The 51,781-nt window shown below is 66.7% G+C and carries 71 protein-coding genes and 1 riboswitch (2 of these 72 only partly in view); of the genes, 27 read left to right on the top strand and 44 right to left on the bottom strand.

The window, feature by feature from the left end:
• From ACW18C_RS10815 to metE, 29 genes are all read right to left on the bottom strand, one after another.
• Nucleotides 1-732 carry the 5' portion of a DNA-directed RNA polymerase subunit alpha gene (locus ACW18C_RS10815; RefSeq protein ID WP_183194957.1) on the bottom strand. The gene continues 288 nt to the left of window position 1, outside the view, so 732 of the gene's 1,020 nt are visible here — the first part of the coding sequence; the start codon lies at nt 730-732; the stop codon falls past the left edge of the window.
• A gap of 91 nt (nt 733-823) precedes the next feature.
• Complete coding sequence (rpsK, locus tag ACW18C_RS10820; protein ID WP_008264180.1) at nt 824-1,213, bottom strand: 30S ribosomal protein S11; 390 nt, start codon at nt 1,211-1,213, stop codon at nt 824-826.
• A 9-nt stretch (nt 1,214-1,222) separates the two neighbouring features.
• On the bottom strand, nt 1,223-1,591 hold the full coding sequence (gene rpsM / locus ACW18C_RS10825) for a 30S ribosomal protein S13 (protein WP_026108555.1): 369 nt from the start codon (nt 1,589-1,591) through the stop codon (nt 1,223-1,225).
• A gap of 179 nt (nt 1,592-1,770) precedes the next feature.
• Entirely contained in the window at nt 1,771-2,505 is a 735-nt protein-coding gene (locus tag ACW18C_RS10830) for an energy transducer TonB (protein WP_492070875.1), read from the bottom strand.
• 30 nt (nt 2,506-2,535) lie between these two features.
• A complete protein-coding gene (locus tag ACW18C_RS10835) occupies nt 2,536-3,096 on the bottom strand; it encodes an adenylate kinase (protein WP_008260031.1) in 561 nt (186 codons plus the stop codon).
• 33 nt (nt 3,097-3,129) lie between these two features.
• Nucleotides 3,130-4,509 (bottom strand): preprotein translocase subunit SecY, encoded by a 1,380-nt coding sequence (gene secY / locus ACW18C_RS10840; protein WP_008262163.1) that lies wholly within the window; start codon nt 4,507-4,509, stop codon nt 3,130-3,132.
• Nucleotides 4,510-4,639: 130 nt separating this feature from the next.
• Nucleotides 4,640-5,233 carry a 50S ribosomal protein L15 gene (rplO, locus tag ACW18C_RS10845; RefSeq protein WP_008260404.1) on the bottom strand — a complete coding sequence of 198 codons (594 nt, stop codon included), beginning with the start codon at nt 5,231-5,233 and terminating at the stop codon, nt 4,640-4,642.
• Between the two features lie 173 nt (nt 5,234-5,406).
• Entirely contained in the window at nt 5,407-5,595 is a 189-nt protein-coding gene (gene rpmD / locus ACW18C_RS10850; RefSeq protein ID WP_008258716.1) for a 50S ribosomal protein L30, read from the bottom strand.
• Between the two features lie 3 nt (nt 5,596-5,598).
• Nucleotides 5,599-6,207: a 30S ribosomal protein S5 gene (gene rpsE, locus ACW18C_RS10855; protein ID WP_008262674.1), complete on the bottom strand. Its 609-nt coding sequence runs from the start codon at nt 6,205-6,207 to the stop codon at nt 5,599-5,601.
• A gap of 12 nt (nt 6,208-6,219) precedes the next feature.
• The gene (rplR, locus tag ACW18C_RS10860; RefSeq protein WP_008259637.1) at nt 6,220-6,576 is read right to left on the bottom strand and encodes a 50S ribosomal protein L18; all 357 of its coding nucleotides are present in this window, start codon (nt 6,574-6,576) and stop codon (nt 6,220-6,222) included.
• A 3-nt stretch (nt 6,577-6,579) separates the two neighbouring features.
• On the bottom strand, nt 6,580-7,113 hold the full coding sequence (gene rplF, locus ACW18C_RS10865) for a 50S ribosomal protein L6 (RefSeq protein WP_035307166.1): 534 nt from the start codon (nt 7,111-7,113) through the stop codon (nt 6,580-6,582).
• A gap of 1 nt (nt 7,114) precedes the next feature.
• Nucleotides 7,115-7,513 (bottom strand): 30S ribosomal protein S8, encoded by a 399-nt coding sequence (gene rpsH / locus ACW18C_RS10870; RefSeq protein ID WP_008262310.1) that lies wholly within the window; start codon nt 7,511-7,513, stop codon nt 7,115-7,117.
• A 15-nt stretch (nt 7,514-7,528) separates the two neighbouring features.
• The gene (gene rpsN / locus ACW18C_RS10875) at nt 7,529-7,834 is read right to left on the bottom strand and encodes a 30S ribosomal protein S14 (RefSeq protein ID WP_008259854.1); all 306 of its coding nucleotides are present in this window, start codon (nt 7,832-7,834) and stop codon (nt 7,529-7,531) included.
• Nucleotides 7,835-7,853: 19 nt separating this feature from the next.
• Nucleotides 7,854-8,414 (bottom strand): 50S ribosomal protein L5, encoded by a 561-nt coding sequence (rplE, locus tag ACW18C_RS10880; protein ID WP_008262588.1) that lies wholly within the window; start codon nt 8,412-8,414, stop codon nt 7,854-7,856.
• Complete coding sequence (gene rplX / locus ACW18C_RS10885; RefSeq protein ID WP_292148863.1) at nt 8,414-8,722, bottom strand: 50S ribosomal protein L24; 309 nt, start codon at nt 8,720-8,722, stop codon at nt 8,414-8,416. Before rplX ends, rplE begins: the two co-directional genes overlap by 1 nt.
• 1 nt (nt 8,723) lies before the next feature.
• On the bottom strand, nt 8,724-9,092 hold the full coding sequence (gene rplN, locus ACW18C_RS10890) for a 50S ribosomal protein L14 (protein ID WP_003164378.1): 369 nt from the start codon (nt 9,090-9,092) through the stop codon (nt 8,724-8,726).
• Between the two features lie 18 nt (nt 9,093-9,110).
• Nucleotides 9,111-9,353 (bottom strand): 30S ribosomal protein S17, encoded by a 243-nt coding sequence (gene rpsQ / locus ACW18C_RS10895; RefSeq protein ID WP_008262472.1) that lies wholly within the window; start codon nt 9,351-9,353, stop codon nt 9,111-9,113.
• Nucleotides 9,354-9,363: 10 nt separating this feature from the next.
• Nucleotides 9,364-9,561, bottom strand: a complete 198-nt coding sequence (rpmC, locus tag ACW18C_RS10900) for a 50S ribosomal protein L29 (RefSeq protein ID WP_008263673.1) — start codon at nt 9,559-9,561, stop codon at nt 9,364-9,366.
• Entirely contained in the window at nt 9,561-10,001 is a 441-nt protein-coding gene (gene rplP, locus ACW18C_RS10905) for a 50S ribosomal protein L16 (RefSeq protein WP_008259917.1), read from the bottom strand. Before rplP ends, rpmC begins: the two co-directional genes overlap by 1 nt.
• A gap of 3 nt (nt 10,002-10,004) precedes the next feature.
• Nucleotides 10,005-10,760: a 30S ribosomal protein S3 gene (gene rpsC / locus ACW18C_RS10910; RefSeq protein ID WP_008264251.1), complete on the bottom strand. Its 756-nt coding sequence runs from the start codon at nt 10,758-10,760 to the stop codon at nt 10,005-10,007.
• On the bottom strand, nt 10,760-11,140 hold the full coding sequence (rplV, locus tag ACW18C_RS10915) for a 50S ribosomal protein L22 (RefSeq protein ID WP_008262904.1): 381 nt from the start codon (nt 11,138-11,140) through the stop codon (nt 10,760-10,762). Before rplV ends, rpsC begins: the two co-directional genes overlap by 1 nt.
• A gap of 3 nt (nt 11,141-11,143) precedes the next feature.
• Complete coding sequence (gene rpsS, locus ACW18C_RS10920; protein ID WP_008262211.1) at nt 11,144-11,422, bottom strand: 30S ribosomal protein S19; 279 nt, start codon at nt 11,420-11,422, stop codon at nt 11,144-11,146.
• Between the two features lie 2 nt (nt 11,423-11,424).
• Nucleotides 11,425-12,261, bottom strand: coding sequence for a 50S ribosomal protein L2 (gene rplB / locus ACW18C_RS10925; protein ID WP_008259904.1), 837 nt, complete (start codon nt 12,259-12,261; stop codon nt 11,425-11,427).
• 4 nt (nt 12,262-12,265) lie between these two features.
• The gene (locus tag ACW18C_RS10930; RefSeq protein WP_008260292.1) at nt 12,266-12,568 is read right to left on the bottom strand and encodes a 50S ribosomal protein L23; all 303 of its coding nucleotides are present in this window, start codon (nt 12,566-12,568) and stop codon (nt 12,266-12,268) included.
• The gene (rplD, locus tag ACW18C_RS10935) at nt 12,568-13,206 is read right to left on the bottom strand and encodes a 50S ribosomal protein L4 (RefSeq protein WP_008260438.1); all 639 of its coding nucleotides are present in this window, start codon (nt 13,204-13,206) and stop codon (nt 12,568-12,570) included. Before rplD ends, ACW18C_RS10930 begins: the two co-directional genes overlap by 1 nt.
• Nucleotides 13,206-13,955, bottom strand: a complete 750-nt coding sequence (gene rplC, locus ACW18C_RS10940; protein ID WP_492070881.1) for a 50S ribosomal protein L3 — start codon at nt 13,953-13,955, stop codon at nt 13,206-13,208. Before rplC ends, rplD begins: the two co-directional genes overlap by 1 nt.
• A 21-nt stretch (nt 13,956-13,976) precedes the next feature.
• Nucleotides 13,977-14,282, bottom strand: a complete 306-nt coding sequence (rpsJ, locus tag ACW18C_RS10945; protein WP_003164367.1) for a 30S ribosomal protein S10 — start codon at nt 14,280-14,282, stop codon at nt 13,977-13,979.
• Nucleotides 14,283-14,578: 296 nt separating this feature from the next.
• Complete coding sequence (locus ACW18C_RS10950) at nt 14,579-15,346, bottom strand: acyl-CoA thioesterase (protein WP_492070883.1); 768 nt, start codon at nt 15,344-15,346, stop codon at nt 14,579-14,581.
• Nucleotides 15,343-17,700 carry a 5-methyltetrahydropteroyltriglutamate--homocysteine S-methyltransferase gene (gene metE, locus ACW18C_RS10955; protein WP_492070884.1) on the bottom strand — a complete coding sequence of 786 codons (2,358 nt, stop codon included), beginning with the start codon at nt 17,698-17,700 and terminating at the stop codon, nt 15,343-15,345. Before metE ends, ACW18C_RS10950 begins: the two co-directional genes overlap by 4 nt.
• 107 nt (nt 17,701-17,807) lie before the next feature.
• Nucleotides 17,808-18,010: riboswitch (cobalamin riboswitch) on the bottom strand.
• A 244-nt stretch (nt 18,011-18,254) separates the two neighbouring features.
• Between metE and ACW18C_RS10960 the strand changes: the two genes are divergently transcribed.
• Complete coding sequence (locus tag ACW18C_RS10960) at nt 18,255-19,010, top strand: porin (RefSeq protein ID WP_154726242.1); 756 nt, start codon at nt 18,255-18,257, stop codon at nt 19,008-19,010.
• A gap of 140 nt (nt 19,011-19,150) precedes the next feature.
• Here ACW18C_RS10960 and ACW18C_RS10965 read toward each other — a convergent pair whose 3' ends face one another.
• The 3 genes from ACW18C_RS10965 to ACW18C_RS10975 form a co-directional block, all read right to left on the bottom strand.
• Entirely contained in the window at nt 19,151-20,041 is an 891-nt protein-coding gene (locus tag ACW18C_RS10965; protein ID WP_372705658.1) for a GIN domain-containing protein, read from the bottom strand.
• Nucleotides 20,042-20,125: 84 nt separating this feature from the next.
• Nucleotides 20,126-21,040 carry a transcriptional regulator gene (locus ACW18C_RS10970; RefSeq protein ID WP_492070887.1) on the bottom strand — a complete coding sequence of 305 codons (915 nt, stop codon included), beginning with the start codon at nt 21,038-21,040 and terminating at the stop codon, nt 20,126-20,128.
• A 10-nt stretch (nt 21,041-21,050) separates the two neighbouring features.
• On the bottom strand, nt 21,051-22,211 hold the full coding sequence (locus ACW18C_RS10975; protein WP_492070889.1) for a GNAT family N-acetyltransferase: 1,161 nt from the start codon (nt 22,209-22,211) through the stop codon (nt 21,051-21,053).
• 173 nt (nt 22,212-22,384) lie between these two features.
• On the opposite strand from ACW18C_RS10975, the gene ACW18C_RS10980 reads away from it, so the two are divergent.
• Nucleotides 22,385-22,546 carry a hypothetical protein gene (locus tag ACW18C_RS10980; protein ID WP_008259259.1) on the top strand — a complete coding sequence of 54 codons (162 nt, stop codon included), beginning with the start codon at nt 22,385-22,387 and terminating at the stop codon, nt 22,544-22,546.
• A gap of 46 nt (nt 22,547-22,592) precedes the next feature.
• Nucleotides 22,593-23,648 carry a L,D-transpeptidase family protein gene (locus ACW18C_RS10985; protein WP_492070891.1) on the top strand — a complete coding sequence of 352 codons (1,056 nt, stop codon included), beginning with the start codon at nt 22,593-22,595 and terminating at the stop codon, nt 23,646-23,648.
• Here the strand turns inward: ACW18C_RS10985 and ACW18C_RS10990 are convergent, their stop codons facing one another.
• Together ACW18C_RS10990 and pdxH are read right to left on the bottom strand one after the other, a co-directional pair.
• On the bottom strand, nt 23,649-25,244 hold the full coding sequence (locus ACW18C_RS10990; protein ID WP_492070892.1) for a carboxylesterase/lipase family protein: 1,596 nt from the start codon (nt 25,242-25,244) through the stop codon (nt 23,649-23,651).
• Between the two features lie 77 nt (nt 25,245-25,321).
• Entirely contained in the window at nt 25,322-25,996 is a 675-nt protein-coding gene (gene pdxH, locus ACW18C_RS10995; RefSeq protein ID WP_492070894.1) for a pyridoxamine 5'-phosphate oxidase, read from the bottom strand.
• Nucleotides 25,997-26,216: 220 nt separating this feature from the next.
• Here pdxH and ACW18C_RS11000 point away from each other — a divergent pair, with 220 nt between their 5' ends.
• The 5 genes from ACW18C_RS11000 to ACW18C_RS11020 all read left to right on the top strand — a co-directional run bounded on the left by ACW18C_RS11000 (nt 26,217) and on the right by ACW18C_RS11020 (nt 29,286).
• Entirely contained in the window at nt 26,217-26,951 is a 735-nt protein-coding gene (locus tag ACW18C_RS11000) for a DnaJ C-terminal domain-containing protein (protein ID WP_492070895.1), read from the top strand.
• Nucleotides 26,952-27,009: 58 nt separating this feature from the next.
• Nucleotides 27,010-27,213 carry a type II toxin-antitoxin system VapB family antitoxin gene (locus ACW18C_RS11005; RefSeq protein WP_008258922.1) on the top strand — a complete coding sequence of 68 codons (204 nt, stop codon included), beginning with the start codon at nt 27,010-27,012 and terminating at the stop codon, nt 27,211-27,213.
• Nucleotides 27,210-27,581: a type II toxin-antitoxin system VapC family toxin gene (locus ACW18C_RS11010; protein ID WP_492070897.1), complete on the top strand. Its 372-nt coding sequence runs from the start codon at nt 27,210-27,212 to the stop codon at nt 27,579-27,581. Before ACW18C_RS11005 ends, ACW18C_RS11010 begins: the two co-directional genes overlap by 4 nt.
• An 8-nt stretch (nt 27,582-27,589) precedes the next feature.
• Nucleotides 27,590-28,675 (top strand): chorismate synthase, encoded by a 1,086-nt coding sequence (gene aroC / locus ACW18C_RS11015; protein WP_008263701.1) that lies wholly within the window; start codon nt 27,590-27,592, stop codon nt 28,673-28,675.
• Between the two features lie 269 nt (nt 28,676-28,944).
• Nucleotides 28,945-29,286 carry a VOC family protein gene (locus tag ACW18C_RS11020; protein ID WP_154726798.1) on the top strand — a complete coding sequence of 114 codons (342 nt, stop codon included), beginning with the start codon at nt 28,945-28,947 and terminating at the stop codon, nt 29,284-29,286.
• Between the two features lie 6 nt (nt 29,287-29,292).
• Here ACW18C_RS11020 and ACW18C_RS11025 read toward each other — a convergent pair whose 3' ends face one another.
• The 3 genes from ACW18C_RS11025 to thiE all read right to left on the bottom strand — a co-directional run bounded on the left by ACW18C_RS11025 (nt 29,293) and on the right by thiE (nt 32,633).
• On the bottom strand, nt 29,293-30,180 hold the full coding sequence (locus ACW18C_RS11025; protein WP_492070900.1) for a hypothetical protein: 888 nt from the start codon (nt 30,178-30,180) through the stop codon (nt 29,293-29,295).
• A gap of 43 nt (nt 30,181-30,223) precedes the next feature.
• Nucleotides 30,224-31,906: a sensor histidine kinase gene (locus ACW18C_RS11030; protein ID WP_492070902.1), complete on the bottom strand. Its 1,683-nt coding sequence runs from the start codon at nt 31,904-31,906 to the stop codon at nt 30,224-30,226.
• A 73-nt stretch (nt 31,907-31,979) separates the two neighbouring features.
• Complete coding sequence (gene thiE, locus ACW18C_RS11035; RefSeq protein ID WP_492070903.1) at nt 31,980-32,633, bottom strand: thiamine phosphate synthase; 654 nt, start codon at nt 32,631-32,633, stop codon at nt 31,980-31,982.
• A 131-nt stretch (nt 32,634-32,764) separates the two neighbouring features.
• Between thiE and ACW18C_RS11040 the strand changes: the two genes are divergently transcribed.
• On the top strand, nt 32,765-32,950 hold the full coding sequence (locus tag ACW18C_RS11040) for a (2Fe-2S)-binding protein (RefSeq protein WP_183194912.1): 186 nt from the start codon (nt 32,765-32,767) through the stop codon (nt 32,948-32,950).
• Nucleotides 32,951-33,088: 138 nt separating this feature from the next.
• Nucleotides 33,089-33,589 (top strand): bacterioferritin, encoded by a 501-nt coding sequence (gene bfr / locus ACW18C_RS11045; RefSeq protein ID WP_008259683.1) that lies wholly within the window; start codon nt 33,089-33,091, stop codon nt 33,587-33,589.
• A gap of 7 nt (nt 33,590-33,596) precedes the next feature.
• On the opposite strand, the gene ACW18C_RS11050 is transcribed toward bfr, so the two are convergent.
• Both ACW18C_RS11050 and ACW18C_RS11055 read right to left on the bottom strand, forming a co-directional pair.
• Nucleotides 33,597-34,319 (bottom strand): ABC transporter permease, encoded by a 723-nt coding sequence (locus ACW18C_RS11050; protein WP_492070906.1) that lies wholly within the window; start codon nt 34,317-34,319, stop codon nt 33,597-33,599.
• Nucleotides 34,319-35,185 (bottom strand): ATP-binding cassette domain-containing protein, encoded by an 867-nt coding sequence (locus ACW18C_RS11055; protein ID WP_492070907.1) that lies wholly within the window; start codon nt 35,183-35,185, stop codon nt 34,319-34,321. Before ACW18C_RS11055 ends, ACW18C_RS11050 begins: the two co-directional genes overlap by 1 nt.
• Nucleotides 35,186-35,350: 165 nt before the next feature.
• Here ACW18C_RS11055 and ACW18C_RS11060 point away from each other — a divergent pair, with 165 nt between their 5' ends.
• The 7 genes from ACW18C_RS11060 (at nt 35,351) to ACW18C_RS11090 (ending at nt 40,593) form a co-directional block, all read left to right on the top strand.
• On the top strand, nt 35,351-35,848 hold the full coding sequence (locus tag ACW18C_RS11060) for a DUF2975 domain-containing protein (protein WP_492070908.1): 498 nt from the start codon (nt 35,351-35,353) through the stop codon (nt 35,846-35,848).
• Nucleotides 35,849-36,091, top strand: coding sequence for a helix-turn-helix domain-containing protein (locus tag ACW18C_RS11065; protein WP_035308935.1), 243 nt, complete (start codon nt 35,849-35,851; stop codon nt 36,089-36,091). It abuts the gene before it with no gap.
• A 55-nt stretch (nt 36,092-36,146) separates the two neighbouring features.
• Complete coding sequence (locus ACW18C_RS11070; protein ID WP_008261886.1) at nt 36,147-36,707, top strand: tryptophan-rich sensory protein; 561 nt, start codon at nt 36,147-36,149, stop codon at nt 36,705-36,707.
• A 99-nt stretch (nt 36,708-36,806) separates the two neighbouring features.
• Entirely contained in the window at nt 36,807-37,373 is a 567-nt protein-coding gene (gene efp, locus ACW18C_RS11075) for an elongation factor P (RefSeq protein ID WP_008264088.1), read from the top strand.
• Nucleotides 37,374-37,490: 117 nt separating this feature from the next.
• Nucleotides 37,491-38,297, top strand: a complete 807-nt coding sequence (locus ACW18C_RS11080; RefSeq protein WP_492070910.1) for an inositol monophosphatase family protein — start codon at nt 37,491-37,493, stop codon at nt 38,295-38,297.
• Nucleotides 38,298-38,507: 210 nt separating this feature from the next.
• On the top strand, nt 38,508-39,545 hold the full coding sequence (locus ACW18C_RS11085) for a glycerophosphodiester phosphodiesterase (protein ID WP_492070911.1): 1,038 nt from the start codon (nt 38,508-38,510) through the stop codon (nt 39,543-39,545).
• A 541-nt stretch (nt 39,546-40,086) separates the two neighbouring features.
• The gene (locus ACW18C_RS11090; RefSeq protein WP_492070913.1) at nt 40,087-40,593 is read left to right on the top strand and encodes a hypothetical protein; all 507 of its coding nucleotides are present in this window, start codon (nt 40,087-40,089) and stop codon (nt 40,591-40,593) included.
• A 199-nt stretch (nt 40,594-40,792) separates the two neighbouring features.
• Here ACW18C_RS11090 and ACW18C_RS11095 read toward each other — a convergent pair whose 3' ends face one another.
• The gene (locus ACW18C_RS11095; protein ID WP_492070914.1) at nt 40,793-42,673 is read right to left on the bottom strand and encodes an ABC transporter transmembrane domain-containing protein; all 1,881 of its coding nucleotides are present in this window, start codon (nt 42,671-42,673) and stop codon (nt 40,793-40,795) included.
• Between the two features lie 136 nt (nt 42,674-42,809).
• On the opposite strand from ACW18C_RS11095, the gene rpmE reads away from it, so the two are divergent.
• A complete protein-coding gene (rpmE, locus tag ACW18C_RS11100; protein ID WP_008258897.1) occupies nt 42,810-43,034 on the top strand; it encodes a 50S ribosomal protein L31 in 225 nt (74 codons plus the stop codon).
• A gap of 191 nt (nt 43,035-43,225) precedes the next feature.
• A complete protein-coding gene (locus ACW18C_RS11105; protein WP_372705640.1) occupies nt 43,226-44,788 on the top strand; it encodes a L,D-transpeptidase family protein in 1,563 nt (520 codons plus the stop codon).
• 56 nt (nt 44,789-44,844) lie between these two features.
• On the opposite strand, the gene rcdA is transcribed toward ACW18C_RS11105, so the two are convergent.
• Nucleotides 44,845-45,375, bottom strand: coding sequence for a protease adaptor protein RcdA (rcdA, locus tag ACW18C_RS11110; protein WP_492070916.1), 531 nt, complete (start codon nt 45,373-45,375; stop codon nt 44,845-44,847).
• A 91-nt stretch (nt 45,376-45,466) separates the two neighbouring features.
• The gene (locus ACW18C_RS11115) at nt 45,467-45,670 is read right to left on the bottom strand and encodes a DUF1192 domain-containing protein (protein WP_008263967.1); all 204 of its coding nucleotides are present in this window, start codon (nt 45,668-45,670) and stop codon (nt 45,467-45,469) included.
• A gap of 91 nt (nt 45,671-45,761) precedes the next feature.
• Between ACW18C_RS11115 and ACW18C_RS11120 the strand changes: the two genes are divergently transcribed.
• Complete coding sequence (locus ACW18C_RS11120; protein WP_492070918.1) at nt 45,762-46,733, top strand: NAD(P)H-quinone oxidoreductase; 972 nt, start codon at nt 45,762-45,764, stop codon at nt 46,731-46,733.
• On the opposite strand, the gene ACW18C_RS11125 is transcribed toward ACW18C_RS11120, so the two are convergent.
• Nucleotides 46,730-47,341 (bottom strand): beta/gamma crystallin-related protein, encoded by a 612-nt coding sequence (locus tag ACW18C_RS11125; RefSeq protein WP_008260432.1) that lies wholly within the window; start codon nt 47,339-47,341, stop codon nt 46,730-46,732. The genes ACW18C_RS11120 and ACW18C_RS11125 overlap by 4 nt on opposite strands.
• A 220-nt stretch (nt 47,342-47,561) precedes the next feature.
• Here ACW18C_RS11125 and ACW18C_RS11130 point away from each other — a divergent pair, with 220 nt between their 5' ends.
• On the top strand, nt 47,562-48,227 hold the full coding sequence (locus tag ACW18C_RS11130; RefSeq protein ID WP_008263868.1) for a DUF1013 domain-containing protein: 666 nt from the start codon (nt 47,562-47,564) through the stop codon (nt 48,225-48,227).
• Nucleotides 48,228-48,336: 109 nt separating this feature from the next.
• Here ACW18C_RS11130 and ACW18C_RS11135 read toward each other — a convergent pair whose 3' ends face one another.
• Entirely contained in the window at nt 48,337-48,510 is a 174-nt protein-coding gene (locus tag ACW18C_RS11135) for a YdcH family protein (protein WP_008262715.1), read from the bottom strand.
• A 115-nt stretch (nt 48,511-48,625) separates the two neighbouring features.
• Here ACW18C_RS11135 and ACW18C_RS11140 point away from each other — a divergent pair, with 115 nt between their 5' ends.
• The 6 genes from ACW18C_RS11140 to ACW18C_RS11165 form a co-directional block, all read left to right on the top strand.
• On the top strand, nt 48,626-49,225 hold the full coding sequence (locus ACW18C_RS11140; protein WP_052005156.1) for a UbiX family flavin prenyltransferase: 600 nt from the start codon (nt 48,626-48,628) through the stop codon (nt 49,223-49,225).
• Nucleotides 49,222-49,707 carry a TIGR02444 family protein gene (locus ACW18C_RS11145; RefSeq protein ID WP_154726993.1) on the top strand — a complete coding sequence of 162 codons (486 nt, stop codon included), beginning with the start codon at nt 49,222-49,224 and terminating at the stop codon, nt 49,705-49,707. The genes ACW18C_RS11140 and ACW18C_RS11145 overlap by 4 nt, the downstream gene beginning before the upstream one ends.
• A gap of 36 nt (nt 49,708-49,743) precedes the next feature.
• The gene (locus ACW18C_RS11150; RefSeq protein ID WP_426026229.1) at nt 49,744-49,968 is read left to right on the top strand and encodes a YdcH family protein; all 225 of its coding nucleotides are present in this window, start codon (nt 49,744-49,746) and stop codon (nt 49,966-49,968) included.
• Nucleotides 49,969-50,032: 64 nt separating this feature from the next.
• On the top strand, nt 50,033-50,653 hold the full coding sequence (locus ACW18C_RS11155) for an SAM-dependent methyltransferase (RefSeq protein ID WP_492070920.1): 621 nt from the start codon (nt 50,033-50,035) through the stop codon (nt 50,651-50,653).
• A 146-nt stretch (nt 50,654-50,799) separates the two neighbouring features.
• Nucleotides 50,800-51,435 carry a M23 family metallopeptidase gene (locus tag ACW18C_RS11160; RefSeq protein WP_008262584.1) on the top strand — a complete coding sequence of 212 codons (636 nt, stop codon included), beginning with the start codon at nt 50,800-50,802 and terminating at the stop codon, nt 51,433-51,435.
• 68 nt (nt 51,436-51,503) lie between these two features.
• A protein-coding gene (locus ACW18C_RS11165) for a CocE/NonD family hydrolase (RefSeq protein ID WP_492070921.1) crosses the window boundary here: on the top strand, nt 51,504-51,781 show its 5' end (the start). The gene runs 1,609 nt beyond the window's last position; the window shows 278 of its 1,887 coding nt (coding positions 1-278); it begins with the start codon at nt 51,504-51,506; its stop codon lies off the right edge, out of view.

Raw genomic sequence — 51,781 nt, forward strand, 5'->3', positions numbered from 1 at the left:
GTCCGACTGCTCGACAGCCTTCTTGGGCTCTTCGAAGGTGATGAAGATCTGCAGTTGGTCCTGCAGGATGCGCGCGGCGTAGGCCACGGCGTCAACCGGCGTGACCGCGCCATTGGTTTCGACTTCCAGCAGCAGCTTGTCGTAATCCAGCGACTGGCCCTGACGGGTCGGCTCGACGCGATAGGCGACGCGCTTGACCGGCGAATACAGGGCGTCGACGGCGATCAGGCCGATCGGCGCATCTTCCGGACGGTTCAGCTCGGCGGCGACGTAGCCCTTGCCGTTCTGGACGGTCAGTTCCATGCGGACCGACGCGCCGTCGTCCAGGGTGCAGATGACGTGATCGGGGTTCAGAACCTCGATGTCCGCCGGCACGTCGATCTGGCCGGCCGTCACGGCGCCGGGGCCCGTGGCGCGCAGGGTCATGCGCTTGGGGCCTTCGGCGTGCATGCGCAGCGCCAGTTGCTTGATGTTCAGGACGATGTCGACCACGTCTTCCCGAACGCCTTCCAGCGACGAGAATTCATGAACGACGCCGTCGATCTGGATGGCGGTGACGGCCGCGCCTTGCAGCGAGGACAGCAGAACGCGACGGAGCGCGTTGCCGAGCGTCACGCCGAAGCCACGTTCGAGAGGTTCGGCCACCAGGCGCGCCTTGCGCTGGGCGTCGGAACCGATCTCGATCTGCGGCTTCTCGGGACGGATCAGCTCTTGCCAGTTTCTTTCGATCATTTTGTCCCTCGAACGGGTTTCGTAGACTCCGGCCTTGTCGACGAGGCCATGGTGGAGCCGACGGAGATGGGGGTGCTGTAGGCGGTGTCGCTTAGACGCGACGACGCTTGGGCGGACGGCAACCGTTGTGCGGCATCGGCGTGACGTCGCGGATGGTGGTGATCGTCAGACCGACCGACTGCAGCGCGCGCAGGGCCGATTCACGGCCGGAACCCGGACCCGAGACATTCACTTCCAGCGTCTTCACGCCGTGTTCCTGCGCCTTCTTGCCGGCGTCTTCAGCCGCCATCTGGGCCGCATACGGGGTCGACTTACGCGAGCCCTTGAAGCCCATGTGACCGGCCGACGACCAGGAAATCGCATTTCCCTGCGCGTCGGTGATGGTCACCATGGTGTTGTTGAAGCTGGCGTTCACGTGGGCGACGCCCGAGGTGATGTTCTTGCGCTCGCGCTTCTTTACGCGACCCGGTTCCTTGGCCATGTGTCTGTCTTACTTCTTCTTGCCGGCGATCGGCTTGGCGGGACCCTTGCGGGTGCGGGCGTTGGTGTGCGTGCGCTGACCGCGGACCGGCAGGCCCTTGCGGTGACGCAGGCCGCGGTAGCAGGCCAGGTCCATCAGACGCTTGATGTTCATCGACGTCTCGCGGCGCAGGTCGCCCTCGACCGTATGATCCTTGTCGATCGTTTCACGGATCGACAGGACTTCGGCGTCCGTCAGCTGGTTCACCCGGCGAGCCGGCTCGATGCCGACCTTCTCGGTGATGTCCTTGGCGGCGGCGGGGCCGATGCCATGGATGTACTGAAGCGCGATTTCAACGCGCTTGTTGGTCGGGATGTTGACGCCAGCAATACGGGCCACGAAATTCTCCAGATACGCGTTAGTCAGACGCAACAAACGCTCCGGTTAACAAACCAGGAGCGTGGCGCCCTTCGCGGGAAGGCGCCCTTATACAGATGATTCACATCGCGTCAACGCCTGGGTGGATCGAAGACAAGCGAAGGCCGCTGCGACTTGAATGCCCGGCGTGCGTGCGGACGTCAACGCGGCCGATTGCCGAAGTCGATTCCCACCACCAGCCTCTGGCCCTCCACCGGACGGCCGCCCTCTGTCGGGGGCAGGACGCGGAACTGATCGACCAGGCGCAGGGCCGCCTCGCCGAAGCCCAGACCCGCCGGCGTCTCGCTGATCACCCGGCAGTCTTCCAGCCGCTGGTCCAGGCGAACGACACAGGACAGGGCCGCATTGCCGTATCGGCTGCGCGCCGCCCGGGGGTGGTTGGCGCGGATTTCCGACACGGGCGGAGAGCGGAGCACCCGCGCCCGGGTGGAGCCGGCGCCCGGCCCTGAGCCCGATCCTACCCCGGATCCGCTGCCGCTCCCCTGCCCGCCCTGGCCGAAACCGGGCGCCGGCGAAGGCGCGGGCGCGACGCCGACGACCGGGGCCGGCTCAGGCGCCTGTTTGGGCGGGGCGGGCAGTTCGACAGGACGTGGCTGCTTCAGCGGCGGGGGCGTGTGGATGCGCGACGGCGCGGCTGGGGCGCCTCCCCCGATCTCCGGCGCAGGCGGCTCAAGCGAGATCGGCGGCGGCGGCTCATAGAGCAGGACTTCGACCGGGCGGGGCTGCGTCCCCAAGGTCTCCGGCGCCCTGCCCTTCACCTGGCCCAGCAGCAGGGCGAGGCCCAGCTCGGCGCCGGCCACGCCGACGAAAACGACGAAGGCGCGCCAGCGTCTGCGGGCGCGCCTTCTTTCATGAGGGGTCTTGGCGTCAGGCATCGGTCGTCTAACGCCCGACGCCCGGTTTGGTCACGCCAGAGCTTCGTCGATCGCCTTGGCGACGGAGTCGATGGAGCCCATGCCGTCCGCTTCGGTCAGCTTGCCCTGGGCTTCATAATAGGGAAGCAGCGGGGCGGTGTTGCGGTTGTAGGCGTCCAGACGCACGACGAAGGTGTCGGGATTGTCGTCGGGACGGCCCTGTTCGGCATAGCGTTTGGCGATCCGCTCCAGCAGGGCGGAATCATCGACCTTCAGCCGCACCACGGCGTCGATCTGGGCGCCGCGCTTGGCCAGCATGGCGTCCAGGGCCTCGGCCTGGGCCACGGTGCGGGGGAAGCCGTCGAAGATGGCGCCGCCGGCGGCCTCGGCCTCCGGCAGGCGATCCTCGATCAGGGCGATGACGATCTCGTCCGTCACCAGATCGCCGCGCGCCAGCACGTCCTTGACCTTGAGCCCCAGCTCCGAGCCCGAGGCGATGGCGGCCCGCAGCATGTCGCCGGTCGAGAGCTGGACCATGCCCCGCTCTTCGACCAGCCGCTTGGCCTGTGTCCCCTTGCCCGCCGCCGGCGGTCCGAACAGGATCAAGTTCACGCGTAGGCCCTCCCCAGGCTTCTTGTAGTCAACTCAGCGCCGCACCGGAGTGGGCGCGCCACGACCGCCGCGACCGCGCAGCTTGGCCTTCTTGATCAGGCCCTCGTACTGGTGCGCCAGCAGTTGGGACTGGATCTGGGCCACAGTGTCCATCGTGACCGACACGACAATCAAGATAGACGTTCCGCCGAAGTAGAGGCTGTTGCCCATCTGGGCGACCAGGAACTCGGGCAGCAGACAGACGGCGGTGATATAGGCCGCGCCGATCACCGTCAGACGGGTCAGGACATAGTCCAGATACTCGGCCGTGCGCTTGCCCGGACGGATGCCCGGCAGGAAGCCGCCGTATTTGCGCAGGTTCTCGGCCGTGTCCTCCGGGTTGAAGGTGATCGAGGTGTAGAAGAAGCAGAAGAAGATGATCAGGGCCGCGTACAGGGCCATGAACAGCGGCTGGCCGTGCGTCAGCTGCGACGTGACCAGCGGCAGCCAGCCCAGATAGTCGGGCAGGTCCGCGTTGGCGGTCAGGCTGGCCACCGTGGTCGGCAGCATCAGCAGCGACGAGGCGAAGATCGGCGGGATGACCCCGGCGGTGTTGACCTTCAGCGGCAGGAACGAGCGTTCGCCCCCGGCCATGCGGTTGCCTTCCTGGCGCTTCGGATACTGGATCAGAAGCCGGCGCTGGGCGCGTTCCATGAAGACGATGAAGACCACGGTCGCCACGGCCAGAACGGCGATGAACAACAGGGCGAAGGCGGACATCTGACCCTGCTGGGCCAGGCCCAGCATGCGGGCGATGGTGGACGGCAGGACCGCCACGATGCCGGCGAAGATGATCAGCGAGATGCCGTTGCCGACGCCGCGCGCCGTCACCTGCTCACCCAGCCACATCAGGAACATGGTGCCGCCCGTCAGGGTCACGACGGTCGAGACCAGGAAGAAGATCCCCGGATTGTCGACCAGACCCGGCTGGGCGTTCAGACCCGCCGCGATGCCCAGCGACTGGGCCAGGGCCAGAAACACCGTCAGATAACGGGTGTACTGGTTCAGCTGCTTGCGGCCGCTCTCGCCGCCTTCCTTCTTCAGCTTCTCCCAGGGCGGATACACGGTGCCCATCAGCTGCACGATGATCGACGCCGAAATATAGGGCGCGACGTTCAGCGCGAAGATGGCCATCCGCTCGACCGCGCCGCCCGAGAACATGTTGAACATGTCCAGGATGCCGCGCTGACCCGAAGGGTCCTGGAAGAACTGCAGGAAGGCCTGCGAATTGATGCCCGGGATCGGAACGTAAGTCCCGATGCGATAAACCAGCAAGGCGCCCAGCGTGAACAGCAGGCGCTTGTGCAGCTCGGTCGCTTTCGCGAACGAGCCCATGTTCATATTGGCGGCGAGTTGTTCTGCGGCCGAAGCCATTATGCGTCCCCACGACTGACAGAGTCGTCAGATAGGCGGAAAGCGGCCCTCATGCGAGGGCCGCTTCCGTTGTTTCGTCGTCGCAGGTGTAATCAGGCCACGGCCTAGTCCAGCCGCGACGACGCGTTGCTTAGGCCTTGGCGGCGGCGCGCTTGGTGCGGGCCGAGATCTTGTTCTCGTCGCCGCGCGGGGCCTTCGGAGCCGGAGCCTTGCCCTTGGCGGCGTTGCGCTTCTCGACGCGCGCAGCGGCCTTGGCTTCGGCTTCGATACGTTGTTCCAGCACGGTGCCGCCAGCGGCTTCGATGGCCTTCTTGGCGCCGGCGGTGGCCGACCAGACGACCAGATTCAGGGCTTGCTTGACTTCACCGGTGCCCAGCAGACGCACGCCGTCCTTGACGCGACGGATCACGCCGGCGGCGACCAGGGCGTCGCCCTTCAGTTCCGACTTGGCGTCCAGCTTGCCGGCGTCGATGGCGTCTTGCAGGCGCCACAGGTTCACTTCGGCCAGCTTCAGGGCGTTCGGGTTGTTGAAGCCGCGCTTGGGCATGCGCATGTACAGCGGCATCTGGCCGCCTTCGAAGCCCAGCAGGCTGACGCCGGTACGCGACTTCTGACCCTTGACGCCGCGGCCCGAGGTCTTGCCCTTGCCCGAACCGGGGCCACGGCCGACACGCATGCGCTTCTTGTGCGCGCCTTCGTTGTCGCGGATTTCGTTCAGTTTCATATGCCTGATCCTTTCGGGTTCTAGCGCCCGGACATCGTCCGGACTCGGCGGTGAAAAAAGAAAGTGGCGAGTGGCGAGTGATGAGTGTCGAGTCAAGAGAAATCGGCTGAACCGACCCTCAAACTACTCGTCACTCGCCACTCACCACTCGCCACTTCGCGTAGCGAACAGTCTTACTTTTCGACGATCTCGGTCAGGTGGGCGACCTTGGCGATCATTCCACGAACCGAAGGCGTGTCCACCAGGGTCGATTCACGGCCCAGGCGGTTCAGACCCAGGCCCACCAGGGTGGCGCGCTGGTCGTTCTTGCGGCGGATCGGCGAACCGGTCTGCTTGACGGTGACGGTCTTTTGCTCGGCCATGATTTAGGACTCCACAGCTTCGGGCGCCGAGGCGCCGTCGTTGCGACGGCCCATCAGATCCGCGACCTTCTTGCCGCGCTTGGACGCGACCTGACGGGGCGAGGACTGGACCTTCAGCGCTTCGAACGTCGCGCGGATCATGTTGTAGGGGTTCGACGAGCCGGTCGACTTGCCCACGACGTCCTGGACGCCGAGGGTTTCGAGCACGGCGCGCATCGGACCGCCCGCGATGACGCCGGTCCCGGGAGGGGCGGCGCGCATCATGATCTTGCCGGCGCCCCAACGGCCGTTGCCGTCGTGGTGCAGGGTGCGGTTCTCGCGAAGCGGAACGCGGATCATGGTCTTCTTGGCTTCTTCGGTCGCCTTGCGGATGGCTTCCGGCACTTCGCGCGCCTTGCCGTGACCGAAACCGACGCGGCCCTTGCCGTCGCCGACGACCATCAGGGCGGCGAAGGAGAACCGACGGCCGCCTTTGACGGTGGCCGCAACGCGGTTGATGTGAACCAGCTTCTCGACGATGTCCGAATCCGGACCGTCGACAGCGGGACCGTTGCGATTGTCACGACGGTTGCGATCGTTACCGCCGCCGCCGCGCTGGGGTTGATGCGCCATGCTTCGCGTCCCTTAGAAGTTCAGGCCGGCTTCGCGCGCGGCTTCCGCCAGCGCCTTGACCCGGCCGTGATAGATGTACTCGCCACGGTCGAAGACGACGTCCTTGACGCCCTTCTCGATGGCGCGTTCGGCGATCAGCTTGCCGATCGCTGCGGCTGCGGCCGTGTCCGAACCGCGCTTGCCCTTGCCGCCTTCCAGCGACGAGGCCGCAACGACGGTCACGCCCTGGGCGTCGTCGATGATCTGGGCCGAGATGTTCTTGTCCGAACGGTACACCGACAGGCGCAGACGGCCGTTGGCGACGGCCTTCAGGCGGCGACGGGTGCGCTCCGAGCGGCGCTTGGCTTGTTGTCGAAGAGAAAGAGCCATGACTTACTTCTTCTTGCCTTCCTTGCGACGGACCTTCTCGCCCGCGTAACGGACGCCCTTGCCCTTGTAGGGCTCCGGCGGACGCAGCTTGCGGATGACCGAGGCGATCTGACCGACAGCCTGCTTGTCCGAACCCAAGATCTTGATCTCGGTTTGCTTCGGAACAGCGAAGCTGACGCCGGCCGGGGGATCGATGTCGACTTCGTGCGAGAAGCCGAGCTGCAGCGACAGGGCGTTGCCCTTCATCGCGGCGCGGTAACCGACGCCGACCAGCTCAAGCGACTTCTCAAAGCCGGTGGTGACGCCGACGACCATGTTGTCGACCAGCGTGCGCGACAGGCCCCACATCGCGCGACCGCGTTGCGTGTCCGACCGCAGGCCCAGCGACAGTTCGTCGCCTTCCCGGGTGACTTCGATTTCCTCGGCGACGGTCCAGGAGCTCTCGCCCTTGGGGCCCTTCACGGAGACGGTCTGACCGTCGAGCGTGACAGTCACGCCCTTCGGCACAGCGATGGTTTTCTTGCCAATACGGGACATATCAGTAGACCCTGCAGAGGACTTCGCCGCCGACGTTGGCGTCACGGGCAGAAGCGTCGGACATGACGCCCTTCGAAGTCGAGAGGATCGAGATGCCGAGGCCGTTCTTGACGGGCTTCAGATCGCCGATCGCCGAATAGACGCGGCGGCCCGGCTTGGACACGCGCGCGATCTCGGCGATGACGGGCTGACCGTCGAAGTACTTCAGCTCGATCTCGAACTGCGGAAACTCACCCGGGTTCTGAACCAGGTTGTAGCCGCGGATGTAGCCTTCGTCCTGCAGCACGTCGAGGACGCGCTGACGCAGACGGGAAGCGGGGGTCAGCACCTTGGAACGCTTGCGGGTCGCCGCGTTCTTGATGCGAGCGATCATGTCGCTCAGGGGATCGTTGATCATCATGTCTGTTCGCTCCCCTTACCAGCTGGACTTGGTCAGGCCAGGGATCTGGCCCTGGTTGCCGAGTTCGCGCAGCGCAATCCGGCTCATCTTGAGCTTGCGATAGAACGCACGCGGACGACCGGTCACTTCGCAACGGTTGCGAATACGGGTCGGCGCGGAGTTGCGCGGCAGTTCAGCCAGCTTCAGGCGCGCGTCGAAACGCTCCTCAAGCGGCAGGTTTTCGTCGTTGGCGGTCGCCTTCAGGGCGGCCCGCTTCGCGGCATACTTCGCAACCAGGGCCTTGACGGCTTCGTTGCGGTTTACGGCGCTCTTCTTAGCCATTGTTCTCTTCCCTTCCCGCTCAGTTCTTCACGAACGGGAACTTGAACTCGGTGAGGAGAGCCTTGGCTTCCTCATCGGTCTTGGCCGTGGTGCAGACGATGATGTCCATGCCCCACATCTGGTCGATCTGGTCGTAGTTGATTTCCGGGAACACGATGTGTTCCTTCAGACCGGTGGCGTAGTTGCCGCGACCGTCAAACGACGTGCCCTTCAGACCACGGAAATCCTTCACGCGCGGCAGCGCGATCGTGATGAACCGGTCCAGGAACTCGTACATCTGGTCGCCGCGCAGGGTGACCTTGCCGCCGATGACCATGCCCTCGCGCAGCTTGAAGCCGGCGATGGAGTTACGGGCCTTGGTGGCGACGGCCTTCTGACCGGCGATGGCCGTCAGATCCTTGAGGGCGGCGTTCGCCTTCTTGGAGTCCGCGACGGCTTCGCCGATGCCCATGTTCAGGACGATCTTGTCCAGCTTGGGCACCTGCATTTCGTTCGTGTAGCCGAACTTTTCCTTCAGCACCTGGCGGATGCGCGCCTGGTACTCGCCCTTGAGGCGCGGGGTGTACTTCTCGGTAGCCATCAGATGACGTCTCCCGTCGTCTTGGCGATGCGGACCTTGGTGTCCCCATCGATCTTGAAGCCGACGCGGGTCGCCTTGCCGTTGGCGTCGGCGATCGCGACGTTCGACAGGTGAAGCGAGGCTTCCTTGTTCTTGATGCCGCCCTGCGGGTCAGCCTGGCTCGGGCGCGTGTGGCGCTGAACCATGTTGACGCCTTCAACCAGGACGCGGTTTTCGGAGGGCAGGACCTTCAGCACGTTGCCCGTGCGGCCCTTGTCCTTGCCGGTGAGGACGACGACGCGGTCGCCCTTTTTGATCTTGGCGGCCATGTTACAGGACCTCCGGAGCCAGCGAGATGATCTTCATGTGGTTCTTGGCGCGCAGTTCGCGGGGAACCGGGCCGAAGATCCGCGTGCCGACAGGCTCGTTCTGCTTGTTGACGATGACGGCGGCCGACTTGTCAAAACGGATGACCGAGCCGTCCTTGCGTTGGATGTCCTTGGCGGTGCGCACGACGATGGCGCGAACAACGTCGCCCTTCTTCACGCGGCCACGCGGGATGGCTTCCTTCACGGAGGCGACGATTGTGTCGCCGATCGAGGCGTAGCGGCGCTTGGAGCCGCCCAACACCTTGATGCACATGACCCGGCGGGCGCCCGAATTATCGGCCACTTCCAGGTTAGTTTGCATCTGGATCATAAGATCAGATCCTTCTGATTACGAGGCGGAGGCGTTGGAAAGGACTTCCCAGCGCTTCAACTTGGACTTCGGGGCGCACTCGACGATGCGAGCGATGTCGCCGACTTTGAGCGCGTTGGCTTCGTCGTGCGCGTGATACTTCTTCGAAAGACGAACGATCTTCTTCAGAACAGGGTGAAGCAGCGTGCGCTCCACCTTCACGACGACGGTCTTTTCGCCCTTGTCGGACACGACCACGCCTTCGAGAATTCGCTTGGGCATATTCGTTTCCTTACGAGGCCGCACGCTTCTCGCGCAGAAGCGTCGAGATGCGGGCGATGTCTTTGCGCACTTCACCCACGCGGTGGGTTTTTTCCATTTGGCCGGTGGCCGCCTGGAAACGCAGGTTGAACTGTTCCTTCTTGAGCTTCAGCAGCTCGTCGGACAGTTGGTCGGTCGTTTGCGACCGCAGATCGGCGATCTTGGTCATTAGGCGGCTACCTCGACATGGGCGACGCCGGCGTCGATACGGGTCACGACCTTGGTGCGGACCGGCAGCTTGGCGGCGCCGAGACGGAGCGCTTCACGGGCCACTTCGTCCGTCACGCCGTCGATTTCAAACAGGATGCGGCCGGGGTGGCAACGCGCGGCCCAGTGGTCCACGGCGCCCTTGCCCTTACCCATCCGGACTTCGGCCGGCTTGCCCGTGACGGGCAGGTCGGGGAAGACGCGGATCCAGACGCGGCCCTGGCGCTTCATCTGGCGGGTGATCGCGCGGCGAGCCGCTTCGATCTGACGCGCAGTGATGCGTTCCGGCTCCAGCGTCTTCAGGCCGTACGACCCGAAGTTCAGCGAGAAGCCGCCCTTGGCCGAGCCGTGGATGCGGCCCTTGAAGGCCTTGCGGTACTTGGTCTTCTTCGGTTGCAACATGACTTAGTTCTCACGTCCCCGGTCGCGACGCGGACCGCGGTCGCCACGGGGGCCGCCGCGTTCGCGGCCTTCGTTCGAGGACGGACCCGACGCTTCCTGGGCCCAACGCTTGTCCTGGGCCATCGGATCGTGCTCGAGCACTTCACCCTTAAACACCCAGACCTTCACGCCGATGATGCCGTAGGTCGTCTTGGCTTCGTAGAAACCGTAGTCGATGTCGGCGCGCAGGGTGTGAAGCGGCACGCGACCTTCGCGATACCATTCCATCCGCGCGATTTCCGCACCGCCCAGACGACCCGAGACGTTCATCCGGATGCCCTTGGCGCCCAGACGCATGGCCGACTGCATCGAGCGCTTCATGGCGCGGCGGAAGGCCACGCGACGCTCGAGCTGCTGGGCGATGTTCTCGGCGATCAGCTGCGCATCGGTTTCCGGCTTGCGGACTTCGATAATGTTCAGGTGAACTTCACCTTCGGTCTGGGCCGAGATGTCCTTGCGGAGCTTCTCGATGTCAGCGCCCTTCTTGCCGATCACGACGCCCGGACGGGCGGCGTAGATGGTGATGCGGCACTTCTTGTGCGGGCGCTCGATGATGATGCGCGACACGCCGGCGGCGGCCAGACGTTCCCGCAGCCACTCGCGCAGCTTCAGGTCCTGGTGCAGCAGGCGGGAATAGTCGGCGCCGGCGGCGAACCAACGGCTGTCCCACGTACGGTTCACGCCGAGGCGCAGACCGATCGGATTGATTTTCTGACCCATCAGGCGGCCTCGCCGGCTTCACGGACCACGATGGTGATCTCGCTGAACGGTTTCAGGATGCGCGACGAACGGCCACGAGCACGGCTCGCGAAACGCTTCATCACCAGGTTCTTGCCCACGAAGGCCTCGGCGACGACCAGGTTGTCGATGTCGAGGTTGTGGTTGTTCTCAGCGTTCGAGATCGCCGAATACAGGACCTTGCGGACGTCGGTCGCGATACGCTTACGGCTGAATTCCAGCTCGTTCAGCGCCTTCTGAACCGGCATGCCGCGGATCGATGCGGCGACCAGGTTCAGCTTTTGCGGGCTGATGCGCACGTTGACCAGCTTGGCGCGGGCCTCGGTCGGGGCGACCCGACGAATGTTCTTGGTCTGGGCCATCAGTTACTTCCTTTTGGCCTTCTTGTCCGCCGCGTGACCCGGGAAGTTCCGGGTCGGGGCGAACTCGCCGAGCTTCATGCCGACCATCTCTTCCGAGACCGACACGGGCACATGCTTCTGACCGTTATGGACGCCGAACGTCAGACCGACGAACTGCGGCAGGATGGTGGAGCGGCGCGACCAGGTCTTGATCACGTCCTTGCGGCCCGACGTTTGAACGGCGTCGGCCTTCTTGAGCAGATACCCGTCGACAAACGGGCCTTTCCAGGAGGAGCGGGCCATTCTTAGCGAGCCTTCTTAACGTGGCGGGTACGGATGATGTACTTGTCCGTAGCCTTGTTCTTGCGGGTACGGGTGCCCTTGGTGTCCTTACCCCACGGCGTAACGGGGGTGCGACCACCAGAGGTCCGGCCTTCACCACCACCGTGCGGGTGGTCGATCGGGTTCATGGCGACGCCGCGGACGTGCGGGCGGAAGCCCATGTGACGCTTGCGACCGGCCTTGCCCAGGTTCTGGTTCATGTGGTCGGGGTTCGAAACCGCGCCCACAGTGGCGATGCAGCCGTCCAGGACCATGCGCAGTTCGCCCGAGCCGAGACGGATCTGGGCGTAGCCCTGATCGCGACCCACCAGCTGGGCGTAGGCGCCGGCCGAGCGAGCCAGCTGGGCGCCCTTGCCCGGCTTCATCTCGATGTTGTGGATGATCGTACCCACCGGCATCGAACGAAGCGGCATGGCGTTGCCCGGCTTCACGTCGGTCTTTTCGCCCGCGATCACCGTGTCGCCGGCCTTAAGGCGTTGCGGCGCGATGATGTAGGTCTTCTCGCCGTCTTCGTAGGTCACGAGGGCGATGAAGGCCGTGCGGTTCGGATCGTATTCCAGACGCTCGACCGTGCCGACCATGTCCCACTTGCGACGCTTGAAGTCGATCTTGCGGTACAGGGTCTTGGCGCCGCCGCCACGGAAGCGGACCGCGATGCGACCGCCCTGCCCGCGTCCGCCCGACTTGGTCAGGCCTTCGGTCAGCGACTTTTCCGGACGGCCCTTGTGGAGCTCCGAACGGTCGACCAGCACGAGGGCGCGACGGCCCGGCGAGGTCGGATTGTAATGTTTCAAGGCCATCTGATCAGAGCCCCGTGGTGACGTCGATCGACTGGCCGTCGGCCAGGGTCACGATCGCTTTTTTGATGTCGACCCGGCGACCCAGGATACCCCGGAAGCGCTTGGTCTTGCCCTTTTGAACCAGGGTGTTGACCTTCAGGACGTTGACTTTGAACAGGCTTTCGACCGCCGCGGCGATCTCGTCCTTGGTCGCCGTGTCGGCGACGCGGAAGACGACCTTGTTCTGCTCGGACAGGATCGTGGCCTTTTCGGTGATCACCGGGGCCAGGATGGTGTCGTAGTGCTTGGCGGTAGGTTGAGCGGCCATTACGCGGCTTCCTTATCGCTGAAGCGGGCTTCGATCGCCTCGATAGCGGCCTTGGTCAGCACCAGCTTGTCAGCCCGCAGGATGTCATAGACGTTCAGGCCGGCGTTCGGCAGCACGTCGATGTGCGGGATGTTGCGTGCGGCCAGGCCGAAGTTCGTGTCGACTTCGGGACCCGCGATGATGAGAGCCTTGGTCCAGCCCAGCTTGCCGAGCGTCTCGCGCAGCGAGGCGGTCTTGGCTTCCTTGACCGAGACGGTGTCGACGACGATCAGGTCGCCCGACTTCGCCTTGGAGGACAGGGCGTGACGCAGAGCAAGCGCGCGGATCTTCTTCGGCAGCGAGAAGCCGTGGTCGCGAACGACCGGACCGAAGGCGCGCGAACCGCCGACGAACTGCGGTGCACGGCGCGAACCGTGACGAGCGCCGCCGGTGCCCTTTTGCTTGTACATCTTCTTGCCCGTACGAGAATTCTCGTTGCGGGTTTGAACCTTGTGCGTGCCGGCGCGGCGCTTGGCCAGCTGCCAGTTGACGGTGCGGGCCAGGATGTCGCCGCGGATGTCGGAGATGCCGAAGACGGCGTCCGACAGTTCCACGTCGCCAGCGGCCTTGCCGTCGAGTTGGATGACAGAGAGTTTCATTACGCTTCACCGCCTTCGGTCGCTTCGACGGAGGCCTCTTCAGCCGGGGTCGAGGCGGGTTGAGCAGCAGACTTGCTCGACTTCAGCGCACCGGGGAACGGAGCGTCAGCCGGGCGAGCCTTCTTGATGGCGTCACGAACCTTGACGTAGCTGCCGTCGTGACCGGGGACAGCGCCCTTGATCAGGATCAGGCCACGCTCGGCGTCCACGCGGACGACGGTCAGGTTCTGGGTGGTGACGGTTTCCGCGCCGTAGTGGCCGGCCATCTTCTTGCCCGGGAAGGTCCGACCCGGATCCTGACGGTTACCCGTCGAACCGTGCGAACGGTGCGACAGCGAAACACCGTGCGTGGCGCGCAGGCCGCCGAAGTTCCAGCGCTTCATGGCGCCAGCGAAACCCTTACCGATGGTCTCGCCCTGGATATCGACCTTCTGACCCACAACGAAGTGTTCAGCCGAAAGTTCGGCGCCCACGTCCAGCAGACCTTCCGCATCGACGCGGAACTCGGTCACATAGGCTTTCGGTTCGACTTCCGCCTTGGCGAAGGTCTCGCGTTGAGCCTTGTTGGTGTTCTTGGCCTTCTTCGTGCCAGCGCCCAGCTGGAGAGCGACGTAGCCGTCACGCTCCTGGGTACGTTGGCCGACGACCTGGCAGCCGTCGAGCTGAAGCACAGTGACCGGTACGTGCGCGCCGTCATCGGCGAACACGCGGGTCATGCCCAGCTTCTTGGCGATCACGCCCGTGCGCATCGGATCCCGCCTCTTTCTACTTTAAATCTTGATCTCGACGTCCACACCGGCGGACAGGTCGAGCTTCATGAGCGCGTCCACGGTCTGCGGGGTGGGGTCGACGATGTCGAGCACGCGTTTGTGCGTGCGGATTTCAAACTGCTCACGCGACTTCTTATCGACGTGCGGAGAGCGGTTCACGGTGAACTTCTCGATCAGGGTCGGCAGCGGAATCGGACCGCGAACGGTCGCGCCGGTGCGCTTGGCTGTATTGACGATCTCGCGCGTCGAGAAATCGAGGACGCGGTGATCAAAGGCCTTGAGCCTGATGCGGATGCTTTGATCCATATCGGTGCTTACTTCCAATGCGGTCGGAGGACCGCGTCCCTGTGAACCATTTCAAAGACCGAAGGCCTTCGGGCATAGAGCCCTCAGGGAACGCAAATCCGCAAAAACGATCGGCCCACGCAGTCGCCTGCGAAGGCCGCTAAAGTCCTGGGTCACTGCAAAGAACAGGGTCTCAGGTCGTTCCTGCGAACCGCGTCTGCATCCGGGGATGCACAGCCGGTCCAACAAGAGTGGGGCTTATGCCTACCGATTCCATTTTCGTCAAGCGGCGAAACCGTGGGGGCGACAGGATTCCGTCAGGCCGGTTCCAGCGTCGCCGCAGGCTTCGAAATCGGCGCAGATCGCCCCGCCTCATCGACCGCCACCATGACGAATTCGGCCACGGCCGACCGGCGTCGTTCGCCGGTCAACAGCGCCTCGGCCCACAGCTCCACCTCTATGGCGACGGAGGAGCGGCCGACCCGCGTGACGCGCGACGCCAGTTCGATCATGTCTCCTTCTCTTATAGGCGACGAGAAGTCGATGCGGTTCGACGCCGCCATGACCATGACGCCCCTGGCCCGTCGGGTGGCGCGGATGAAGGCGGCCTTGCCCATCAGCTTCAGGGCGTCGCCGCCGTAGAGGGTGCCATAGTGGTTGGTCCAGGTCGGGAAGACCATCTCCGCCGTCCGCAGCCAGCCGTCCCCCGGCTCCTCCCGCTTGTCCGGAACCGGCGGCAGGTCGCCCTGCCCCGCTTCGCGGGGCGCCACCATGTTGAACACGCCGCGCGTACACAGGCGGCGCTCGCCGCTGACCGGCGCCTCGGCCCACAGTTCGACCTCGACCCCCATGGAGGTGCGGCCCACGCGAACCACCCGCCCCGTCGCCTCGACCATTTCACCGATCCGGGCGGGTGCGGCGAAGTCGATCCGCTCGCAGCCGGCCGTGACCGTGTGCCGCCGCGCATGACGCGCGGCGGCCAGGAAGGCGACCTTGTCCAGGTGCGCCAGACCGACGCCCCCGAACAATGTGCCGTGGTGGTTGGCGTCGCCGGGGAACACCATGTCTATAAGCGTGACGCTCATCCCCCTACGGCCTCCAGGCGCGCGGCCTTCGCGGCCGAGACCATATTGGTCAGCGCCGCCTCGGTCTCGGCCCAACCGCGGGTCTTCAGGCCGCAGTCCGGGTTCACCCACAGCCGGTCCGCCGGCAGCTTGCCCGCCGCCGCCGTCAGCAGGGCCGCCATCTCGTCCACCGACGGCACGCGCGGCGAGTGGATGTCATAGACGCCCGGGCCGATCTCGGCCGGATAGCGATAGTCGGAGAAGGCGTCGAGCAACTCCATCCTGGACCGCGAGGTCTCGATGGAGATGACGTCGGCGTCCATGGCCCCGATGGACTGGATGATGTCGTTGAACTCGGAATAGCACATGTGGGTGTGGATCTGGGTCTCGTCCCGCACGCCCGATGCGGTGATGCGGAAACACTCGACCGCCCAGTCCAGATAGGCCGCCCAGTCGGCGCGGCGCAGCGGCAGGCCCTCGCGCAGGGCCGCCTCGTCGATCTGGATCACGACGGCGCCCGCGGTTTCCAGATCGATCACCTCGTCACGGATGGCGAAGGCGATCTGGCGGCAGGTCTCGCTGCGCGGCTGGTCGTCGCGCACGAAGGACCAGTTCAGGATCGTCACCGGGCCGGTCAGCATCCCCTTCATCGGCCGCTCGGTCAGGCCCTGGGCGTAACGCCACCATTCCACCGTCATCGGTCTGGGCCGCGACACGTCGCCATAGATGATCGGCGGCCGCACGCAGCGCGAGCCATAGGACTGGACCCAGGCGGCCTTGGTGAAGACGAAGCCGGACAGCTGTTCCCCGAAATACTGGACCATGTCGTTGCGTTCGAACTCGCCGTGGACCAGCACGTCCAGACCCAGGTCTTCCTGCCATTTCACCGTGCGCGCCGTCTCTTCGCGCAGGAAGGCGGCGTAGGCGGCGTCGTCGATGACGCCCTTGCCGTGATCGGCGCGCGCCTTTCGAACCTCGGCCGTCTGGGGGAAGGAGCCGATGGTGGTGGTCGGATAGGCGGGCAGGTTCAGCCGCCGCTGCTGCACCGTGCGCCGGATCTCGAAGCTGGAGGTGCGGGTCGACAGGGCGGGGTCGGCGTCGGCGGCGCGCGCCTGGACCTTCGGATCATTGATGCGCGGCGAGGTGCGGCGCGAGGCGACGGCGGCGGTCGAGGCGTCCAGTTCGGCCTTCACCGCATCGCGGCCCTGGTTCAGGGCGCGGGCCAGGGTCGCCAGTTCGGCCACCTTCTGCACGGCGAAGGCCAGCCAGTTCCTGATCTCCGGCTCCAGGGCGGTCTCACGCTCCAGATCGATGGGGGTGTGGAGCAGCGAGCAGGACGGCGCCAGCACCACCCGGCGGCCCGAGGCGACCAGGGGCTCGACCCGGTCCAATACGGCGTTCAGATCGGCCTTCCACACATTACGGCCGTCGATGACGCCCAGCGACAACACCTGATCGGGACGCATGTCCGAAGCGACCGGGGCCAGTTGCTCCGGGGCGCGGATCAGGTCGAGATGCAGGCCATGCACCGGCAGCTTCAACGCCGTATGCAGATTGTCGCCCAGCGCGCCGAAATAGGGGGTCAGCATCAGCTTGATCGGCGGCGTCACATCGGCCAGCACGCGATAGGCGTGATCATAGGCGGCCTTGGCCTCGTCGCTCAGGTCCGTGACCAGGCAGGGTTCGTCCATCTGCACCCAGGTCGCGCCCGCGCGCGCCAGCGACCGCAACACCTCGGCATAGACCGGCAGCAGGCGAGGCAGCAGGCTGAGGACGTCGAAGTCGGCCCCGCGCGTCTTGCCCAGCAGCAGATAGCTGACCGGCCCCAGCAGCACTGGCCGGGTGTCGATCCCCTGCCCCCTGGCTTCCAGATACTCGTCCAGCGCCTTGGTCGAGCCCAGCCGGAAGACCTGATCCGCCGTGAACTCAGGCGCGAGATAATGGTAGTTGGTGTCGAACCATTTGGTCATCTCCATCGCCGGCGCGCCCTCACCGCCGCCGTGGACATGACCGTGTTCGCAGACCGGACTGTCGCCGCCGCGAGACCCCGGCGCCCCAGACCCTCTGGCCATGGCGAAATAGGTCGCCAGATCGACCCGATCTCCGCTCCAGCCATAGGCGGCGGGCACGGCCCCGACCATGGCGGTCAGGTCCAGCACCTGATCATAAAGAGAGAAGTCGTTCGACGGCACGATGTCGGCGCCCAGATCGCGCTGGCAGGCCCAGGTCAGGGCGCGCAGCTCGGCGGCGGTGGACAGCAGGGCGTCCCCGTCGATCTTGCCGGCCCAATAGGCCTCAAGCGCGGTCTTCAGCTCGCGCTTGAGGCCGATGCGGGGAAAGCCGAGGGTGGCGACCTGGACAGTGTGGCGGGTCATGACGTTCGAAACCTGTATTATGGCCAGGCTTCGGACAGGGTCGCGCGGACGCCGACGCGAACAAGGGTCCGGCGGCGCGCATGCGGCCTGACCGGACACCCCGCCGGAGGACGTTATCTGTCGGGGCAGGTCTCCTGGCTCACGGGTCGACGCCTCGGATCCGGCCTTCCCGGCGCGAACGCCAGTGACACGAGATGGACCCTCGACTCGCCGCTTACAGTTGCGGGGGCAGCGCCGGTTTCACACCGGCTTCCCTCTTAGCTCCACGCGCCCCGAAGACCGCGTGCAGACCACGACCCGGGCACATGACCGCAATCAAGCGCAGCCGTCAATACATATAAGGATATCCTTATATGATTGCGACCCGTTAACCCCTTGCCGCATGAAACGCGCGCGCGTGACACATTTCGACCACAAGGCGTGGCGGATGAGACACATGTCAGTTTCAAGACACTTATGTAACGACGGTTTATTGCTCAGCTTCTCGCGCCGACTGGTAGCAGCCGCCCTCCCCGGGCCTCCACCCGGGCACAGACTGCTAAGGACAAAAGAAAATGAAGACGATCCTCCTCGCCTCGGCCGCCGCCGCCACCCTGTTCGCCGCCCCGGCCTTCGCCCAGAACGCCATCGGTTCGGTCGGCGTGACCTACTCCAACCCGTCGGTCGAAGTCGCCGGCGATGACGTCGACGCCGACGTCTGGACCGTGGACGGCACCGTCGCCCTGCCGGCCGCCGACTGGACCGTGACCCTGAACGGCGCCGTCGACTACACCAAGGCCTTCGGTGAAGAAGACGTCACCGGCGTCGCCGCCGCCCACCTGACCAAGATGTGGACCTCGGACGTCCGCGCCGGCGCCTTCGTCGCCGCCAACGACATCGGTTCGGGCAACGATCCCGTCTGGACCGTCGGCGCCGAAGCCCAGAAGTACCTGTCCAACGCGACCCTGACCGGCCTGGTCGCCTACACCACGTCTGACGACAGCGACGCCGACATCTGGACCGTCGGCGGCGACGCCGCCTTCTACGTCATGCCGAACCTGCGCCTGAACGCCGGCGTCAGCTACAACAACGTGGACGTGGCCGGCGGCGACGTGGACGCCTGGACCTATGGCGTGGGCGCCGAGTACGAAATCGAGAACACCCCGTTCTCGGTCGGCGCCGCCTACACCCGCGCCGACGTCGACTCGATCGACGTCGACACCTGGTCGCTGGGCCTGCGCTACAGCTTCGGCGGCGGTCTGCAAGCGCGTGACCGCGCCGGCGCCGGCCTGAACGTCTCGTCGATCACGAGCGTCCTGGGCGGCCTGTAAGCAACGGCCTCCCTCACGGGATGAGAAGAGCCCCGGCGGAGCGATCCGCCGGGGCTTTTTTCATGTCCGGATCGACGCACGAAAAAGGCCCCCAGGGTTCCACGACCGGGGGCCTTTCCTCTCGCGGCGAGATACGGGTCTTAACGCCCGATATGAAGCGTCCCGGATCCGACGACGGTGCGGGACACTGAGCCTGTGGCGGCGGCGACGCGGACATTCCCCGAGCCGGCGATGGCGACGCTGAGGTCGCGGGTCGTTCCGCCGTAGCGGACGTCCCCGGACCCGCCGATGGCGACCGACAGCTTGTCCATCCGACCCTGGCGGACGTTCACCCCGCCCGAGCCGCCGATGGAGATGTCGCCCTGACCATTGGCGCTGGCGACCTCCACATTGCCCGAGCCGCCGACGGCGACCTTGAGGTCGCCGGTGCCGCCGGCCGAAACCGAGCCTGAACCGCCGACGCTGGCGTCCAGCGTCCGCGACGTCCCGGCGCGGATCGACCCCGAACCGCCGACGCCCAGCTCAAGGTCGCCGTCCACATTGGCGATGGTCCAGCCGCCGCAGCCGCCGCTGTCCAGTTCGACCGAGCGCGCGCCGCGTCCCACGGCGCCGAATACGGCGCCGCCGGCGCTGACATCCACGTTCCGCGGCGTGCGCAGGATGATCAGGGGCGCGTCCTCCAGCCGGATGCGGCCCAGATCGCGCACCTCGACCGTCGCGCCCTGGCCGGGCTGGGCTGCGTCTGCGCGGCCCGAGTTGCAGTTGCGTATGCCGTCGCCACGACCCCAGACGCCATTGCGGCGGAGCCCGCCGTCGATCTCCACGTCACGGCCGTTGCGCCGCACCTGTACGGCCGGCAGCCGTGACCGGCCCTGCGTCACCTCGACGGCGATGTCCTGTCGGTCCTCGACGATGACGACCACGCGCGCCACGGCGTTGCGGATCTCGACTTCGCCGGCCGATGCGGGCGCGGCGGCGGCCAACCCCGTCAGGGCGGCGACGGCGGCGGCGGCGATCAGAGCGGTTTTCATGGAGGCGTTCCCTTTCCCGGATATGAGGAAAAGGTGCGCGCTGGCGACCCGCGAGTCATTTTAACTCGAGGTCATGAACTCGAATTAACGGGTGGCGTTCAAGGCGCCCGCGCCGTCCGCAGCCCCGACCTCGGGCTGGAAGTCGCGCTCGAAGGTCGCGATCCGGCTCTTCATCGCCCCGGCTCGTTTCAAAGCCAGCGACGCCACCCAGCGCGCCGCCAGTTCCGGCGCCGCCATGCCGTCGGTGAGGCGCGGCTCGCCGCCCCGGCTGCGGATCACGGCGTTAGTGAACAGTGCGCCGTTTCTGAACCGCGACGGCCAGGTCTGGAAATCCATCGACAGGCTGACGCAGAACCGGTCCAGGTTCTCCACACGATGCGGCGCATACAAGGGCCAGGTCAGGGCGCGGCCGGGCTCCAGATCCATGACCTGGGCGTCGTTCTCGAACGCCAGATCATAGGGCAGTTCCTCCGTCGTCTGGCGCGCGACGACCTGTTCCATGCTGCGCTCGGGCAGATGCCGCTCGTCGCCCGGATAGACGAACAGCCGCTTGCGCCCGCGCAGATGGAACAGAACCACCCCCGCCGCATCGAAATGATAGGGCACCCGCGCCTTGGGCGAGGACAGGATCAGCTGGCCCGCGTTCCGCACAGCCCGCAGACCCGGATAGGTCGCCTGGATCGCGGCGAAATCCTTCATCGCCGCCGCCCACAATTCGGGCCAGGCCGTCTCGACCCCGCGCAGATTGACCCAGAGCCGGCCCTGTTTGATCGCCTCCAGCAGGTCCTCGCCCGACAGCCGCCCCCGCGCGCCGGTGCGCAAGGACACCTGGCCCGCGTCGTCGTAATCGTACAGATTGATGTCGAACAGTTCGGCCGGATAGCGGTCCAGCACGGCGGCCAGGGCCGCATCCTCGGCGAAGCCCTGTTCCACCAGGCTGTGCGGATGGGTTCCGGCCTCGGCGATGGGGCCGGGATAGCGGGTGCGGCGGCCGCTCATGATCGTATCCTCAGACATGGGCGACGCGCGTGGGCGTCTTCCTGCGGGCGGCGGCCTTGCTGACGGCGGACCGAACCGCGACGGCCGCGCCGCGCAGCCGCCCGACCGGCGAGGCCTCGCAGGCCTCGATGGTGGACCAGCGACGGCGCAGCGACGCCCGCAGCGCCTCGCCCCGGCCGCCCGCCTTGTCCAGCACCCCTACCGCTGCGTCGCCCAGGGCCTGGGTCAGGCCGGGCCGCATCACCACCGCCTCACGCACCGTCTGCCGGGCGTTGACGAAATACTTCTTGTAGCTCTCGCCCTCGAACCCGAAGTCGAAGACACGGAAACCCTCGGCCGAGGCCAGCCGCATCGTGTCCATGCTCAGCAGTATCCCCGGCGAGCAACGCGCCAGGCTGGGTTCATAGACCGGGAACCAGAAATGATAATGCCGACCAGCGTGTAGCGAGAACTCGATCGCCACCAGCTTGTCCCCCGCATGCATGGCCGCCATCGAGGCCCCGAAGTCAGGCCGGGGGTCCGCCATCAGGGCGTGGAGCAGGTCGCGCGTCCAGCCACAGGCGAAAATGTCGTGCAGGCCCGAGCGGCGATACTGGGCCGCCTTCAGTTCAATCAACTGGTCCAGCAGGGCGGGGTCGCGCAGGCCGCGTTCGACCCGAACGGGGCCCAGCTCGGCCTCCAGGCTGCGACGGGCCCGTTCCTTGTCCTTGAAATATTTACCGAAGGTCACGCGACGCTCGGCGTACCAAGCGTCGAAGCCGGCGTCCGGCATGGCGACCTGAACGGTCTCACGCGCCTGGCCGGTCTCGGCCGCGCCGATCCAGCCGGGGACGTTCAACCGGCGTGCATGAAGCAGGTGCGCCACCTGTTCCAGCGTGATGGTCTCGCCCTCGGCGGCGATCACGCCATGATAGTCGTTCATCGGCGCACCCAGCGGCTGCACCGATCCGCCGCGTTTCTGATGCGGGAAGAAGCCGACGATCCGCCCGCCGCGCCGAAACACGGCCACGGCCGCGCCTGGACAGACGCGGGCGGCGATCTGCGTATAGTCCCAGCGGAAATAGGGACTGGTCAGGGCCGGATTGGTCGTCGTCCAGTCGCGCCACAGGGCGATCGCGGCGGAGCCCATCGCCTCCGCGCTCATGATCTCGACCTGCAGCGTTTCGGCCATGCGCGTCCTCATGCGACCCTTGGGAGCAAGGTCCATTCCAGAAACCATGCGCCATGGCCCGTTTCGGTATGGTTCATCGTCATGGTGAACGGGGTGATATCGCCACAGCCGGGAGCCCCGCCGGCCCGCGCGCGTTGCCATCCTGCGGAGGCCTGCTCCGCCAGGAGACCCCCATGACAGACGCACGCCCCGACAATCGCAACGTAGAGAACGAAAACCTGCGTCCGGACCACGACGGCGAACCGCCGCGCCCCGCGACCGAACCCAAGGGCTCGGAAGGCTCCAGCAACTCCGGCGAGACCGCGACCGATCCCGCGACGGGCGAAGAGAACTGAACCCGACGCCTCCACGCCCTTGTCTGTCGCCTCCGAAAGCTCCCGAATGAACCGCCGTTTCGCCTGCCTCGCCTCCAGTCTCGCCGTCCTGACCCTGGCCGCCTGTTCCCCGCCCGCCCACAATGACCGAGATGCGGCGACGTCCCCCGCCGCCGAAGTCGGGCAGTCAGGCCCCCTGTCGCGCGACGCCATCGAGAACAGCGCCTATTCGCCCCCCGCACCCGACACGCCCCCGACGACGGCGGAAAATCCGGCTCAACCGGAACCGGCCCTGATCCGCGCCCAGATTTTGCTGGAACGGGCGCGGTTTTCGCCCGGCGCCATCGACGGACTGGCCGGCTCGAACATGCGTCAGGCGATCTCGGCCTTTCAGGAGGCGCAGGGTCTGCCCGTCACCGGCGAATTGGACGCCGACATCATGGGCCGGCTTCGCGCCGTGGGGATCGGCGCCGTGACCTCGACCTATCGGATCACCCAGGAGGACGTCGCCGGCCCCTATATCGGCGTGGTTCCGACTGATCTGGAAGCCCAGGGCGAGGCGGCCGCGATGGGCTACGCCAATATCGTCGAGGCCCTGGCCGAGCGGTTCCACGTGACCGAGGGCCTGCTGAGGGCGATGAACCCGGGCGCGGACTTCAACCGCGTCGGCCAGACCCTGCTGGTTCCGGCGGTGAACACCACGCCCCTGCCGGCCGAGGTGGACCATATCGACGTCGACAAGGCCGAGGGATCGGTCAAGGCCTTCGCCGCCGACGGCAAGCTGATCGCCTATTTCCCGGCCACCATCGGCAGCGGCGACAATCCGACGCCCACCGGCACGGTCAAGGTCAACGGCGTCGCCCGCAATCCGAACTATACCTATGACCCGTCCAAGCTGAGCTTTGGCGAGGGAAGCCGAAAGGTCGTGGTTCAGCCGGGACCGAACAATCCGGTCGGCGTGGTCTGGATCGATCTGAACAAGCCCAGCTACGGCATCCACGGCACGCCCGACCCGCATCTGGTCGGCAAGACCGCCTCGCACGGCTGCGTCCGCCTGACCAACTGGGACGCCTGGATGCTGGCCGACAAGGTCAAGCCCGGCGTGACCGTGCGGTTCGTCTGACTACTGAACCGCGCCGAAAGGCGTTCCGTCCCAGAAGTCGCAGTGGTGGCGGCCGAAGAAGTCCTTATCCAGTCGGTCGCCCTGGGCGGTGAACACCCGCACCGGCCCCGCACCCTCGACGCGGGGCCATTCGGGGCCGAAGTCGCCCTGGCCGAAACCGGCCCACAACCTCTGCATCCGGTCGGACAGGGCCTTCTGCCGGGGTGTGAACCGCTTCACATCGGTGAAGACCCAACTGGTCCCGAACACATAGGCCAGTTCGCTGGCATGATAGGCGCCCAGGTCCAGGCCGACCAGCCAGTCCGGCAGGACGAAGGGCGCGCCGCGATCCGCGAACTCATAGCCCCAGACCGGCACATAGCGGGACAACTGACGGCGCAGGGCCTGGGACGGACAGGCGAACCTCTGGTCGGTGAAGTTCGCAGCGATGGCGTAGGCCGGCCCCTCAGGACCGACGGGATAGCGGTCCAGCACGCGCGGGCCGACATCGCCGTACATCCAGATCGTCTCCTTCTGGTAGCGATCCATGTCCTTGACCTCGTTGGCGAACAGCCGCCCCTCGTCCAGGTTCGTGCCGACGATGACCGGCACGCGGGTGAAGCGGCCCTCGTGGATCGCCAGGGCCGGGTTTTCCGGCACGGTCGCGTCGGTATGAACCGGTCCCCAGGATCCAGGCCCATTGATGCCCGCCCGCAGGGACGGCGCGCGCGCCAACCGCCAGGCCGGCAGGGCCTTCAGACAGTCGATCTGATCGGAGCCGCCACACCCCAGGTTCTCCGCAAACTTCGGCCCGGTCCTGGCCGCCTCCTCCGCGCTGACCAGGGAGGACGGCTCCAGACATCCGCCGCTTTGCATGATGACCCGCTGGTACAGGCCCTCGGATTTGGGCGAGGCCATCAGGTAGCAGGCCGTCCATGCCCCTGCGCTCTCGGCGAACAGGGTCACATTGGCCGGATCGCCGCCGAAGGCCGCGATGTTCCGATTCACCCATTGCAGGGCCGCCTGCTGGTCCATCAGGCCGAAATTGCCGCCGAAGCCTTCGCTCTCCGCCTGGAATTTCGGATGGGCCAGCCAGCCCAGGGCGCCCAGGCGGTAGTTCAGGGTGACGACCACCCGATCCTGATCGGCGGCCAGTTTCGACGGATCATAGTTGACGCCCGAGCCGACAGTGAAGGCGCCCCCGGGGATATAGACCATCACCGGCCGCAGCTCGGCGGCGTCTCCGGCGGGCGCATAGATGTTCAGATACAGACAGTCCTCGCCCCCCACGACGAGGCCGCCGCCCCCGCCCAGAATGGCCTTGCGCCCAATGGCCTGGGTGCAGTCCGATCCCGGCCGGGTCGCATCGCGCACGCCGGTCCAGGCCTGGACCGGCTGCGGCGCGCGCCAGCGTAGATCGCCGACCGGCGGACGGGCGAAGGGCACGCCCAGAAAGGCGCGAACTCCCGCGCCCTGAACGCCGCGCACCGTCCCGGCCTGTGTCGCCGCCAGCACGGACCGGGCGTCGCTGGCGAACCGGACATGATCGACCTTGCCGGGATGGGTGGCGCAGGCCGCAAGCAGCAAAGACGCGAACAGAAGCGGCAGAAAACGCATGAAGACCCTTGGCCGAGACGAGCGAGCTTAACGCGGCCGAAGCCAGAGCGTTTCGTTCGCGCCGAACGGCCGCGACATCAAGGCCAGAGGCGTTCGCGGCTCCAGGCGTCGCCGTCGCGCGTGAAGCGCAACCGGTCGTGCAGGCGGAATGGACGGTCGCGCCAGAATTCGACGCTTTGCGGCGTCACACGCCAGCCGGTCCAGCGTTCGGGGCGCGGCACCTCGTCGCCCTCGAACCGGGCGGTCTCGCGCGCCACGGCGCCTTCCAGCGTCGCACGCGCGTCCAGCGGACGAGACTGGTCCGAGGCCCAGGCCCCGACCCGGCTCTCGCGGGCGCGGCTGGCGAAATAGGCGTCGGCCTCTTCCTTGCTGACCGGCTGCACCTGGCCGCGCACCCGCACCTGACGCCGCAACGACTTCCAGTGGAAGGTCAGGGCGGCCACCGGACGGGCGTCCAGCTCCAGACCCTTGGCGCTCTCGCGGTTCGAATAGAAGGTGAAGCCGCGCCCATCCACATCCTTCAGCAGGACGATCCGGGCGTCGGGCATGCCGTCGGCGTCCACCGTGGACAGGGTCATGGCGTTGGAATCATTGACCTCGTGCGCCCCCGCCTCGGCCAGCCATTCGACGAACAGGCCGATGGGCTCGACCCGGTCAAAGATCGTCTCGTCGCCATTGGCGGCAAGAGCGGCGGCATAGTCGCGCGCGTACTCTTCGCGCGACGGGCTGGGCGGGATCACGGGGGGGTTCATGCGCCTGACTTAGCGCGGGACAGAGGCGGTGGAAATGATCCGGATCAAAACGCCCCCCCGGGCTCAAGTCGCGCGAGGCGCGGTAGCCCCCCGACATAAATGGCCTCAAGTCGCGCGAGGCGCGGTAGCCCAACATGAATGGCCTCAAGGTGCGCGAAGCGCGGTAGCCCGAAAAGTTAAGTTAACCCGGCATTGACCCTAAGGCGCGAACGGTACGGGAATGAGCGCCATCCGTTCCACCTCCGACGCCGCCGCCGTTCGCGAAGCCCTGTCGATCCTGGGTCTGCACGGCGCGGCCGACGCCGCCGCCCTGAAGGCCGCCTTCCGTGCAGCGGTGAAGGCGGCGCGTCCGGACCAGGCCGGCGGAGACGCCGAACGGTTCCGGCGGGTGATCGCCGCCTACCGCCTGATCCAGGCCCACGCCCCTGCCCGTCCCAGCCTGGCCGCGCCCGCCGAACGCCCCGCGCCGCGGCCGGTGCTGGGGCTCAGCCCGATGCAGGCCCTGGCCGGCGCGCGGGTCGAACTGAGGCTGGGCGCGCGCACGGTTCGGGTCGCCGTCCCGGCGGGCCTGCGCACGGGCGAGCATCTGCGGCTGCGCGGCGGCGCGACGGACGGTTCGGACCTGTATCTGGCGGTGCTGATCCGGCCCGAGGACGGGCTTTCGGTCATGGGCGATGATCTGTTCATGACCTGGCCAACCCCCTCGCGCCTGCTGGACGAAGGCGGCCGGGTCGAGATCGAAACCCACGCAGGCCCTCGTTCGGCCTGGATCACGCCCGAGATGGCGGCGCCGGCGCGGGTGCGGTTCAAGGATATGGGCCTGCCGGCGCGCGGTCCCCATCCTGCGGGCCATCTGTTCGTGACCCTGACCCCGTCGTCGGAGGCGCCCTCGGCCGCCGAGGATATGCTGGTCCGGTTCACCCGCGCCTGGGCGCCGGAGCGTCTGGCGGCCTGATCTTGAAGCGCCGTGTCATTGAGCGCATCATCTGGTGACGTTTTTGATGAGGCACGCCATGCGGACCACCGTGACACTCGATGACGAACTGATGGAAATGGCGGCGGAATACTCCGGTCTGTCCGAGCGGTCCGCGATCATTCGTGAAGCCCTGAAGGCGTTCGTCGCCCGCGAGGCGGCGCGTCGCCTGGCCGCCATGGGCGGAACTGACCCCAAAGCCACAGCCGCGCCTCGGCGACGCCCCGAATTGGTCGAGGAATGATCCTGGCCGACAGTTCGGTATGGATCGCGCACCTGCGATCAACAGACCAGACCCTGGTTGAGCGGCTTCGTGGCGAGGACATCCTGTGCCATCCCGCCATCATCGGTGAACTGGCCGCTGGAAACCTCGCCAACCGCCGCGCCTTTCTCGACCAACTCTCGCGATTGCCGACCGCTGTCGCCGCCTCGCACCAAGAGGTGCTGACCCTGATCGAAAAGAACCGGCTTTTCGGGATTGGCGTCGGCTATCTGGATCTTCACCTCCTCGCCTCCACCCGACTGACGCCCGGCGCGCGGCTGTGGACGCGGGATCGTCGGCTACAGGAGGCCGCCCGGACACTGGACCTGGCCGCCGTCCTCGACCATTAGGTTGCGCCATGTCGCACAACACCTTCGGCCATCTCTTTCGCGTGACCACCTGGGGCGAGAGCCATGGGCCGGCTATCGGCTGCGTCGTGGACGGCTGTCCGCCGCTGATCCCCCTGACCGAGGCCGATCTCCAGCCCTGGCTGGATCAGCGCAAGCCCGGCGGTTCGCGCTTCGTGACCCAGAGGCGCGAGAGCGATACGGCCCAGATCCTGTCGGGCGTGTTCGACGACGGCGAAGGCCCGGTGACCACCGGCACGCCCATCTCGATCCTGATCCAGAACGAGGACCAGCGGTCCAAGGACTATGGCGAGATCGCCCGCGCCTATCGGCCGGGCCACGCCGACTTCACCTATCAGACCAAATACGGGGTTCGTGATCCGCGCGGCGGCGGACGGTCCTCGGCGCGGGAAACCGCCAGCCGGGTGGCGGCGGGCGCCGTGGCGCGCAAGGTGCTGGGCGACGGCGTGAAGATCCGCGCCGGCGTGGTCCAGATCGGGCCGCACAGGATCGCCCCCGAAGACATCGATTTCGACGCCGTCCACGACAATCCCCTGTTCGCCGCGTCGCGCGCCGTCGTGTCCGCGTGGGAGGCCTATCTGGACGATATCCGCAAGGCCGGGTCGTCCATCGGCGCCGTGGTCGCGCTGGAGGTCACAGGCGTGCCGGCCGGCTGGGGCGCCCCCCTGTACGGCAAGCTGGATTCCGAACTGGCCGCCGCCCTGATGTCGATCAACGCCGCCAAGGGCGTCGAGATCGGCGCCGGCTTCGCGGCCGCTGAACTGTCGGGCGAGGACAACGCCGACCAGATGCGGCTGGACCTGAACAAGCAGCCGGTCTTCCTGTCCAACCATGCGGGCGGGGTTCTGGGCGGCATATCGACGGGGCAGCCGGTCACGGCGCGGGTGGCGTTCAAACCCACCTCCTCCATCCTGACGCCGCGCCAGACCATCACCCGCGACGGCGAGGAGACCGACCTGCGCACCAAGGGCCGCCACGACCCCTGCGTCGCCCTTCGCGCCGTGCCGGTGGTCGAGGCCATGGCCGCCTGCGTCCTGGCCGACGCCCTGCTGCGCCACCGCGCCCAGGTGGGCTGACGGCCAAGGACTGAGGGGTGGGTCGATCAGCCCGGTCGGGCGCGCAGCTTTTGACTGTCCGAAACCACTGTCGGGCGGACAGGCGCGCGCTCTTCCGTTCGTGCGGCCGTCTTCTCATCCTGTCGCATCAGAGCCATCAGGCCGGTTAGACCCGTCGTCATCACGATCATCAGCGACTCCTGCAACTGCGAACCGTTTGCAGGTTTGCGCACATCCGGGCGGCGTGCAAGAGAGGTTCGTCGGTGGCGCCGCACCCCAGGAGATCACCCGTGCGTGAAGACGGAAAACTGGACTACCTCGAACTGCCCGCCGCCAGCCTGCCCGAAACCAAGGAATTCTACAGCCGGGCCTTCGGCTGGACCTTCGTCGACTACGGCCCGACCTACGCCGCCTTCGACCAGGGACTGGATGGAGGGTTCGACGCCGACCAAGCCGAGCGGACGAAGACGCCCCTGCCCATCCTTTACGCCCACGATCTGGAAGCCATGCAGGCCAAGGTCCAGGCGGCGGGCGGCGTGATCCTGAAGCCGATCTACGCCTTTCCCGGCGGCCGGCGGTTCCACTTCGCCGATCCGGCGGGAACCGAAATGGCGGTCTGGTCCGAAAACTGAGATCGCCTAGCGGGCGTCGACCGACTGGGCGATCCGTTCGCCCTGTTCGCGGTCGGCGCCGTCCGGCGACGCCACCCAGACGTGGATTTCCAGCGGCGCGGTCGCACGCTGGAACAGATGCTCGATGGCCAGGCGGCGTCCGCCCTCGGTCACGACGATGGAGGCCCGTCCGCCGGCCTGGATCATCTGGCCGTCATAGATGGGAAACTGCGACGCCGGCCCCGCGTAGATCATGACCAGAACCGTGTCCGCGCGACGGACGGCGTAGATTCGGGCGTCAGCGCCGGCGCGCGACTGGGTCAGCACGTTTCCGGACGGCAGGTCCAGCGTGAACGGCAAGGCGGCCATGGCCGCAGCGTCCAATCCTTGAGGCCCGACGGGCGGCGCAGGCGCCGGGGCGACCGTTGACGGCGTCTGGGTTGGCGCGGGCGCAGGCGCGGGCCGCACGGGACTGGCCTGAACCGGCGCAGGGGTCGGCGCGGCGGTGGGGCGCTGGACGACGGGGGCGATCGATGGAGACCGGACAGGGGTCTGCGCAGGCGGCGGCGTAACCGGCCTCTGGGCAGCAGGCGTCTGGGCAGCAGGCGTTTGGGCGGCGGGCGTCTGGGCCCCGGGCGTCACCGGCCGGGCGGTCGAGGCCGGCGCGCTGTTCAGGTCGCGGGTCAAGGTCGAGGGCTGGGGCGCAGGCCTGGACTGCGGGGCCGGCTCCACCCGGACGGGCGCAGGCGCAGGCGCCGGGGCGACCTGCGCGGGGGCCGAAACAGGAGCCGAGGTTGGAGCGGAGGTCGCGAACGGCGGTCCGCTGTTGAGATCGCGAGTCAGATCCGAGGCCGAGCGCGGCGTGGACGTGTCCTGCCCGGACACAAGAGCGACGGCGAGAGCGATGACGACCATGGCCGGACCATTACCCGGCGCCGAAGGAACCGCAAGCGTGCGGTCAGGCGTGCGGCAGATTCACCCAGAAGGTCGCGCCCTCGCCGGGGCTCGAGATCACGCCGATGGCGCCGCCCTGCAGTTCGACCAGTCGTTTGGCGATGGCCAGACCGACGCCGTGGCCCTCCACGCTGGATCGCTCCAGTCCCAGACGATTGAAGGGCTCGAACAGCTGCGATTGCTTCTGCGAGGACAGGCCCGGGCCGAAATCGACCACCTCGATGCGGATATGCTGGTCCGCACGAAGCGCCCGCAGAATCACCCGCCCGCCCGAGCCGCCGTATTTGAGGGCGTTGCTGGTCAGATTGTCGATCACCTGCGCCAGTCGCTGGGAATCGGCCACCGCGACCAGACCGTCGCCCTCGCAGACCACCTGCACATCCACCGACTGGGCTTCCGACCTGAGCATGGCCGCGCGCCTGACGTCTTCCAGCAGGCCGGGAATATCGGTCGGCCGCAGATCGACCTTGACCGCGCCGGACTCGGCTCGCGCCACATCGAGCAGGTCGTGGGCCAGCGCCTCCACCTGGCGCGCGGTCTTGACCAGCACGTCCGCCATTTCCGACTGCTGGGGCGTGACAGGCCCGAGCTGGCCGGTCGACCACAGATTGCCGATGCCGATCACGCCGGCGACCGGGCTCTTGATCTCATGCGCCACATTGGCGAGCAGGCGCGACTTGGCCTCCGAGGCTTGCTCCGCCCGGACCTGCCCGGATCGCGCCCGTTCGGACAGTCGGTCGCGCTCCTCCAGAAGGGCCGCGACCAACAGGATCGGCATATAGCCGACCAGAACCTGGAGCTGGGCCGCCAGAACCTGTTCCGACCGGCTCAGGGTCTCGATATGGGGACCGTAGCCGAGCATGGCGCCCCCGACCGACAGCAGGGTGACGACCAGCAGGCTGAAGGCCGTGCCCGCGACGCCGAGTCGGACCGCGACCCCGAGCAACAAGGGGATCATCGCCACACCGATCTCAGCACGGCCGGTCAGGCCGAAGAACTGGACAGCCAGCACGCCCGCCAGCAACAGGCCGGCCTCCAACAGCGCGCCGGGGCGGGTGAGACGGGCCAGGGTGGACCAGGTCAGAGACAAGCCGAGCGTGCCTATGACGGCCAAGCCTAGCGCATGACCGAACCACCAGGTCTGAAACGTCTCCAGCACGTCGCCCGAACCGAACGGCGCCAAGGCGATCGACGCGAACACGCCCGCCGGGATCGGCGCGAGAGCCGCGGTGCAAATGAGAAACCGCGCCACGCCGTTCAGGCTGGACACGTTCAGCGTCGGGGCGAAGCGGCGCGCCAGAAGAACCGCCCCGATGATCTCCACCATGTTCGCCAGGGCGAACAGCAGGGACAGCATGGGCTTGTAGCCGGCGATCAACTCGCCGATCAGGATGCTGATCATCAGAACGGTGGCGAAGGCCACGTCGTGACGCCGCCCCCGCCCGGTCCGAAGCCAGACGGCGACCGCCACCCCGCACACGCCCCAAAGTCCCGAGATGAGCCCCAGACTATGGGCCCAGCCGATGGACACCGCCGCCAGAACAGCGACAGCCACGCCGGTCATCACGGGAATCAAGGGGTGGGCGAAGACATCGCCGCTGCTCGGCTCAGCGGCGCGCATGCGCGCGCCCGACGGCTGCGTCGGCGGCGCCGCGACATCGATGTCGAGCACACGGCTCAGGGTCATGCAGGGTCTCGAGGCGATTGATCGCGCCATCAAACCATGCGGTTCCTAATATCCCCTGAAACATGGTCACATGCTAATTATTCAATCTAAGATTGAAGTCCTTAACCGCTGAAGCTGGACCTGCGTCATAGGACCAGACCCCGGCGCTGACGGCGATGAAATCTGCGCCCGCACGCGCCACCTCCGCCGCCGTCTCGACGGTGATTCCGCCGATGGCGACGCAGGGCGTCTCGACGGTCTCCTGCCAGACCGTCAGGATCTCCAGACCGGGTCGGTGGACCGTCGTCTTGGTGTCGGTCGGATAGAAGGCGCCGAAGGCGACATAATCCGCCCCGCCCTCGGCCGCGTCCCAGGCCAGGTCGCGGTCGTCGTGGCAGGTCACGCCGATCATGGCGTCCGGTCCCAGGATGCGCCGCGCCTCGGCCAGCGAGCCGTCCTCCTGGCCGATATGAACCCCGTCGCAGCCCGTCGCCTTCGCCAGATCGGGTCGATCGTTCAGCAGGACCGCCACCCCATGACGCCGCGCGATCGGCGCCAGCCGCTCAACGGCCGCGCAAATGGCGGCGTCGTCGGCGGGCTTGAGCCGAATCTGCAGGGCGGCCACGTCGCCGGCGCCCAGGGCCTCGTCCAGGGTCGCGGCGAAGGCGTCCAGATCGGGAATCGCGGGCGGGGTGATCAGATACAGCCGGCAGGGCGGGCGGTCGGGAACGGTCGGGGTTCTGGCCATGGGGCTGACTTCCCCCTCCTGCGACCATTCGTCAACGGGTCCGTCGTCGCACACCCATGCGAACGACTTGCAATCGCCTTAAGGGGTGCTATAGCGAACCATTCTCAGTCGGTGGAACGCGTAGAACTCTCGTGTACGTCTGTAACTGCAATGGTCTTCGCAAGCGGGATGTGGCCCAGGCCATCGAGGCCGGCGCCTGTCGGCCGCGCGACATCTTCGCCAGCCATCAGTGCCAGGCCCAATGCGCCAAATGCGTCTGCGAGATGCGCCAGATGATCCAGGACAGCCGCGAAGCCTTCGCGCTGGCGGCTGAATAGCCCCTCGCTTGCTGCCGAAAATCACTCGCACTATCAATGCAGTGATAAAAACTCGCAAATAAGCAGGGTCGATTTTACTGTGGTATTGCGTCGCTCGACAGACGGCGAAGGCGCCGTCGCAAGACCAAGGACACGGCCATGAAGGGCGACCCCGCTATCCTCCGCACGCTGAACGCGGTGCTCACCAACGAGCTGACGGCGGTGAACCAGTATTTCCTGCATGCGCGCATGTTCGAAAGCTGGGGCCTGGCTCATCTGGGCCACGTCATCTACGAAGAATCGATCGGCGAGATGAAACACGCCGACATGCTGATCAAACGCATCCTCTTCCTGGACGGCCTGCCGAATCTGCAGGACCTGCACAAGCTGAAGGTCGGCGAGGATCCGATCGAATGCCTGGGCGCCGACCTGCAACTGGAGCTGGACAGCCGCGTCGCGACCGCCGCCGCCGTGACCCTGTGCGAAGAGACCCGCGACTACGTCAGCCGCGACCTGCTGATGAAGATTCTGGCCGACACCGAGGAACACATCGACTTCCTGGAAAACCAGCACAAGCTGATCGAGCTGATGGGCGCGCAGAACTATCTGCAGTCGGCCATGAAGGAAATTGTCACCGACAACAGCGCCACCGGCGGCTGATCGATCCTCAGCCCTCGCGGCGGGCCAGGTGGATCACCGCCGCCGCGAGGACGACGAGCCCCAGACCGCCGCCCAGCGTCAAGGCGGTCTGAACGCGCCACGCCTCGGTCGCCAGGATGTTCACCGGCATCTGCCAGGGCATGAATACGCCCTCTTTCGCCGAGGTCGCCACCACGGCGAAGAAGGTTCCGCCGATGCCCAGCACAAGGCCGGGCACGAAGCTGGCGAACCGGATCGCCGTCCAGAACTGAAGGGCGATCATCAGAACGGCGGCCGCCGCGATCTTGGCCAGGATCCAGGCATGAGCCGCGAGCTCCAGTCGTCCTGCCGCCGCCGCCTCCGGCTTGATGAGGCCGCCGAGGATCACGGCCCCGATCGTCATGGCCAGCACGGCCGCGCTCATGATCAGCACCAGGCCGATCACGCACACCGCCTTTGACGCATAGAGGGTCCAGCGTGGCACAGGCAGGGCGCGCAGGTGATCCCAGCTGCGCGGTCCATGCTCCATATGGGCGACCAGGGCGGTCAGGGCGGTGACGCACATGGGCATCATGAAATAGGCCCAGATCGCCGTGGCGCTGCCGATCCACCTCTCCCATTCCCAAGGCGTCTCGGACCGCAGCAGCATTGAAAAGGCGAAGACGGCGATCAGAGCCGGAGCGGTCGCGGCCAACACAAGGGCCAGTGACCGGTTCAGCTTGCGGATTTCGACGGACAGAACGGCGAGCATCAGACGGACTCCGCAAAGCGGGATTGGGACAGGGCGGAAGCGGCGCGATAGACGCCCTCCAGCGAACGGGCGCGGGCGCCGATGGCGAACACAGCCACGCCTGCGGCCACCAGTTCGCGGTTCAGAGCAGCGCAGACCTGGTCGTGATCGTTGCCGGGACGCAGCCGCGCCACCAGGCCCTCCGCGTCTTCGCTCAGGGTCAGATCCAGCGACTGCAGCACCGCCCGCGCGCGCGCCGGGTCATCGACGCGCAAGCCGATCTCGGGCGCCAGTTCGGCCTTCAGCCTGGCCAGTTCGCCCTCGACCACCAGTCGGCCTTCGTGAATCACGCCCACGTGGGTGGCGGTCTGTTCGATCTCGCCGAGCAGGTGGCTGGACAGAAGGACGGTCGCCCCCGCGCGGATCGGCAGTTCGCGCAGAAACAGGCGCATGTCGGCGATCCCGTCGGGGTCCAGCCCGTTCGTCGGTTCGTCCAGCATCAGCACCGGCGGGGCCCCCAGCAGGGCGCGCGCTATGCCGAGCCTCTGACGCATGCCCAGCGAATAGTCGCCGACCCGGCGTCCGCCGTCCCGCGTCATGCCCACGACCTCCAGCACCCTGTCGATCTCGGTCGCCGCAAGACCAAGAAGCCGGCGCGTGAGGTCCAGGTTCTCTCGTCCCGACAGGTGGGCGTAGAAGCCGTGCGCCTCCAGGAGGACGCCGATCTTGCGGGCCGCACCCCTGCGATCCTGCGCGACGTCGACGCCGCAGACCCGAGCCACGCCCGAGGTGGGTCGCAACAGCCCGATCAGCATCTTCATCGTCGTGGTCTTGCCGGCGCCGTTGCGCCCCAGGAACCCATAGACCGCATGCTTGGGGGCCGTCATGGACACCGAGTCCACCGCACAACGACGACCGAACATGCGCGTCAGCCCTACTGTCTCTATGGCCGCCATAACCCGCCCCGTATTTAACTCTTAGATAAAGTTGCGCGAGGAGGATTTTTAAGTCAAGATTAAAGACACGACAGGTTCAGCTCCGCAGGGAAACCCATGGCCGCCGACGATCTCGCCCGTTTTCGCCGCATGTGCCGGCAGTTTCGCTGGCTCGCGGTTTTCATGGTTTGCAGCGTCGGCGCGATCTTGGCGCTGATGTATGTGATCGTGCCGGCGGTGTTCGCCGCACGCGGAGAACACAGAGACCTCACCCTCCTGCTTCGGGAGATCGTCTGGGCCTCGCCGACGCTTCTCTACCTGTTCGCCGTCTGGTCGATCGGGTCGGCGCTAGGGCAGTTGGCCAAGGGGCGGCTGATCCAGCCGACCCTGTCGTCCGCCCTGCGTCGTGTGGGGATGGCGCTGGGCTTCGGCGGGCTGCTCAGCGTGTTCGGCGTCACCAATCTGATGCGGCTTCTGGGCGACGAGCGGAGCAGTTGGGCCTATTTCGACGTCGCCGGCATGACCCTGGGCATGATCGGCGGCGCCCTCTTCCTTCTGGGACGGGTGATCGATCAGGCGGGCCTGCTGCAGGCCGAGATGGACGAAATGATCTGAATGCCCGTTCGCGTGACCCTGAATGATCTGATGGTCCGCAAGGGCCTGAAGGCGCGCGATGTCGCCGCCCAGGTCGGCCTGAGCGAAACCCAGTTCTCCCTGTTCCGGTCCGGCAAGGTGAAGGGCATTCGCTTCAGCACCCTGTCGCGACTATGCGCCGTTCTGGAGTGTCGCCCAGGCGATCTGCTGGACTATGATTTCGATCCGCGCGAGATGGAACCGGTCGAGCCGGAAGAGGTCTGACGGAACCGCGTCCGGTCCCGGCCATTAGATTTCGACGGGCAAGCTGGAGCGGACCATGACGGATATCGACGACGCCATTGATGATGTGCGCGACGCGGCTGTGGACCTGCTGAACAGCGAGGGGCGCAGCGCCGGGCATGTGGCCATGGGCGTCGCCCTGACGGTGGGGTTCGCCTTGCTGGCGACGGGCATAGCCTCTGGCGCGCTGAGGCCGAAACGGTCCTTGAGACAGGTTCGCGACCGCGACCTGCCGATCACCGAAAAGCCCCACGGCGCCTTCAGTCTGATCCTTCCTGCGGTGTTCTCGGCCACCACCCTGTCGGCCGTGCGCGTCTGGAACGCCCCGCCGGCGCGCGAGCGGACCAGGGCCATGGGCCTGTGGGTCGCGGCCCAGACCGTCAACGCCGTCTGGCTGGGCCTGCGCCCGTCGTCGATGTGGAAACAGGTGCTGGCGGCCATGTCGTCCGCGGGCCTGGCCGCCGCCTTCGCCCACGAGGCGCGCAAGCTGGACGAAGGGGCGGGCAAGATGGCGGCGCCGACCGGATCGGGCGTGCGGATGGGCAATCTGCTTCATCGCAAGGCGGACGACGTCTCGGGCGGCCGCAGCCTGCATTAGGCCGCCTTGCCCTTTGCCGGGGCTTCCTCTAGGGATCGCGCCCTATTCGCCACGCCCCATCCGGGCGCGTGGGCGCAACCCCATTCCCGATGTGACCCCATGAAGATCAACGGCAACACCATCAAGCCCGGCATGGTCCTGCAGCACAATGGCGGCCTGTGGGTCGTCACCAAGGCCAGCCACGTCAAGCCCGGCAAGGGCGGCGCCTTCGCCAACGTCGAGGCCAAGAACCTCGAGACCGGCAACAAGCTGAACGAGCGCTTCCGGTCGGAAGACAAGGTCGAGCGCGTGACGCTGGAGCAGAAGGACTTCTCCTATCTGTTCGACAACGGCGACAGCCTGGTCTTCATGGACGACGCCACCTACGAGCAGATCGAGCTGCAGAAGGACTGGGTCGGCGAAGAGCGCATCCCCTATCTGCAAGAGGGCATGAAGGTGATCATCGAGATGCACGAAGAGCGTCCGATCGGCCTGGAGCTGCCGGATCAGGTCGTGCTGGAAGTCGCCGAAACCGAGCCGACCGTGAAGGGCCAGACGGCCTCGTCCTCGTACAAGCCCGCCATCGCCTCGAACGGCGTGCGGATCATGATCCCGCCCTATATGTCGGCCGGTGAACGCATCATCGTCGACACGACCAGCGGCGAATACGTCCGCCGCGCGGACTAAGACACACTGCCGGCCTCATCCGGGGCCGTTCCCTTTCTTGCACTTCTCCGCATGTCCGGGCTCCCATCCAACTGAAGAATGGGCCTTTTCAGGACATGCGGACCAGGAGATCCGCCGATGGCCCTCGCTTCCGCCCTGCTCCAAGTCATGCTCGACGCGGTGCGCAAGACCGCACGCCCCATGCTGCGCGACTTCGGCGAGGTGTCGCAGCTTCAGGTGTCGCGGAAGGGGCCGGGCGATTTCGTCACGACCGCCGACCTGCGCGCCGAAGACACCCTGTACGAACTGCTGATGAAGGCCCGCCCGGGCTACGGCTTCCTGGGTGAAGAGCGCGGCATGATCGAGGGGACCGACAAGTCCCACACCTGGATCGTCGATCCCATCGACGGCACCACCAACTTCATGCACGCCATGCCGCATTTCGCCGTCACGGTGGGGCTGGAGCGCAGGGCGCCCGACGGTTCGAGCGAGATCGTGGCCGGCGTGACCTATAACCCCGTGATGAACGAGCTGTTCTGGGCCGAGAAGGGCAAGGGCTGCTATCTGAACGACCAGCGGATCCGCGTCGCCGGCCGTCGCGACCTGTCGGAGAGCCTGGTCGCCACGGGCCTGCCCTTCATCGGCAAGTCGGGCCACGCCCAGGCCATCAAGGACATCCACGCCATCGGCCAGCGCGTCGCCGGCATCCGCCGCCTGGGCTCGGCCGCCCTGGACTTCGCCTGGGTCGCGGCCGGCCGCTACGACGCCTTTTTCGAGCGCGGCCTGAAGCCCTGGGACGTGGCGGCGGGCATCCTGTTCGTCACCGAGGCCGGCGGGTCGGTGACCACCATCGAGGCGGACGGCGATCCCAAGACGGGCGTGTCGGTTCTGGCCAGCAACAGCGAACTGCATCCGCAGCTGCGCAAGGTGCTGCAGGCGTCCTGACGGTCGCACAGCCGCCTCTCCCTCCCCGACCGGGGAGGGGCGTCGCGAAGCGACGGGGTGGGGGCGGCAAGGCTGGCGCGCAATCAGGTCTGGGGGACTTCACCCTGCCCGTCCCACCCGGCTCCGCTGCGCTTCGCCCCCCTCCCCCGCAGGGGGAGGGAGAAACGCCGTCGTCATTCGGTTGTCGCGCGGCGCCCCTATCCAAGGAGCATGATCCGCGCCATCGTCACCGCCCTCGCCCTGCTCGTTGGAACGCCCGCCGTGGCCCAGCCCCTGATCATCGCCCATCGCGGCGCGTCCGGCGAACGGCCGGAGCATACGCGCGCGGCCTATCAACTGGCGATCGAACAGGGCGCGGACGTGATCGAGCCGGACCTGGTCATATCCAGGGACGGGGTCTTCATCGACCGGCACGAGAACGAGATCGGCGGTACGACCGACGTGGCCGACCGGCCCGAGTTCGCGGATCGCAAGACCACCAAGACCATCGACGGCGCGGCCATCACCGGATGGTTCACCGAGGACTTCACCTTGGCCGAGCTGAAGACCCTGCGGGCCAGGGAGCGGCTGCCCGAGTTCCGGCCCGGCAATGTCGCCTATGACGGGCAAGAACCCATCCTGACCTTCGACGAGGTCGCAGCCATCGCGCGCGAGGCCTCGATGCGGATGGGCCGGACCATCGCGGTGGCGCCCGAGTTGAAGCACCCGACCTATTTCGCCGGGATCGGTCTGCCGATGGAGGATCGCTTCGTCGTCGAACTGGAGCGGTTGGGTCTGACCGGCGCCGATGCGCCCATCATCGTCCAGTGTTTCGAGGTCGGGCCGCTGGAGCGGCTGGCGACGCGGATCGACGCGCCCCTGGCCCAGCTGGTCAGCAGCGCGGACGGGCCGGCGGACCGGCCGGACGTGACCTACGCCCAGATGATCACGCCGCAGGGGCTGAAGGCCATGGCCGCCTATGCCGACTGGGTCGCGCCGGAGATGACCCTGGTCCTGCCACGCGACGCCGAGGGCCGCACGACGGCGCCCAGCGCCCTGGTCGCAGAGGCCCATGCGGCGGGGCTGAAGGTCGTGATCTGGACCCTGCGGGCCGAGAACGCCTTCCTGCCGGCCGAGCGGCGGCGGGGCGAAGGGGTTGCGGAGCACGGCGACATGGCGGGATACGCCGCCGCCTTCGCCGAGGCGGGGGTGGACGCGGTGTTCAGCGACTTTCCAGCCCTGGCGCGACAGGGGACGGCTGAGAAATAGACTCAATCCACTGCGAAAAAAGAGAGTCTATTTTCGTCTATTCTTCGCGGACGCAGTGACATTGCACAGGCCGGAAAAAGCGGTGCAATGTGCAAAAGAGTGCAATTTCCAGGCTGCGCGGGACTGAGCGGGGATTTGGTTTTCAAAGACCGTGCCGACAGTATCGCATGGTTTTGGGGCGTGCTGACTTGAGCGGCGTTTTCGGACGTCAAGACATTGAAAAGCCAGTTATTCGGCAGAAAAATTAGGAGCGCTGGCAGGTTGTTGGACCTCCCCTTCCCCCGTCATCCTCGGGTCAAGCCCCGAAATGAGGGGGATAGACCGCTACCGACAAAGCCGGTCGCTGGCGCAGAAGGCGGACATCCCGAAGGTCGGTTTGGGGTTGTTTACAGACTTTAGCGCGTGGACCACTCTCCGAAACTGCTTGAGGGGGAATTCACCGGTGTTCCGAAGCTTGTTCAGACCAAAGCCGCTAACATTGCCTCTTCGATCAACGGGTGGTGAGATATCCGCGCACTTATTCGAGAACAAAATCACTGGAGTGGGCCGAAATCTCTTTTGGAACATATCCGCCGAGTTTCAGCCGGTGCATTTGGAAGGCGAGGAGTGGGATTGTTCTTTCGGGGTGGAGTGGCTGACTTGGCCGATTTGCAACTGGTCTGAACTGAATGGTATGACGCTGCACGACGTCGTTTCACCTGAGGTAGTTGAGCCGTCACTATATCTCCTCTCCGAACACAATGCCGCACTTCTTCATGAACTTAGATTGACCAGAATTAGTGGAAACGCCTTCGAGGCTGCAATTGCAGGGTCAGCCCAAATAAGAATGGAGCGCGGTATTCGGACCGTGCCGGTAGCTATTACATGCGTACTGCAATTCACCGGCATAACAGTGGTCCGTGATAACTTGGACTCCAAGCCGAGTACTGCAGCCGAAGCCAACGAGGTGCTCGCGCCATTCATCGACTTGGAAGGCTTGAAGCCGCGTTCGGAAGAATGGCGGTATATTTTTGAGCCTGCTGAGGTGCCCCTGCCTGAGAACCGGTGAGGGCAAAGTCTGACATGGGTCGAAAGCGCTCCTTGGCTTCTGACCGACAAGCGGACGTTCAGATTGCCACCGCCAGCCATTGTCCGTTCCGGTGAATACCCGCCCTAGGATGACGGAGGGTGCGAGGAAGACGGAAGGCGACGGCGGGACCGAGTACGACGGAAGTTGGGGGCGAACCCGAGGACGGAAGGTGGAAGCCTCAACCCGCCCTGAACTGCAGTTCCGCCAAGCGCGCATAAAGCCCGCCCTTGGCCACCAGTTGGTCGTGCGTCCCCTCCTCCACCACGCGGCCGTCGTCCATGACGACGATGCGGTCGGCGCGAAGCACGGTGGCCAGGCGGTGGGCGATGACGATGGTGGTGCGCTCTTCCATGGCCTGGTCGAGGGCGATCTGGACCAGGCGTTCGCTTTCGGCGTCCAGGGCGCTGGTCGCCTCGTCCAGCAACAGGATGGGCGCATCGCGGACCAGGGCGCGGGCGATGGCCAGACGCTGGCGCTGACCGCCCGACAGGCTCTTGCCGCGTTCGCCCAGGGGGGTGTCGAAACCTTCCGGCAGGGCGTCGATGAAGCCCAGGGCCTGGGCCTTTTCGGCCACGGCGCGGGCCTCTTCCAGGGTGGCGGTCTCGCGGCCGAAGCGGATGTTCTCCAGGGCCGAACCCGAGAACAGCGGCGTCTCCTGCGACACCCAGGCGAAGCGGTCGCGCACAGCGACGGGATCGGTCTGGCGCACATCGACGCCGTCGACCGAGACCACGCCGGTCTGGGGATCGTAGAAGCGCAGCAGCAGGCGGAAGACAGTGGACTTGCCCGCCCCCGACGGACCGACCAGGGCCACGGTCTCGCCCGGACGCACGGTCAGGCTGAACCCCTTCAGGGCGGGCAGGTCGGGACGGCCGGGATAGGAGAAGCCGACGGCGGACATCGACACCTCGCCGCGCGGCGGCGACGGCAAGGTGACAGGCTGGGCGGGCGGCGCGATGTCGGGCGTGGCCTGCATCAGCTCCTCGATCCGCTCCATGGCGCCGGCGGCCTTCTGGACATCGCCCCAGCTCTCGCCCAGGGCGCCGACCGCCCCGGCGGCGAAGACCGACAGCAGCACGAACTGAAGCAATGCGCCGGGCGTCATCACCCCCGCCACCACGTCCAGCGCCCCCAGCCACAGCACCAGGGTGACGCCGCCGAACATGACGATGATGATCAGGGCGGTCATCCAGGCCCGCGCCCGCATCCGGGTCAGGGAGGCGGCGAAGGCGTCCTCGACCGCCGCGCCGAACCGGGCGATGGCGCTGCGTTCGCGGCCGAAGGCCTGGACGGTCTCGATGGCGTCCACGCTCTCGCCGGCGAAGCCGACGGCGTTGGCGAACCGGTCCTGAGAGGCGACGGTCAGTTTGCGCACCCGGCGGCCGAAGATGAAGATGGGGCCCAGCAGGAAGGGCACGATCAGCATGACCAGACCCGTCAGCTTGGGGCTGACGAAGAACAGCAGGGCGACCCCGCCGATCAGGGTCAGGAAGTTGCGCAGGGCATAGGAGACCGAGGTGGTCATCAGGGTCTCGACCAGGGCGATGTCGGTCGTCAGGCGCGACAGCACCTCGCCGGTGCGCATATGGGCGTAGAAGGACGGGTCCAGGGTCAATATGCGGCCGAACAAGCCCTTGCGGACATCGGCGATGACGCGCTCGCCCGTGCGGGTGACGTAGAAATAGCGGGCGGCGGTGGCCAGGCCCAGGAACAGGGCGTTGGCGCCCAGCAGCAGGAACCACCGGTTCAGATTGGCGCCGCCGGCCTCAAACCCGTGGTCGATGGCCCCGCGGGCCAGGACCGTCAGCCCCAGCGAGGCGGTGGTGGACAGCAGCAGCCAGAAGACCGCCATCAGGGCATGGCCCTTGTGGCGCATGGCGAAGGGGATCAGGCGCGCCAGGGGGCGAATGTCGCGGCGTTTGGCGCGTTTCTCGCCCGCCTCGGACATCTGCTCCATCAACAGGGCCCCGGCGCTGGGTCGGCCTTCGGCCGTTCCGACGCCGGAGGCGCGCCCCGAAACGGCGGCGGAACGGGCGGGAGCGGCGGTTTGATCGGTCATTGCGCCCGCCTCTTGCCCCGGAACGCCCCCCGGTGTAAACGCCCCGCTCTTTCCCGCTGACTCTTTCGGCGGGATTCTCAATTTCACGCGCACCGACGGTCGGCATCGTCACCGCGCCAGAGACCGGACGACGACCATGAAGGCCGATACGCACCCCGACTATCACTTCATCACCGTGGTGATGACGGATGGCACCTCGTACCAGACCCGCTCGACCTACGGTAAGGAAGGCGGCACGCTGAACCTGGACATCGATCCGCTGACCCACCCGGCCTGGACCGGCGGCAACGCCCACCTGCTGGACCGCGGCGGCCGCGTTTCGCGCTTCAACAACAAGTTCGCCGGCTTCATCAAGAAGTAAGCGCGTCCTGGCTGCGACACGTTGCAGCATTTGGGCAGCATCTGAGCAGCAATCGGCTCACGAAGAGCGCCGGTCCCGGGACCGGCGCTTTTTGTTTGCCGGGAACATCGGTAACATAAGCGGCGTTCGCACATACGGCGAAGCAAGGGCGTCGATCCACGGGGATCGACCCATCGGGAAGCGGACGGGTTATGAATAGACGGGAACTGGGTCTGGGCGTCGCGACGGCGACCGTGACCCTCGCCTCCACGGCGCGCGCGCAGCAGGTGACCGTGCAGCGCGGTTCGCAGGCGACCGCCTTCTACAACAGTTTCAACGACCAGATTTCGCGTCTGCCCGAGACGCAACAGGCCGACGTCCGCGCCTTCTATGAAATGAACGGCTGGCGGCCGGTGTGGACCGCCGATCGGCTGCGCGCCCTCAACGCCGTCGCCGGTCGGACCGAGCGGCACGGCCTGTCGGCCGGCGACTATTTCGACTTCGTCGGCCTGGCCGCCGATCCCGCCTCGTCGGATCTGCGCACCACGGCCGCAGCCCTGGCCTATGGCCGCGTCCTGGCCGAGGGCAAGGTCCGCCCCGAGACGGTCGAGGACCTGTGGGAGATGCAGAAGAACCGCGTGGACCTGCCGCGCGGCCTGAGCGACGCCCTGGCGCGCAACATCCTGCTGGACTGGTTCGAGGGTCTGGCGCCGACCGACATCGGCTATCAGAACCTGTCGGCGGGCTATGTCCGTTATCGTCGCCTGGCGGCCCAGGGCGGCTGGCCCGCCTTCCCGGCCGGCCCGACGATCGAGCCGAACATGAGCGACCGGCGCATCCCGGCCCTGATCGACCGGCTGACGGCCGAAGGCGACCTGACGGCGGCGAACGGCGCGCGGCTGAAGACCGAGGGCCTGACCTATGGGTCGGAGCTGCAACAGGCGGTTCAGGGCTTCCAGGTCCGCCACGGCCTGGGCGCCGACGGCCGCATCGGCACGGGGACCCAGCGTTCGCTGTCGGCCTCGGCCGAGGACCGCGCCCGCCAGATCGCCCTGAACCTGGAACGCCGCCGCTGGCTGAAGCGCGAGGTCGCGCCCGAGCGGATCGAGGTCAACACCGCCGCCGCCATCATGGTCTATTGGAAGGACGCCAAGCCGGTCCACTCCAACCGCGTCGTCGTCGGCTCGGCCGAAAACCAGACGCCCAGCCTGGAGAAGCCCTTCGCCTCGGTGGTCGCCAATCCGCCCTGGTATGTCCCGGCCAGCATCGCCCGCCGGGAGATCCTGCCCAAGGGGCCGGCCTATCTGGCCGCCAATGACATGTATGTTCAGAACGGCACGGTGATCCAGCGCGCCGGGCCGAAAGCCGCTCTGGGCTATGTGAAGTTCGAGCTGCGCGACAGCTACGCCATCTTCCTGCACGACACCCCGTCCAAGGCGGCGTTCAACCTGTCAATGCGCCAGCGCAGCCACGGCTGCGTGCGGGTGCAGAATGCGGTCGAGTTCGCGCGACTGCTGCTGTCGCCCGACCCAGTCAAGCTGGCGCAGTTCGACACGGCCCAGGACACGCGCGAGACGACCCGCGTCACCACCGGCCGCGAGATCTCGGTGCGCCTGCTCTATTGGACCGCCTTCGTGGACGGTCAGGGCCGGGTGGCGTTCCGCGAGGACGTCTATGGCCGCGACGACAAGCTGGCCCAGGCCCTGGGCATCGCCGTCAGCCTGCCCAAACCGGTCGACGACGGCCGCCGCGACGTCAACGACGTCGGGCCGTAGAACTCATAGTCGTCTCCCTCCCCCTGCGGGGAGGGAGAAGTTCAGCGTTATACGCTTCAACCCTTGAACGCGGCTTCCAGCAGGCCGTGCTGGCTCAGCACGGGATTTTGCGGCTGCTCTTCCTGGACGTCCAGATACATGCGGCGGTCCAGATATAGCGCCCGGTCGAACAGTTTTTCGGACCGGACCAGATATTCCACCAGGGCGATGGGCAGTTCGGCGTGGCTGGGTTCGCTCTCGATCTTGCGGTCGTTCAGGCGATAACGCGGCTCGCAGGCGGCGTCCGGCGTCATGTCATCCTCGCGCACGGCCCGCTGGACCAGCAGCCACGAGGCGATCTGCATCAGGCGCGTGGTCAGTTTCATGCTCTCGGCGGCATAGGCCAGGGCGGCGGCGCGGGACAGCATCTTGGAATCCCGGCGCCCCTCGCCGTCCAGATAGGCGGCGGTCTCTTCGACCAACTCCATCCCTTCGCGGAAGGTGCGGTCGAACAGTTCCGAGCGGGCGAAGTCCTGCACCTTGCGACCGCGGTCGGCCTTGGAGCCCGTGCTCTGGGTGTCGCTCAGGTTCATGGTGGACATCATCATGGAGAGTGGACGCTGTTCTGACTTTGGGCAAGGACGGCGCCCTTGCCGTCAGGACTGCAACCGTCATGCCACGGTTTAGATCCCTGCGCGATCACGCTCCAAATTTGAACAGGGCGTCGGCGGCGCTCTTCTTGGATTTCTTACCCTCTATGGCCGAGCGGGCGCGCTGTATCTCGTGATCCAGAGCCTCGATCCGCTCCTCGAGGTCGTCGATCGAATAGAGGTCCAGATCTTCGCGCCCCAGGGCGGTCAGGGCCTCGCCGCGCCGGGGGCGGGGTTCGATATCCTCGAACATCGTCGTCGCCTTTCTTCATTCTGCCATGGCCGCACGCGGCCGGGGCGCCTATCTGAACGCCCGGACACGGACGATTGCAAGCGGAGCGACTATGCGGGTCATCGAGATCGAAGGCGGTTCAGGACCGGCCGAGGCGCTGCGGCTGGCGGACCGGCCCGACCCTGTGGCCCGCGCCGGCGAGGTGATGATTCGGGTTCACGCGGCGGGAATCAATAGGCCGGACCTGTTGCAGCGAAATGGCGTCTATCCGCCGCCGCCGGGGGCTTCGGACATCATGGGGCTGGAAGTCGCCGGCGAGGTCGAGGCCGTGGGCGAGGGCGTGACGCGCTGGGCCGTCGGCGACCGGGTCTGCGCCCTGCTGGGCGGGGGCGGTTACGCCGACAGGGTCGTGGTGGACGCCCGGCATCTGCTGCCGATCCCGGACGGACTGGACTATGTGCAGGCGGCGGTCCTGCCCGAGACGGTCTTCACCGTCTTCGCCAATGTGTTCGAGGCGGGCGGGCTGAAGGCCGGCCAGACGCTGCTGATCCACGGCGCAACCAGCGGCATCGGCGTCACCGCCATCCAGATGGCCAAGGCCGCCGGCGCGACGGTGATCGCCACCTCGCGTGGGGCGGACAAGACCGCCGCCGCACGCGCCCTGGGCGCCGACGTCAGCCTGGACGCCAAAACCGACGATCTGGCCGCCGCCATCGCCGAGGCGGGCGGGGCCGATGTGGTGCTGGACATGGTGGGGCGGGACTACGCCGAACTGAACCTGAAGGCGCTGAAGGCCGGCGGGCGCTGGGTGGTCATCGCCTCGCTGTCGGGGTCCAAGGTCGAGATCGACCTGATGCGGGTGATGCTGAAACGGCTGGTGCTGACCGGCTCGACCCTGCGCAGCCGTTCAGCCGACGAAAAGGCCCGGTTGACCGCCGCCGTGGAGGCGACGGTCTGGCCCTGGGTGGTCTCGGGGGCGGTCCGGCCGCCGGTGCAGGCGACCTTCCCGCTGGAGCGCGCCGCCGACGCCCATCGCGCGCTGGAGGCGGGCGATCACGTCGGCAAGTTCGTGCTGACGGCCTAGTAGCGACCGCCCCGCACCGGGCGCATCGACGAGATGCTGTCGTTGAAGCCGCCGCTCAGATTGCGGATATCGCCTTCGACGATACGGCAACGGCCCCGGAACTCGGCGTCGGTGCAGACTTCCCACCGCCCCTGGACACGCACCGAACTGATCCGGTCATTGAAAGGCGTGCGGCCCAGGTTGCGGTCCTCGCCGACGAATTCCCGCGAGGCGCCGCGGAAGTTCGAATTCTCATAGACGGTGATCGAAGACCGGCCCCAGCCGCCGCCGTTCCAACCGCCGCCATTTCCGCCGTTCCAACCACCTCCGTTGCCGGGCCCGCCGCCGGGCCGATCGGGCTGGCGATCCTCGTAGTCGCCCCGGAACCGGCCGCACACCAGCAGGCCGTTGTCGTTGTTGATCTCCTCGTCGCCGCAGCGCGCCAGCTCGATCGAGGTGCCGCGAATCTGGCCGCGCATGTCGCGGCAATCGGCGTACAGGCGGCCCCGGTGCGTATAGGCCTCGGTGCAGGACCGGGCGTAGCTGCCGCGCGGCGCGACCCGCTGGGCGGTGATGTCCTGGCCCGAAGCCAGGGCTGCGGCCATGGCGGCCCCAAGCAGAATGGACATGATGTTTCTCCTCTCCCGAAGGCGAAAGCCTCGACTACCGCGAAGGTTGCCTCGGCGCACATGAACCGTGGCTGTACGTGAATGTTCGGCGGCGTTTTCTTTTCGGGCGAATAGGCCTATATCGAAACCATAAGCGCCCGGTCGAAAGGCCGGGCGCCGTCGTATCCAACGCCAGCCGAACCCCCATTCGGCGGCCCCACCATTCCGGGACGAACGCCCCATGAGCGACATTCTTATGCCGAAGGCCACTGCGGTCTGGCTGGTCGACAACACCTCCCTCAGCTTCGAGCAGATCGCCGATTTCTGCGGCCTGCATCCGCTTGAAGTGCGCGGCATCGCCGACGGCGACGTGGCCCGCGACATCCGCGGCGTCGATCCCGTCACCGGCGGCCAGTTGACCCGCGAGGAACTGGACAAGGCCCAGGCCGACGAAAACTATCGCCTGAAGGCCATCGTCAGCCGTCACGCCGAACTGATGAAGTCGGCCAAGCCGGCCCCCAAATACACGCCGGTCTCGCGTCGCCAGGACCGTCCGGACGCCATCGCCTGGTTCGTGCGCAACCACCCGGAAGTGACCGACGCCCAGATCGCCAAACTGCTGGGCACCACCAAGTCCACGATCGAAAGCGTGCGCAACCGCACCCACTGGAACAGCGCCAACATCAAACCGGTCGATCCCGTGACCCTGGGCCTGGTCGGCCAGCTGGTGCTGGACGAAATCGTCAAGAAGGCCGCCGACAAGAAGACCAAGGACGACCTGAAAAAGGGCGGCGGCACCATCCAGCCGGTGGAAGAGGTCGAGGCCGAACCCGAGTTCGTGCCGGAAGCCCGCCAGCGTCCCGGCGCCGAACCGACCGCCGCGTCGGTGTTCGGCACCAAGGACTGAGACGCGTCGCCTCCTCCCATCGCTACGCGACAGGGCGGAGACAGAACGAAAAACGGCCCCGGAGATCGCGCTCCGGGGCCGTCGTCGTTTTCGGGAGGTCGTGCGCCCCTTAGTGGGCCCGCGCCTCCAGACTGGTGATTTCTTCCTTCAGCCGGAGCTTCTTCTGCTTCAGCTCCCTGACCTGCAACGTGTCCACGGACGGACGGGTGAGCTCCTTCTGAATCGTCTGATCCAGGGTGCGATGACGATTACCCAGTTCGCGAATACGAGCCTCGATGGTCATGGCTTGCGCCTCCGTAGGTTAGGGACCAGTAGAGTGAGCGCCCGGTTCGGCAGGCTGTGGAATCACATTCCAGTGACAGCCGGTCTCGCCGGACCCACGGAGGCTGACCCTTAAAATGGTCCATGATGTGAACGGAGCCATACGGAACCCTCCTTATCGGCTGGTCGTAGGAATTTCAGGGGCTTCCGGAGCGATTTATGGCGCACGGGTGCTGGACGCCCTGAAGGATCTCGGCGTCGAGAGCCATCTGGTGGTGTCCAAGGCGGCCCTGCTCACATTGTCGCAGGAGACGGATTTGTCGCCCGCCGACCTGACGGCCAAGGCGACCGTCGTCCACAAGATGGCCGACGTCGGGGCCACCATCGCGTCGGGGTCGTTCAAGACCCTGGGCATGATCGTCGCCCCCTGTTCGGTGAAGACGATGAGCGAGATCGCCACCGGCGTGACCTCGTCCCTTCTGACCCGCGCCGCCGACGTGACCCTGAAGGAACGTCGGCCTCTGGTGCTGATGGTGCGCGAGACGCCCTTCCATCTGGGCCATCTGCGGACCATGACGGCCCTGACCGAGATGGGGGCGATCATCGCCCCGCCCCTGCCCGCCTTCTACGCCCGGCCGGCGTCGATCCTGGAGATGGTGGACCAGTCGGTCGGCCGGTCCCTGGACCTGTTCGGCCTGGACTGGAGCGCCGTGCGGCGCTGGGAGGGGCTCAAGTGACGGCCGCTCAATCCGCGCCCCTGTGGGACTGGGCGGTCGCCGCCTATGGTGCGCCGGGCGTCAGCGAGGCCTGTGTGGCCTTGCAGGACAATCATGAGCAGAACGTGCCGGTCCTGCTGTGGTCCGCCTGGATCGCGGCCACGGGTCGCAATCCGGACGCCGAGACCATCGAGGCCGCCTGCGACACCGCTCGCGCCTGGGACAGCGTCGTGGTGGCGCCGCTGCGTGCGATCCGCCGCACCCTGAAGGCGCCGATCCCCGACATCGACGACGAACCCCGCCAGGCCGTGCGCGACCGGGTCAAGGCGCTGGAGCTGCTGGCGGAGCGCCATCTGCTTGAGGCCTTGGAGGCCCTGGCGTCGGAGGCCCCGACAGGCTCGCCTCGCCCCTTTGTCGAGGCCCTGGTCGCGACGGCGCGGGTCTGGGCCCAGGTTACGCCGCGTCCCGCCCTGATCCGGCTGGCCGACGCCCTTCCGGCCTGAGACGCCGGTGGCTATACTCGTTTCGGGGATTGCACGATGAATGACGACGTTCCGGAATACAGCGAGGAAGAGGCGGCGCTTCACGCCCGCGTCAAACTGCTGCGCCTCGAACATTCCGACCTTTCCGCCTCCATCGACGCCCTGACCCAGGCCGCCGTTCCCGACCAGCTGATGATCGCCCGGCTGAAGCGCAAGAAACTGGCTATCAAGGACGAGATCGTGAAGATCGAAGACCAGATCCTGCCCGACATCATCGCCTGACCCTTCGGCGGATTGCGCCGGGCGCGGAATGTTGATAACGACTCGCAAAATAACGAGGGCGATCATGGCGACTGCAAGCACCGGCTGGGACGCGCGTTACGCCGCGACCGACGACTATGTGTTCGGCACGGCCCCCAGCCGCTTTCTGCTGAACCACGCGAAGGCTCTGACACCGGGCAGTCGGATTCTCGCCCCCGCCGACGGCGAGGGTCGCAACTCCGTGTATTTGGCGTCTCTGGGTCACGATGTGGTGGCGACCGACATCTCGCCTTCCGGCCAGGACAAGGCGCGAAGCCTGGCTCGCGAAGCGGGCGTGGAGGTGGATTTCAGGGTGCAGGACCTGCAGGACTGGGCTTGGCCCCAGGCCGCCTATGACGCCGTGGTCGCTGTCTTCATCCAGTTCGCCGCCCCTGATTTCAGACACCAGATTTTCGAGGGCATGAAGAGGGCCGTCAAACCCGGCGGCTTGATCCTGCTGCACGGCTACACCCCGCGCCAGATCGAATACGGCACCGGCGGTCCGCCCCAGGTGGACTACCTCTATACGCCGGAGCTGTTGCGCCAGGCTTTCGGGGATTTCGAGATCAAGACGCTGGACGCTTATGACGCCGATCTTCACGAAGGTTCGGGCCACCATGGCCGCTCGGCCCTCATCGATCTGATCGCACGCCGTCCCCCGGGCTGACGCTCTGCGACCATCCGCCGCCAGACGACGGCCCAAAAGTCGCCCCAGCCGCCGGGCATAAGCCGGCCTCCCCTGGGACGGCCGCCGCGAGACCGCGCCGCCGCGCCTTCAAATCCAGAGCGTGAATACGCTGGAGACGCCGCCGAATGCGACGCCTGCTGACCGACGCGCCCCTGGCGCGCTGCAAGAGCCTTCTGATCCACTCCGGCCAGACGGTCGCCTTCGCCGCCGTGGCCGTGCTGGCCGCCGCCGCCGCCCCCGGCGTGACGCGCGAGACCCCGCCGCCCGCCCTGGCCGCCGCCCCCGTGGCCCCGCCGGTCAAGGCCCAGGTCGAGGCGCCCGGTCCGGTGATGCGCCAGATCGTCTTCTCGGCCCCGGTGCGCGGCTATGCGATCAACTCGCCCTACGGCCTGCGCAAACTGGCGATCGAGGCCCGCGCCCGCGCCCACAAGGGCGTCGACATCGCCGCGCCCAAGGGAACGACCGTCTTCACCGCCGCAGAAGGCCGGATCGTCCGCACCGGCTATGACGCCGGCGGCTACGGCAACTTCATCGAAGTCCGCCACCCCAACGGTCTCAGCACCGTCTATGGCCATCTCAGCCGCATCGACGTGGCCAGCGGCGACGCGGTCACGCCCGGCCAGCGCATCGGCCTTGTCGGCTCCACCGGCTATTCCACCGGTCCCCACCTTCATTTCGAGGTCCGCCGCAACGGCGGCCAGGTGAACCCGACCAAGGTCATGGGCAGACATTTCGACGTCGCGGTGAAGGCCAAGGCCTGAGCCTGAGCAATCCGTTGCGACGCGGGCCGAGATCGTCCTAACCTCCCCTTTCCGTGGAGGGACTGGATATGAACAGATTTGTCGCCGCCGTTGTCGCGGCCGCCTTGTCAGCCGCCCCCATCGCCGCCTCGGCCCAGAACTACAACCGCTACAGCGACGCGGCGGCCCAGTCCGAACTGTCCCGCATCGCCGATGTCGAGATGGCGGTGATGGTTCCGATGCGGGACGGGGTGGGCCTGGCGACCAACATCTATCGGCCCAAGGGCGCCAAGGGGCCCCTGCCCACGGTCTTCGTCAGGACGCCCTATAACGAACTGGCCTACAACGCGCGCTCGACGCGCAGCGC

The sequence above is a fragment of the Brevundimonas sp. FV1ye7S genome (assembly GCF_058680995.1).

Bases quoted from the DNA above. Each gene is read 5' to 3' on its own strand.
- rpsK (WP_008264180.1), bottom strand. From the start codon at position 1,213: ATGGCCAAGGAACCGGGTCGCGTAAAGAAGCGCGAGCGCAAGAACATC.
- ACW18C_RS10830 (WP_492070875.1), bottom strand. From the start codon at position 2,505: ATGCCTGACGCCAAGACCCCTCATGAAAGAAGGCGCGCCCGCAGACGC.
- secY (WP_008262163.1), bottom strand. From the start codon at position 4,509: ATGGCTTCGGCCGCAGAACAACTCGCCGCCAATATGAACATGGGCTCG.
- rplO (WP_008260404.1), bottom strand. From the start codon at position 5,233: ATGAAACTGAACGAAATCCGCGACAACGAAGGCGCGCACAAGAAGCGC.
- rpmD (WP_008258716.1), bottom strand. From the start codon at position 5,595: ATGGCCGAGCAAAAGACCGTCACCGTCAAGCAGACCGGTTCGCCGATC.
- rpsE (WP_008262674.1), bottom strand. From the start codon at position 6,207: ATGGCGCATCAACCCCAGCGCGGCGGCGGCGGTAACGATCGCAACCGT.
- rplR (WP_008259637.1), bottom strand. From the start codon at position 6,576: ATGGCTCTTTCTCTTCGACAACAAGCCAAGCGCCGCTCGGAGCGCACC.
- rplF (WP_035307166.1), bottom strand. From the start codon at position 7,113: ATGTCCCGTATTGGCAAGAAAACCATCGCTGTGCCGAAGGGCGTGACT.
- rpsH (WP_008262310.1), bottom strand. From the start codon at position 7,513: ATGATGATCAACGATCCCCTGAGCGACATGATCGCTCGCATCAAGAAC.
- rpsN (WP_008259854.1), bottom strand. From the start codon at position 7,834: ATGGCTAAGAAGAGCGCCGTAAACCGCAACGAAGCCGTCAAGGCCCTG.
- rplE (WP_008262588.1), bottom strand. From the start codon at position 8,414: ATGGCTACCGAGAAGTACACCCCGCGCCTCAAGGGCGAGTACCAGGCG.
- rplX (WP_292148863.1), bottom strand. From the start codon at position 8,722: ATGGCCGCCAAGATCAAAAAGGGCGACCGCGTCGTCGTCCTCACCGGC.
- rplN (WP_003164378.1), bottom strand. From the start codon at position 9,092: ATGATCCAGATGCAAACTAACCTGGAAGTGGCCGATAATTCGGGCGCC.
- rpsQ (WP_008262472.1), bottom strand. From the start codon at position 9,353: ATGCCCAAGCGAATTCTCGAAGGCGTGGTCGTGTCCGACAAGGGCGAA.
- rpmC (WP_008263673.1), bottom strand. From the start codon at position 9,561: ATGACCAAGATCGCCGATCTGCGGTCGCAAACGACCGACCAACTGTCC.
- rplP (WP_008259917.1), bottom strand. From the start codon at position 10,001: ATGTTGCAACCGAAGAAGACCAAGTACCGCAAGGCCTTCAAGGGCCGC.
- rpsC (WP_008264251.1), bottom strand. From the start codon at position 10,760: ATGGGTCAGAAAATCAATCCGATCGGTCTGCGCCTCGGCGTGAACCGT.
- rplV (WP_008262904.1), bottom strand. From the start codon at position 11,140: ATGGCCCAGACCAAGAACATTCGTCGGGTCGCCCCGACCGAGGCCCGC.
- rpsS (WP_008262211.1), bottom strand. From the start codon at position 11,422: ATGGCCCGCTCCTCCTGGAAAGGCCCGTTTGTCGACGGGTATCTGCTC.
- rplB (WP_008259904.1), bottom strand. From the start codon at position 12,261: ATGGCCTTGAAACATTACAATCCGACCTCGCCGGGCCGTCGCGCCCTC.
- ACW18C_RS10930 (WP_008260292.1), bottom strand. From the start codon at position 12,568: ATGGCCGCTCAACCTACCGCCAAGCACTACGACACCATCCTGGCCCCG.
- rplD (WP_008260438.1), bottom strand. From the start codon at position 13,206: ATGAAACTCTCTGTCATCCAACTCGACGGCAAGGCCGCTGGCGACGTG.
- rplC (WP_492070881.1), bottom strand. From the start codon at position 13,955: ATGCGCACGGGCGTGATCGCCAAGAAGCTGGGCATGACCCGCGTGTTC.
- rpsJ (WP_003164367.1), bottom strand. From the start codon at position 14,282: ATGGATCAAAGCATCCGCATCAGGCTCAAGGCCTTTGATCACCGCGTC.
- ACW18C_RS10950 (WP_492070883.1), bottom strand. From the start codon at position 15,346: ATGAGCGTCACGCTTATAGACATGGTGTTCCCCGGCGACGCCAACCAC.
- metE (WP_492070884.1), bottom strand. From the start codon at position 17,700: ATGACCCGCCACACTGTCCAGGTCGCCACCCTCGGCTTTCCCCGCATC.
- ACW18C_RS10960 (WP_154726242.1), top strand. From the start codon at position 18,255: ATGAAGACGATCCTCCTCGCCTCGGCCGCCGCCGCCACCCTGTTCGCC.
- ACW18C_RS10965 (WP_372705658.1), bottom strand. From the start codon at position 20,041: ATGAAAACCGCTCTGATCGCCGCCGCCGCCGTCGCCGCCCTGACGGGG.
- ACW18C_RS10970 (WP_492070887.1), bottom strand. From the start codon at position 21,040: ATGAGCGGCCGCCGCACCCGCTATCCCGGCCCCATCGCCGAGGCCGGA.
- ACW18C_RS10975 (WP_492070889.1), bottom strand. From the start codon at position 22,211: ATGGCCGAAACGCTGCAGGTCGAGATCATGAGCGCGGAGGCGATGGGC.
- ACW18C_RS10980 (WP_008259259.1), top strand. From the start codon at position 22,385: ATGACAGACGCACGCCCCGACAATCGCAACGTAGAGAACGAAAACCTG.
- ACW18C_RS10985 (WP_492070891.1), top strand. From the start codon at position 22,593: ATGAACCGCCGTTTCGCCTGCCTCGCCTCCAGTCTCGCCGTCCTGACC.
- ACW18C_RS10990 (WP_492070892.1), bottom strand. From the start codon at position 25,244: ATGCGTTTTCTGCCGCTTCTGTTCGCGTCTTTGCTGCTTGCGGCCTGC.
- pdxH (WP_492070894.1), bottom strand. From the start codon at position 25,996: ATGAACCCCCCCGTGATCCCGCCCAGCCCGTCGCGCGAAGAGTACGCG.
- ACW18C_RS11000 (WP_492070895.1), top strand. From the start codon at position 26,217: ATGAGCGCCATCCGTTCCACCTCCGACGCCGCCGCCGTTCGCGAAGCC.
- ACW18C_RS11005 (WP_008258922.1), top strand. From the start codon at position 27,010: ATGCGGACCACCGTGACACTCGATGACGAACTGATGGAAATGGCGGCG.
- ACW18C_RS11010 (WP_492070897.1), top strand. From the start codon at position 27,210: ATGATCCTGGCCGACAGTTCGGTATGGATCGCGCACCTGCGATCAACA.
- aroC (WP_008263701.1), top strand. From the start codon at position 27,590: ATGTCGCACAACACCTTCGGCCATCTCTTTCGCGTGACCACCTGGGGC.
- ACW18C_RS11025 (WP_492070900.1), bottom strand. From the start codon at position 30,180: ATGGTCGTCATCGCTCTCGCCGTCGCTCTTGTGTCCGGGCAGGACACG.
- ACW18C_RS11030 (WP_492070902.1), bottom strand. From the start codon at position 31,906: ATGACCCTGAGCCGTGTGCTCGACATCGATGTCGCGGCGCCGCCGACG.
- thiE (WP_492070903.1), bottom strand. From the start codon at position 32,633: ATGGCCAGAACCCCGACCGTTCCCGACCGCCCGCCCTGCCGGCTGTAT.
- bfr (WP_008259683.1), top strand. From the start codon at position 33,089: ATGAAGGGCGACCCCGCTATCCTCCGCACGCTGAACGCGGTGCTCACC.
- ACW18C_RS11050 (WP_492070906.1), bottom strand. From the start codon at position 34,319: ATGCTCGCCGTTCTGTCCGTCGAAATCCGCAAGCTGAACCGGTCACTG.
- ACW18C_RS11055 (WP_492070907.1), bottom strand. From the start codon at position 35,185: ATGACGGCCCCCAAGCATGCGGTCTATGGGTTCCTGGGGCGCAACGGC.
- ACW18C_RS11060 (WP_492070908.1), top strand. From the start codon at position 35,351: ATGGCCGCCGACGATCTCGCCCGTTTTCGCCGCATGTGCCGGCAGTTT.
- ACW18C_RS11065 (WP_035308935.1), top strand. From the start codon at position 35,849: ATGCCCGTTCGCGTGACCCTGAATGATCTGATGGTCCGCAAGGGCCTG.
- ACW18C_RS11070 (WP_008261886.1), top strand. From the start codon at position 36,147: ATGACGGATATCGACGACGCCATTGATGATGTGCGCGACGCGGCTGTG.
- efp (WP_008264088.1), top strand. From the start codon at position 36,807: ATGAAGATCAACGGCAACACCATCAAGCCCGGCATGGTCCTGCAGCAC.
- ACW18C_RS11080 (WP_492070910.1), top strand. From the start codon at position 37,491: ATGGCCCTCGCTTCCGCCCTGCTCCAAGTCATGCTCGACGCGGTGCGC.
- ACW18C_RS11085 (WP_492070911.1), top strand. From the start codon at position 38,508: ATGATCCGCGCCATCGTCACCGCCCTCGCCCTGCTCGTTGGAACGCCC.
- ACW18C_RS11095 (WP_492070914.1), bottom strand. From the start codon at position 42,673: ATGACCGATCAAACCGCCGCTCCCGCCCGTTCCGCCGCCGTTTCGGGG.
- rpmE (WP_008258897.1), top strand. From the start codon at position 42,810: ATGAAGGCCGATACGCACCCCGACTATCACTTCATCACCGTGGTGATG.
- ACW18C_RS11105 (WP_372705640.1), top strand. From the start codon at position 43,226: ATGAATAGACGGGAACTGGGTCTGGGCGTCGCGACGGCGACCGTGACC.
- rcdA (WP_492070916.1), bottom strand. From the start codon at position 45,375: ATGATGATGTCCACCATGAACCTGAGCGACACCCAGAGCACGGGCTCC.
- ACW18C_RS11115 (WP_008263967.1), bottom strand. From the start codon at position 45,670: ATGTTCGAGGATATCGAACCCCGCCCCCGGCGCGGCGAGGCCCTGACC.
- ACW18C_RS11120 (WP_492070918.1), top strand. From the start codon at position 45,762: ATGCGGGTCATCGAGATCGAAGGCGGTTCAGGACCGGCCGAGGCGCTG.
- ACW18C_RS11125 (WP_008260432.1), bottom strand. From the start codon at position 47,341: ATGTCCATTCTGCTTGGGGCCGCCATGGCCGCAGCCCTGGCTTCGGGC.
- ACW18C_RS11130 (WP_008263868.1), top strand. From the start codon at position 47,562: ATGAGCGACATTCTTATGCCGAAGGCCACTGCGGTCTGGCTGGTCGAC.
- ACW18C_RS11135 (WP_008262715.1), bottom strand. From the start codon at position 48,510: ATGACCATCGAGGCTCGTATTCGCGAACTGGGTAATCGTCATCGCACC.
- ACW18C_RS11140 (WP_052005156.1), top strand. From the start codon at position 48,626: ATGGTCCATGATGTGAACGGAGCCATACGGAACCCTCCTTATCGGCTG.
- ACW18C_RS11150 (WP_426026229.1), top strand. From the start codon at position 49,744: ATGAATGACGACGTTCCGGAATACAGCGAGGAAGAGGCGGCGCTTCAC.
- ACW18C_RS11155 (WP_492070920.1), top strand. From the start codon at position 50,033: ATGGCGACTGCAAGCACCGGCTGGGACGCGCGTTACGCCGCGACCGAC.
- ACW18C_RS11160 (WP_008262584.1), top strand. From the start codon at position 50,800: ATGCGACGCCTGCTGACCGACGCGCCCCTGGCGCGCTGCAAGAGCCTT.